The sequence below is a fragment of the Achromobacter sp. JCM 18799 genome (genome assembly GCF_055395645.1).
Map to the genome: position 1 here is coordinate 4,152,248 of NZ_AP043866.1, position 57,671 is coordinate 4,209,918.

The 57,671-nt window shown below is 67.8% G+C and carries 48 protein-coding genes (2 of these 48 running past the window's edge); 22 read left to right on the plus strand and 26 right to left on the minus strand.

The genetic code is table 11. The features are described from left to right. Window positions 1-193, plus strand: partial view of a hypothetical protein gene (locus tag ACZ5YA_RS19550; protein WP_088138194.1) — the 3' portion only. The gene continues 77 nt to the left of window position 1, outside the view; only the last 193 of its 270 coding nucleotides appear in the window; its start codon lies beyond the left edge, outside the window; it ends in the stop codon at window positions 191-193. Window positions 194-246: 53 nt separating this feature from the next. Here the strand turns inward: ACZ5YA_RS19550 and ACZ5YA_RS19555 are convergent, their stop codons facing one another. The 7 genes from ACZ5YA_RS19555 to ACZ5YA_RS19585 form a co-directional block, all read right to left on the minus strand. Next, window positions 247-1,770, minus strand: a complete 1,524-nt coding sequence (locus tag ACZ5YA_RS19555) for an efflux transporter outer membrane subunit (protein ID WP_059374005.1) — start codon at window positions 1,768-1,770, stop codon at window positions 247-249. After that, window positions 1,767-4,880 (minus strand): multidrug efflux RND transporter permease subunit, encoded by a 3,114-nt coding sequence (locus tag ACZ5YA_RS19560; protein WP_059374006.1) that lies wholly within the window; start codon window positions 4,878-4,880, stop codon window positions 1,767-1,769. The genes ACZ5YA_RS19555 and ACZ5YA_RS19560 overlap by 4 nt, the downstream gene beginning before the upstream one ends. Next, window positions 4,877-7,975, minus strand: coding sequence for an MdtB/MuxB family multidrug efflux RND transporter permease subunit (locus ACZ5YA_RS19565; protein WP_464091113.1), 3,099 nt, complete (start codon window positions 7,973-7,975; stop codon window positions 4,877-4,879). Before ACZ5YA_RS19565 ends, ACZ5YA_RS19560 begins: the two co-directional genes overlap by 4 nt. Window positions 7,976-7,988: 13 nt before the next feature. Then, window positions 7,989-9,263 (minus strand): MdtA/MuxA family multidrug efflux RND transporter periplasmic adaptor subunit, encoded by a 1,275-nt coding sequence (locus tag ACZ5YA_RS19570; protein WP_187774077.1) that lies wholly within the window; start codon window positions 9,261-9,263, stop codon window positions 7,989-7,991. A gap of 322 nt (window positions 9,264-9,585) precedes the next feature. Next, complete coding sequence (gene zapD, locus ACZ5YA_RS19575) at window positions 9,586-10,338, minus strand: cell division protein ZapD (RefSeq protein ID WP_059374009.1); 753 nt, start codon at window positions 10,336-10,338, stop codon at window positions 9,586-9,588. A gap of 47 nt (window positions 10,339-10,385) precedes the next feature. Next, a complete protein-coding gene (gene coaE / locus ACZ5YA_RS19580; protein ID WP_419341436.1) occupies window positions 10,386-11,018 on the minus strand; it encodes a dephospho-CoA kinase in 633 nt (210 codons plus the stop codon). A gap of 31 nt (window positions 11,019-11,049) precedes the next feature. Then, window positions 11,050-11,898, minus strand: coding sequence for a prepilin peptidase (locus tag ACZ5YA_RS19585; protein WP_464091114.1), 849 nt, complete (start codon window positions 11,896-11,898; stop codon window positions 11,050-11,052). 203 nt (window positions 11,899-12,101) lie between these two features. Here ACZ5YA_RS19585 and ACZ5YA_RS19590 point away from each other — a divergent pair, with 203 nt between their 5' ends. Further along, window positions 12,102-12,881 (plus strand): copper resistance protein NlpE N-terminal domain-containing protein, encoded by a 780-nt coding sequence (locus ACZ5YA_RS19590; protein WP_059374011.1) that lies wholly within the window; start codon window positions 12,102-12,104, stop codon window positions 12,879-12,881. Between the two features lie 87 nt (window positions 12,882-12,968). On the opposite strand, the gene ACZ5YA_RS19595 is transcribed toward ACZ5YA_RS19590, so the two are convergent. The 4 genes from ACZ5YA_RS19595 to ACZ5YA_RS19610 form a co-directional block, all read right to left on the minus strand. Then, window positions 12,969-13,385 (minus strand): response regulator transcription factor, encoded by a 417-nt coding sequence (locus ACZ5YA_RS19595; RefSeq protein WP_118935154.1) that lies wholly within the window; start codon window positions 13,383-13,385, stop codon window positions 12,969-12,971. A gap of 116 nt (window positions 13,386-13,501) precedes the next feature. Beyond that, window positions 13,502-14,356: a pantoate--beta-alanine ligase gene (gene panC / locus ACZ5YA_RS19600; protein WP_118935156.1), complete on the minus strand. Its 855-nt coding sequence runs from the start codon at window positions 14,354-14,356 to the stop codon at window positions 13,502-13,504. 36 nt (window positions 14,357-14,392) lie between these two features. Then, window positions 14,393-15,283, minus strand: a complete 891-nt coding sequence (locus ACZ5YA_RS19605) for a segregation and condensation protein A (protein WP_059374014.1) — start codon at window positions 15,281-15,283, stop codon at window positions 14,393-14,395. Between the two features lie 16 nt (window positions 15,284-15,299). Beyond that, a complete protein-coding gene (locus ACZ5YA_RS19610) occupies window positions 15,300-15,488 on the minus strand; it encodes a DUF3460 family protein (RefSeq protein ID WP_042796240.1) in 189 nt (62 codons plus the stop codon). 98 nt (window positions 15,489-15,586) lie between these two features. Here ACZ5YA_RS19610 and ACZ5YA_RS19615 point away from each other — a divergent pair, with 98 nt between their 5' ends. The 12 genes from ACZ5YA_RS19615 (at window position 15,587) to ACZ5YA_RS19670 (ending at window position 31,551) form a co-directional block, all read left to right on the plus strand. Then, complete coding sequence (locus ACZ5YA_RS19615) at window positions 15,587-17,041, plus strand: DHA2 family efflux MFS transporter permease subunit (RefSeq protein WP_118935159.1); 1,455 nt, start codon at window positions 15,587-15,589, stop codon at window positions 17,039-17,041. Further along, a complete protein-coding gene (glpK, locus tag ACZ5YA_RS19620) occupies window positions 17,028-18,554 on the plus strand; it encodes a glycerol kinase GlpK (protein WP_059374016.1) in 1,527 nt (508 codons plus the stop codon). Before ACZ5YA_RS19615 ends, glpK begins: the two co-directional genes overlap by 14 nt. A gap of 896 nt (window positions 18,555-19,450) precedes the next feature. Next, window positions 19,451-20,122 (plus strand): response regulator transcription factor, encoded by a 672-nt coding sequence (locus ACZ5YA_RS19625; protein ID WP_059374017.1) that lies wholly within the window; start codon window positions 19,451-19,453, stop codon window positions 20,120-20,122. Further along, window positions 20,109-22,595 carry a sensor histidine kinase gene (locus ACZ5YA_RS19630; RefSeq protein ID WP_059374018.1) on the plus strand — a complete coding sequence of 829 codons (2,487 nt, stop codon included), beginning with the start codon at window positions 20,109-20,111 and terminating at the stop codon, window positions 22,593-22,595. The genes ACZ5YA_RS19625 and ACZ5YA_RS19630 overlap by 14 nt, the downstream gene beginning before the upstream one ends. A 153-nt stretch (window positions 22,596-22,748) precedes the next feature. Then, window positions 22,749-23,846 (plus strand): ABC transporter substrate-binding protein, encoded by a 1,098-nt coding sequence (locus ACZ5YA_RS19635; RefSeq protein ID WP_059374019.1) that lies wholly within the window; start codon window positions 22,749-22,751, stop codon window positions 23,844-23,846. Between the two features lie 144 nt (window positions 23,847-23,990). Beyond that, window positions 23,991-25,763, plus strand: a complete 1,773-nt coding sequence (locus ACZ5YA_RS19640) for an ABC transporter permease (protein WP_118935096.1) — start codon at window positions 23,991-23,993, stop codon at window positions 25,761-25,763. Then, entirely contained in the window at window positions 25,756-26,844 is a 1,089-nt protein-coding gene (locus ACZ5YA_RS19645) for an ABC transporter ATP-binding protein (protein WP_464091115.1), read from the plus strand. The genes ACZ5YA_RS19640 and ACZ5YA_RS19645 overlap by 8 nt, the downstream gene beginning before the upstream one ends. A gap of 130 nt (window positions 26,845-26,974) precedes the next feature. Then, complete coding sequence (locus ACZ5YA_RS19650) at window positions 26,975-27,874, plus strand: TonB family protein (RefSeq protein ID WP_118935099.1); 900 nt, start codon at window positions 26,975-26,977, stop codon at window positions 27,872-27,874. Continuing rightward, entirely contained in the window at window positions 27,871-28,734 is an 864-nt protein-coding gene (aroE, locus tag ACZ5YA_RS19655) for a shikimate dehydrogenase (protein WP_059374022.1), read from the plus strand. The genes ACZ5YA_RS19650 and aroE overlap by 4 nt, the downstream gene beginning before the upstream one ends. Before the next feature lie 5 nt (window positions 28,735-28,739). Then, a complete protein-coding gene (mtgA, locus tag ACZ5YA_RS19660) occupies window positions 28,740-29,462 on the plus strand; it encodes a monofunctional biosynthetic peptidoglycan transglycosylase (RefSeq protein ID WP_054458994.1) in 723 nt (240 codons plus the stop codon). A gap of 80 nt (window positions 29,463-29,542) precedes the next feature. Further along, entirely contained in the window at window positions 29,543-30,721 is a 1,179-nt protein-coding gene (lptG, locus tag ACZ5YA_RS19665) for an LPS export ABC transporter permease LptG (protein WP_118935093.1), read from the plus strand. Continuing rightward, window positions 30,718-31,551, plus strand: coding sequence for a symmetrical bis(5'-nucleosyl)-tetraphosphatase (locus ACZ5YA_RS19670; RefSeq protein ID WP_059374024.1), 834 nt, complete (start codon window positions 30,718-30,720; stop codon window positions 31,549-31,551). Before lptG ends, ACZ5YA_RS19670 begins: the two co-directional genes overlap by 4 nt. A gap of 1,072 nt (window positions 31,552-32,623) precedes the next feature. Here ACZ5YA_RS19670 and ACZ5YA_RS19675 read toward each other — a convergent pair. The 6 genes from ACZ5YA_RS19675 to ACZ5YA_RS19700 form a co-directional block, all read right to left on the minus strand. Beyond that, window positions 32,624-33,364 (minus strand): lysophospholipid acyltransferase family protein, encoded by a 741-nt coding sequence (locus ACZ5YA_RS19675; RefSeq protein WP_464091116.1) that lies wholly within the window; start codon window positions 33,362-33,364, stop codon window positions 32,624-32,626. Beyond that, window positions 33,361-34,650: a dihydroorotase gene (locus ACZ5YA_RS19680; protein ID WP_464091117.1), complete on the minus strand. Its 1,290-nt coding sequence runs from the start codon at window positions 34,648-34,650 to the stop codon at window positions 33,361-33,363. The genes ACZ5YA_RS19675 and ACZ5YA_RS19680 overlap by 4 nt, the downstream gene beginning before the upstream one ends. Further along, complete coding sequence (locus ACZ5YA_RS19685; RefSeq protein ID WP_464091118.1) at window positions 34,647-35,579, minus strand: aspartate carbamoyltransferase; 933 nt, start codon at window positions 35,577-35,579, stop codon at window positions 34,647-34,649. The genes ACZ5YA_RS19680 and ACZ5YA_RS19685 overlap by 4 nt, the downstream gene beginning before the upstream one ends. A 21-nt stretch (window positions 35,580-35,600) precedes the next feature. Further along, window positions 35,601-36,002: a Holliday junction resolvase RuvX gene (ruvX, locus tag ACZ5YA_RS19690; RefSeq protein ID WP_059377673.1), complete on the minus strand. Its 402-nt coding sequence runs from the start codon at window positions 36,000-36,002 to the stop codon at window positions 35,601-35,603. Next, complete coding sequence (locus ACZ5YA_RS19695) at window positions 35,995-36,582, minus strand: YqgE/AlgH family protein (RefSeq protein ID WP_088138214.1); 588 nt, start codon at window positions 36,580-36,582, stop codon at window positions 35,995-35,997. Before ACZ5YA_RS19695 ends, ruvX begins: the two co-directional genes overlap by 8 nt. Before the next feature lie 153 nt (window positions 36,583-36,735). Then, on the minus strand, window positions 36,736-36,900 hold the full coding sequence (locus ACZ5YA_RS19700) for a rubredoxin (protein WP_003814980.1): 165 nt from the start codon (window positions 36,898-36,900) through the stop codon (window positions 36,736-36,738). A gap of 155 nt (window positions 36,901-37,055) precedes the next feature. On the opposite strand from ACZ5YA_RS19700, the gene ACZ5YA_RS19705 reads away from it, so the two are divergent. From ACZ5YA_RS19705 to hemL, 3 genes are read left to right on the plus strand one after another with little or no spacing between them, the layout of a single operon-like run. Continuing rightward, window positions 37,056-37,865, plus strand: a complete 810-nt coding sequence (locus tag ACZ5YA_RS19705; RefSeq protein WP_118933643.1) for a bifunctional hydroxymethylpyrimidine kinase/phosphomethylpyrimidine kinase — start codon at window positions 37,056-37,058, stop codon at window positions 37,863-37,865. Continuing rightward, window positions 37,862-38,527: a thiamine phosphate synthase gene (gene thiE, locus ACZ5YA_RS19710; protein ID WP_118933642.1), complete on the plus strand. Its 666-nt coding sequence runs from the start codon at window positions 37,862-37,864 to the stop codon at window positions 38,525-38,527. The genes ACZ5YA_RS19705 and thiE overlap by 4 nt, the downstream gene beginning before the upstream one ends. Before the next feature lie 5 nt (window positions 38,528-38,532). Next, complete coding sequence (gene hemL, locus ACZ5YA_RS19715) at window positions 38,533-39,810, plus strand: glutamate-1-semialdehyde 2,1-aminomutase (RefSeq protein WP_059377579.1); 1,278 nt, start codon at window positions 38,533-38,535, stop codon at window positions 39,808-39,810. 34 nt (window positions 39,811-39,844) lie between these two features. On the opposite strand, the gene ACZ5YA_RS19720 is transcribed toward hemL, so the two are convergent. Continuing rightward, on the minus strand, window positions 39,845-40,597 hold the full coding sequence (locus ACZ5YA_RS19720; protein WP_118933640.1) for a lytic transglycosylase domain-containing protein: 753 nt from the start codon (window positions 40,595-40,597) through the stop codon (window positions 39,845-39,847). Between the two features lie 265 nt (window positions 40,598-40,862). On the opposite strand from ACZ5YA_RS19720, the gene ACZ5YA_RS19725 reads away from it, so the two are divergent. Then, on the plus strand, window positions 40,863-42,608 hold the full coding sequence (locus ACZ5YA_RS19725) for a DUF342 domain-containing protein (RefSeq protein ID WP_118933639.1): 1,746 nt from the start codon (window positions 40,863-40,865) through the stop codon (window positions 42,606-42,608). An 18-nt stretch (window positions 42,609-42,626) separates the two neighbouring features. Here the strand turns inward: ACZ5YA_RS19725 and ACZ5YA_RS19730 are convergent, their stop codons facing one another. Genes ACZ5YA_RS19730 through ACZ5YA_RS19755 form a run of 6 tightly spaced genes read right to left on the minus strand, consistent with a single transcriptional unit; the run spans window position 42,627 to window position 48,386 of the window. Next, window positions 42,627-43,433: an SDR family oxidoreductase gene (locus tag ACZ5YA_RS19730; protein WP_118933638.1), complete on the minus strand. Its 807-nt coding sequence runs from the start codon at window positions 43,431-43,433 to the stop codon at window positions 42,627-42,629. A 13-nt stretch (window positions 43,434-43,446) separates the two neighbouring features. Beyond that, window positions 43,447-44,058 carry a cysteine hydrolase family protein gene (locus ACZ5YA_RS19735; RefSeq protein ID WP_059377573.1) on the minus strand — a complete coding sequence of 204 codons (612 nt, stop codon included), beginning with the start codon at window positions 44,056-44,058 and terminating at the stop codon, window positions 43,447-43,449. Beyond that, the gene (locus ACZ5YA_RS19740; RefSeq protein WP_464091119.1) at window positions 44,055-44,588 is read right to left on the minus strand and encodes an aromatic-ring-hydroxylating dioxygenase subunit beta; all 534 of its coding nucleotides are present in this window, start codon (window positions 44,586-44,588) and stop codon (window positions 44,055-44,057) included. Before ACZ5YA_RS19740 ends, ACZ5YA_RS19735 begins: the two co-directional genes overlap by 4 nt. Further along, window positions 44,579-45,925, minus strand: a complete 1,347-nt coding sequence (locus tag ACZ5YA_RS19745) for an aromatic ring-hydroxylating dioxygenase subunit alpha (protein ID WP_059377569.1) — start codon at window positions 45,923-45,925, stop codon at window positions 44,579-44,581. Before ACZ5YA_RS19745 ends, ACZ5YA_RS19740 begins: the two co-directional genes overlap by 10 nt. A gap of 9 nt (window positions 45,926-45,934) precedes the next feature. Continuing rightward, window positions 45,935-47,179: a dienelactone hydrolase family protein gene (locus ACZ5YA_RS19750; protein WP_464091120.1), complete on the minus strand. Its 1,245-nt coding sequence runs from the start codon at window positions 47,177-47,179 to the stop codon at window positions 45,935-45,937. A gap of 28 nt (window positions 47,180-47,207) precedes the next feature. After that, window positions 47,208-48,386, minus strand: coding sequence for an ABC transporter substrate-binding protein (locus ACZ5YA_RS19755; RefSeq protein ID WP_464091121.1), 1,179 nt, complete (start codon window positions 48,384-48,386; stop codon window positions 47,208-47,210). Window positions 48,387-48,666: 280 nt separating this feature from the next. Here ACZ5YA_RS19755 and ACZ5YA_RS19760 point away from each other — a divergent pair, with 280 nt between their 5' ends. Next, window positions 48,667-49,653: an AraC family transcriptional regulator gene (locus ACZ5YA_RS19760; RefSeq protein WP_059377562.1), complete on the plus strand. Its 987-nt coding sequence runs from the start codon at window positions 48,667-48,669 to the stop codon at window positions 49,651-49,653. 29 nt (window positions 49,654-49,682) lie between these two features. Here ACZ5YA_RS19760 and ACZ5YA_RS19765 read toward each other — a convergent pair whose 3' ends face one another. Next, window positions 49,683-53,294 carry an indolepyruvate ferredoxin oxidoreductase family protein gene (locus ACZ5YA_RS19765; protein WP_464091122.1) on the minus strand — a complete coding sequence of 1,204 codons (3,612 nt, stop codon included), beginning with the start codon at window positions 53,292-53,294 and terminating at the stop codon, window positions 49,683-49,685. A gap of 168 nt (window positions 53,295-53,462) precedes the next feature. On the opposite strand from ACZ5YA_RS19765, the gene mutY reads away from it, so the two are divergent. Then, window positions 53,463-54,533: an A/G-specific adenine glycosylase gene (gene mutY / locus ACZ5YA_RS19770; protein ID WP_464091123.1), complete on the plus strand. Its 1,071-nt coding sequence runs from the start codon at window positions 53,463-53,465 to the stop codon at window positions 54,531-54,533. Between the two features lie 10 nt (window positions 54,534-54,543). On the opposite strand, the gene ACZ5YA_RS19775 is transcribed toward mutY, so the two are convergent. After that, window positions 54,544-55,362 (minus strand): helix-turn-helix transcriptional regulator, encoded by an 819-nt coding sequence (locus ACZ5YA_RS19775; RefSeq protein WP_059377556.1) that lies wholly within the window; start codon window positions 55,360-55,362, stop codon window positions 54,544-54,546. 115 nt (window positions 55,363-55,477) lie between these two features. On the opposite strand from ACZ5YA_RS19775, the gene ACZ5YA_RS19780 reads away from it, so the two are divergent. Beyond that, on the plus strand, window positions 55,478-56,248 hold the full coding sequence (locus tag ACZ5YA_RS19780) for a class I SAM-dependent methyltransferase (RefSeq protein WP_059377553.1): 771 nt from the start codon (window positions 55,478-55,480) through the stop codon (window positions 56,246-56,248). A gap of 93 nt (window positions 56,249-56,341) precedes the next feature. After that, window positions 56,342-57,671 carry the 5' portion of an indoleacetamide hydrolase gene (iaaH, locus tag ACZ5YA_RS19785; RefSeq protein ID WP_464091124.1) on the plus strand. 146 nt of this gene lie beyond the right edge of the window, so only the first 1,330 of its 1,476 coding nucleotides appear in the window; it begins with the start codon at window positions 56,342-56,344; its stop codon lies off the right edge, out of view.

Genomic DNA, 57,671 nt, shown 5'->3' on the forward strand with positions numbered 1-57,671 from the left:
CGACGCCGCCGGCTCGATCGCCGCGGCCAAACTGTTCCTGCCCGCGTGGCTGCTGATGGCTATCGTCAACATGTGGGTCGGCGTCACGCGCGCCGGCTATACGGTGCGCGAGGAACTGCCCATCCTGCTGCTGGTGTTCGCGGTGCCCGCCGCGGCGGCCTGGCTGGTCATCGCCTTCCTGCCGCGCGCGTGAAACGCTGGCGTTGACCGCGCCGGCGCTCCATCACGCATCCGCGCGGCCCGACCTCAGGGCTGCGCGGGAGCCGCTGCCGCAGGCGTCGCCTGATTGTCCGCGCGCGCTTGCGCTCCCGCGGCAGGCAGCCCTTCCCAACCACCGCCCAGGGCCACGATCAGATTGACGCTGGCCGCGAAGCGGTTGCCCAGCAGGCTCAGCGCATTGCGTTCGCTGTTGAGCGCGGTGGCGTCCACCACCGCCACGCTCAGGTAATCGACCAGACCCGCCTTATATTGATTCTGGGTCAGGCGCAGCGATTCGCGCGCCGCTTCGAGCGCACGGCGCTGCACCACCTGCTCGTTCTCCATGACGCGCAACTGGATCAGATAGTCCTCGACCTCGCGCAGTCCGGTCAACGCCGTCTGGCGGTAGGCGGCCGCTTGCGCGTCATAGGACGCACGCGCCTGCTCCACCTGCGCCTCGCGCGCGCCGCCATCGAATATCGTCAGCGCCAGCGCCGGTCCCAGCGACCAGAACCGCGCCGGCGCCGTCAGCAGCTCCGCGAACTGGCCGTTGCGGAAACCGCCATCGGCCGACAGCGTCAGGCTGGGGAACCACGCGGCCTGCGCCACGCCGATCTGCGCATTGGCGGCGGCTGCGCGGCGCTCGGCCGCCGCCACGTCGGGCCGGCGTTCCAGCAGTTCGGACGGCAGGCCCACCGGGATCTGCGGCAGTTGCAGCGCGAACACCGTGGGCGGCAGGCTGAATTGTGACGGCGCCTGGCCCATCAGCACGGCGATGGCGTGTTCGAGCTGGCCACGCTGCCAATCGAGGTCGATGGACTGCGCGCGCGTGCTTTCCACCTGCGTGCGCGCCACGGCCACGTCGGCCTGCCCCGCCACGCCCACGGCGTAGCGGTTCTGCGTCAGTTGCAGGGATTTCTCATAAGCCGCCACCGTAGCGTCCAGCAGGCGCTTCTGTTCGTCCAGCACCCGCAATTGCAGATAGGCCTGCACCAGCGCGGCCTGCGCGCTCAGGCGCGTGGCGCCCAGGTCGGCCAGGCTGGCCGCGGCGCTGGCTTCCGAGGATTCCACGCTGCGCCGCACCCGCCCCCACAGATCCACTTCCCAACTGACGTTGCCGGTCAGCGAGTACTGGTTCGAGACGTTGCTGCCGGACGACGACGTCGAGCCGTTCTGCCCGCCGCCGCTGCCCGAGCGCGTCATGCCCGCGCCCGCGCCTACCGTGGGGAAGAAGCCGGCGCGCGCGCCGCGCACCAGGCCCAGCGCCTGCCGGTAGTTGGCTTCGGCCTGGGCCACGGTCTGGTTGGACGCGTTCAGGCGTTCCACCAGGCCGTTCAAGGTCGCGTCGTCATAGACCTGCCACCATGCGCCGCGCTCGGCCTGGTCCAGCGGCCGGGCGGGCTTCCAGCCGTCGACCTGGTCCTGGCCTTCCTTGTAGGCCGTGCCCACGTCCAGCGCCGGGCGCTGGTAATCGGGGCCGACCGCGCAAGCGCCCAGCAGCGCGCACAGCGCGGCCACGGCGATGCTGCGGGGAAGGAACAGGTTGGGAACAGACTTGGCGTTGCGCATCATGTGGGTTCTATGGGAGCGGAGGACCCGTTCCTGGAAGCGCGCTTGCGCGCGGCCCAGAGACGGAAGCGGTCCAGGTAAAGATAGACCACGGGCGTGGTGTACAGCGTGAGGATCTGGCTCAGGACCAGGCCGCCGACGATGGTAATGCCCAACGGCTGGCGCATCTCGACCCCGGCGCCGGTGGCCAGCACCAGGGGCAGCGCGCCGAAAATGGCGGCCATGGTCGTCATCATGATGGGGCGAAAGCGCGTCAGGCACGCCTGGAAAATCGCATCGCGCGGGCTCATCCCCTGAGTGCGCTCGGCTTCCAGGGCGAAGTCCACCATCATGATGGCGTTCTTCTTGACGATGCCGATCAGCAGGAACACCCCGATCAGCGCGATCAGCGTGAAGTCATAGCGCACCAGCAGCAGCGCCAGCAGCGCGCCCAGACCGGCGGACGGCAAGGTCGACAGAATGGTCAGCGGATGCACGAAGCTCTCGTACAGGATGCCCAGCACGATATACATGGTGACCAGCGCCGCGAGGATCAGCCAGGGCTGCTGCGCCAAGGTCTGCTGCAAGGCTGCGGCGGTGCCCTGGAAGCCCGCCTGGATCTGGTCTGACGGCAGCCCGATGCGCGCCACCGCCGCGTCGATGGCGCTGGTCGCCTGGCCCAATGACACGCCGGGCGCCAGGCTGAACGAGATAGTGTCGGCCACGAACAGCCCCTGGTGCTGCACGCTGAGCGGCGCGTTGGCGTTTTCCAGGCGGGTGAAAGCCGACAGCGGCACGCGCGCGCCGGCCGCGGTGATGACCTCTACCTGCCTGAGCGATTCGATGTCCTGCGCGAACTTCGGGTCCACGCCCAGCACCACGTGGTACTGGTTCAACGGTCCGTACATCACCGACACCTGGCGCTGGCTGAAGGAGTTGTTCAGCACCGTGGAAATGGTGGACATGCTTACGCCCAGGCGGGTCGCGGCCTCGCGGTCAATCACCAGGTTGATCTGGCGGCCCTTGTCCTCGACGTCGGTGTCCACGTCGGTGATCTCGGGAACCTGCGCCATGGCCTGCTGCACCTTGGGCATCCAGGTGCGCAGCAATTGCAGATCGCCCGACATCAGCGTGTAGTCGTAGGAACCCTGGCTGGCGCGCCCGCCGATGCGGATGTCCTGCTGCGACACCAGGAACATGCGCGCGCCCGGCATGTTCTGCAGCTTGCCGCGCAGCCGGTTGATGACCACGTCCGCCGAGACCTTTCGCTCTTCCAGGGGCTTTAACTGGATCTGCATGAAGCTGCTGTTGCTGCCGCCGCGTCCGCCCGCGTAACCCGTCATGCTCTGCACCGCCGGATCGGCCAGCACCACCTTGCGCAGCGCCTCCAGCTTGGGCAGCGTGGCCTGGAACGAGGTGCCCTGGTCGACCCGGAAAAAGCCCAGCAGTTGGCCCGTGTCCTGCTGCGGGAAGAAGCCCTTGGGCACCGCGGTGTACAGATAGACGTTCAGGCCCACGGCAACCGCCAGGATCAGCATCATCAGGCGGCTGTGCGTCAGCGCCCAGCGCAGGCTGCGGCGGTAGCCGTCCAGCATGGACTCAAAGCCGCGCTCCGACCAGCGCGCCAGCCGGCCCGGCGGCTTCTCGTCGGGAGCTTCCTGTCGCAACAGGCGCGCGCACATCATCGGCGTCAAGGTCAGCGACACCACCAGCGACACCATGATGGCGGCCGACAGCGTCACCGCGAACTCGCGGAACAGCCTGCCGACCACGCCGCCCATCAGCAGGATGGGGATGAACACCGCCACCAGCGACAGGCTCATCGACAGCACCGTGAAGCCCACTTCGCGCGAACCGCGCAGCGCCGCGCGCATGGGCGACATGCCCCGCTCCACATGGCGCATGATGTTCTCCAGCACCACGATCGCGTCGTCCACCACGAAGCCGGTCGCCACGATCAGCGCCATCAGCGAAATGGTATTCAACGTGAAGCCGCAGAGGTACATGATGCAAAAGGTGCCGATCAGCGACACCGGCACCGCCACGCTGGGAATGATGGCCGCGCGCCAGCGCCGCAGGAACAGCAACACCACCAGCACCACCAGGCCCACGGCAATGATCAGCGTCAGCTCGGCCTCGTGCAGCGAGGCCCGGATGCTGGGGGTGCGGTCCTGCGCCACCGTCATGTTGACGTCCGCCGGCATCAACGCCTGCAGGATGGGCAGCTGGGCGCGCACCGCATCCACGGTTTCGATGATGTTGGCGTCCGCCTGGCGCCGCACGATCATCAGGATGGCCTTGCGCTCGTTGAAGAAACCGGTCTGGTACAGATCTTCGACCGAGTCTTCCACGCGGGCCACGTCGGAGACGCGCACCGGCGCGCCGTCCTTCCAGGCGACGATCAGCGGCCGGTATTGCTCGGCGCGGCTGAGCTGGTCGCTGACCATGATCTGCCAGTGATAGCGATCGTTCTGCAACACGCCCTTGGGGCGGTTGGCGTTGGCATTGGCCAGCGTGGCGCGCAGCTGGTCCAGCGACACGCCGCGGTTGGCCAGCGCACCCGGCAGCACGGTAACGCGCACCGCCGGCAGCGAACTGCCGCCCACCGTCACCTCGCCCACGCCGTCCACCTGCGACAGCTTCTGCGCCACGATGGTCGAGGCGATGTCGTAAAGCTGGCCCTGGCTGAGCGTGTCGGACGTCAGCGCCAGGGTCATGATGGGCGCCGCGGAGGGATTGGCCTTGTGGTACGTGGGATTGCTGCGCAGGCTGGTCGGCAAGAGCGAGCGCGCCGCGTTGATGGCGGCCTGCACGTCGCGAGCCGCGCCGTTGATGTCGCGCGACAGATCGAACTGCAGCGTGATGCGGGTCGAGCCCTGCGAGCTGCTGGACGTCATCTCGGTCACGCCGGCGATGCTGCCCAGCGAACGCTCCAGCGGCGTGGCCACGCTGGACGCCATGGTTTCCGGACTGGCGCCCGGCAGGCTGGCCGACACCGAAATGGTGGGAATGTCCACTTGCGGCAACGGCGCCACGGGCAAAAGGAAGAACGACAGCAAGCCTGCCAGCACGACCGCCAGGCTCAGCAGCGTGGTCGCTACCGGCCGGGCGATGAAGGGTGCCGACAGGATCATGACGCGTCCCCCGCCTGCGCCTGATCCACGCCGCGCCAGCGGCGCGACATGCGGTCGAACATCAGGTAGATGACCGGCGTGGTGAACAGCGTCAACACCTGCGACAGCAGCAGCCCGCCCACCATCACCAGGCCCAGCGGCTGGCGCAGCTCGGCGCCCGTGCCGGTAGACAGCATCAGCGGCAGCGCCCCGAACAGGGCGGCCAGCGTGGTCATCAGGATGGGCCGGAAGCGCAGCAGCGCCGCCTCATGTATGGCCGCGCGCGGGCTCAGGCCGCGCTTGCGCTCCGCGTCCAGCGCGAAGTCGATCATCATGATGGCGTTCTTCTTGACGATGCCGATCAAGAGGATGATGCCGATGATGCCGATCATGTCCAGCTCGGTGCCGCTGATCAGCAAGGCCAGCAGCGCCCCCACGCCGGCCGAAGGCAGCGTCGACAGGATGGTGATGGGGTGGATATAGCTTTCGTACAGCACGCCCAGCACGATGTACATCGTCACGATGGCGGCCAGGATCAGCCACAAGGTGCTGGACAGCGAATTCTGGAACGCCAGCGCCGCGCCCTGGAAGCGCGTCTCGACGCCCGTGGGCAAACCGATGTCGGCCTCGGCCGCGATGATGTCCTCCACCGCGCCGGACAAGGAAGCCCCCGGCGCCAGGTTGAAGGACACGGTCACCATGGGGAACTGGTCCAGCCGGTTGACGGCCAGTATCGTCTTGCCTTCGCTGATGTGCGCCACCGACGACAGCGGCACCTGCGCGCCGGTCGAGGTAGGTACGTGGATCTGGCCCAGCGAGGCAGGCGTCACCTGGAATTGCGGCTCGACCTCCAGCACCACGCGGTACTGGTTGGATTGCGTGAAAATGGTGGAAATGAGCCGCTGGCCGAAGGCGTTGTAGAGCGCCTCATCGATCACCGCCGCCGTGATGCCCAGCCGCGACGCGGCGTCGCGGTCGATCTCGACCCAGGTCTGCAGGCCGTCGTCCTGCAGGTCGTCGGTCACATCCTTCAGCCCGGGCACCTGGCGCAGGCGGTTCACCAGCTTGGGCGTCCATTCGCTCAGCACCTTCAGGTCGGGATTGGACAGCGTCATCTGGTACTGCGTGCGGCTTACGCGGTCCTCGATGGTCAGGTCCTGCACCGGCTGCATGTAGACGGTCAGGCCGTCCTGCTTGGCCAGGGCCTGCTCCAGGCGCCCCATCACCGTGCGCAGGTCGCCGTTGCGCTCGGCTTGCGGCTTGAGCGCGATCTGCATGCGCCCGGCGCTGAGCGTGGCGTTGCTGCCGTCCACGCCGATGAAGGACGATACGGCCTGCACGTCGGGATCTTCCAGCACCAGGCGCGCGGCCGTGCGCTGGCGCTCGACCATGGCCGGGAAGGAAATCGACTGCGGCGCCTGCGTGATGGCCTGGATCAGGCCGGTGTCCTGCTGCGGGAAGAAGCCCTTGGGAATCACCAGATACAGCAGCACCGTCAGCGCGAAGGTCGCCAGCGCCACCAGCAGCGTCAGCGGCTGATGCCGCAGCACGACCTGCAACCAGCGGTCGTAGCCGGCAATGACGCGGTCGATGAAGGCGCCGGTGACCTGATGGAAGCGGCCGTGCTTCTGCTCCGACTCGGCGCGCAACAGGCGCGCGCACATCATGGGCGTCAGGGTCAGCGACACCACCAGCGATATCAGGATGGACACGGCCAGCGTGATGGCGAACTCGCGGAACAGCCGCCCCACCACTTCGGTCATGAACAACAGCGGAATCAGCACCGCGATCAGCGAGAAGGTCAGCGAGATCAGCGTGAAGCCGATCTGCGAGGCGCCCTTGAGCGCGGCCTGCAGCGGCGTTTCGCCTTCCTCGATGTGGCGGGCGATGTTCTCGATCATGACGATGGCGTCGTCCACCACGAAGCCGGTGGCGATGGTCAGCGCCATCAGGGTCAGGTTGTTGATGGAGAAACCGGCCAGGTACATGATGCCGAAGGTGCCCACCAGCGACAGCGGCACGACCACGCTGGGGATCAGCGTGGCGGTCAGGCTGCGCAGGAACACGAAGGTCACCATGACCACCAGGGCCACGGCCAGCATCATCTCGAACTGCACGTCGGCCACCGAGTCGCGGATGGTCTGGGTGCGGTCGGACACCACGCTCACGTCCAGGGTCGCCGGCAAGGCGGCGCGCAGCTGGGGCAGCAGCGCCTGGATCCGGTTGACCACGTCGATCACGTTGGCGCCCGGCTGGCGCTGGATATTGAGCAGGATGGCGGGCTTGTCGCCGGCCCAGGCCGCCTGGCGCGTGTCCTCGGCGCCTTCGACGGCGCGCGCCACGTCGGACAAGCGCAGCGGCGCATTGTTCTTGTACGCGATGATCAGGTCGTTGTAGTCGGTGGGCGTCTTGAGCTGATCATTGGCGTTGATGGTGGTGGAGCGCTGCGGCCCGTCCAGATTGCCCTTGGGCTGATTGACGTTGGCGCCGACGATGGCCGTGCGCAAGTCCGACATCGACAGGCCGTTGGCCGCCAGCGCCTGCGGATTGACCTGCACCCGCACCGCCGGCCGCTGGCCGCCCGCCACGCTGACCAGGCCCACGCCCGGGATCTGCGACAGCTTCTGCGCCACCCGTGTATCCACCAGATCGCGCACTTGCGGCAGGGGCATGGTGGGGGAAGTGATCGCCAGCGTCAGCACTGCGGCGTCCGCCGGATTCACCTTGTTATAGGTCGGCGGCACCGGCAGGTCGCTGGGCAGCAGGTTCGAGGCGGCGTTGATCGCCGCCTGCACCTGCTGCTCGGCCACGTCCAGCGGCAGGGTCAGGTTGAACTGCAGGGTGATGACCGAGGCGCCGCCCGAGCTGGTGGACGACATCTGGTTCAGGCCCGGCATCTGTCCGAACTGCCGTTCCAATGGCGAGGTGACCAGCGAGGTCATCACGTCGGGGCTGGCGCCGGGGTACAGCGTCACCACCTGGATCGTCGGATAGTCCACTTCCGGCAGGGCCGAAACGGGCAGCAGCCGGTAGGCGATGAAACCGGCGATCAGGATGGCCACCATCGACAGCGTGGTGGCCACCGGACGCAGAATGAACAGGCGCGACGGACTCACGGCAATTCCTGGCTTACTTCGACGGCGGCGTGGTGCCGGCCGGGGCGCCGGCGCCCAGGTTCTTGTTGGGGGAGCCCGGGACGGTCTCGGCGCCGCCGACCACTTCCACCTTGGCGCCCGCGCGCAGGCGGTCGGTGCCTTCGACCACCACCCGGTCGCCGGGCTGCAGGCCTTCGTTGACGGCGACCATGCCGTTGTTGACCGCGCCCAGCTTCACCTGGCGCACCTGCACGGTATCGTCCGCCTGCACCAGGAACACGAAGGCGCCGGCCGAGCCCTGCTGGATGGCGGCGGTGGGGATCGCGGTCACGTCCTTGCGCGTCAGCACGTGCAGGCGCACGTTGACGAACTGGTTGGGGAAGAGCGCGTCGTCGGCATTCTCGAAGCGCGCCTTCATCTTCAGCGTGCCGGTAGTCACGTCGATCTGGTTGTCCAGCGTTTCCAGCTGGCCGGTGGCGATGCGTCGGGTGTCGGCGCGGTCATAGGCGTCGACGGTCAGCGTCTTGCCCGCCGCGATCTCGGCGCGCACTTCGGGCAACTGGGTCTCGGGCAGCGTGAACACCACGGAAATCGGCTGGGTCTGGGTAATCACCACCAGGCCGTTGGCATCAGAACTGGACACCAGATTGCCGCGGTCCACCTGGCGCAAACCCAGGCGGCCACTGATCGGCGCGGTGATGCGCGCGTAATCCAGCTGCAGGCGGGCGTTGTCCACATTGGCCTGGTCGCTCTTGACCGTGCCTTCGTACTGGCGCACCAGCGCGGCCTGCGTGTCGACCTGCTGCTTGGCAATCGAGTCCTGCTTGAACAGCGCCTGGTAGCGTTGCAGGTCTCGCCGCGCGTTCTCCAGCTGGGCCTGGTTCTGCATCTGCGTGCCGCGCGCCTGGTCCAGCGCCACCTGGAAGGCCCGCGGGTCCACCTGCGCCAGCAGATCGCCGGCCTTCACTTGCTGGCCTTCCTGGAAAGCCACTTCCACCAGCTCGCCGCTGACCCGGCTGCGCACGGTGACGGTGTTGTAGGCGGTGACCGTGCCCAGCGACTTCAGGTAGATGTCGATGTCCTGCTTGGCGGCGGTGGCGATGCGCACCGGCACCGCGGGGGTCATCATGGCGCCCGCTGGCGGCCGGCCGCCGGGCCGCCCCCCCGGGCCGCCTGCGGCGCCCGGCTTGGCCGCGGGCCGCAGCGCCAGCCAGGCTATGCCCGCCACAACGAGCAATACCAGCGCCAGCCCAAGCAGGCGGCGGCGGGTCCAACGGGTGGGCGGAGATACGGGACGGCTATCAGGCATGGAACAGTTCCGGCACAGGCGGAGAAAGCCGTATTGTCTACTAGACCGTCCCGGTTTCCAGTCTCGCCACCCCTAGTTGAAACTGGCCGCAACAGGAATCTGGCACGGAGGCAGGCGGGGACGAAAGCCAGGTGAAACAGGGGGACGGGTCGTGGAAATCATGGCGATGGACCGGGTCACCACGGCGGAACCGTGGGAAAACGGTGGCCGCGGCCCCGGGGCTGCCCTGCCGACAAATCGGGAATAGATACGGCACCGCAGGATGGGTTGCGCGCGTTCGGCATCCGCGTTCTAGCTTAAGAACGCTCGCGCTTCACCCGTCCTACGAACTGCACAGTGTCATCTGGAAGGGCACGTCGCGGGCGACTTGCTGGGGCTTGAATTCGCCGTCCTGGGTGGAAAAACGTATCCAGATCATGTACTTATTGGCGCTGATCTCGGGGAATACGCCCTGGGCGGGGTCCAGCCAGACCCGCAGCAGCTGGAACTGCTTGCCGCCCAGCATCTGCTGGTAGGCGCCCTGCTCGCCCACGATGTCCGACTTGCGGCCGGATTCGCGCAACAGGCGCAGGGCCAGGGTCAGGCCGTCATACAAAGGGATGAAGGGTGCCACCCAGGCCTGCAGGTCGGCGCAGCGGGCAGCTTCGGATTTGTTCTGCCAGGCGAAGTACGACGGCATGTCGACCTGGGTGGCGCTGCCCGGCACGGAAAGGCGCCCGCGCAGGCTGGTCAGCCATTCGTTTTCGCGCAGGGACTGCCCGGTCTTGCCGGGCGCGGCCAGCGCCGTGGTCACCTTTTCCATTTCGCGCAGCATGGCTTCGAGCGCATCCTGCGCCACACCCGGATGATCGCGCAACCCGACCAGCGCCATGCGCTGGCGTTCCAGGTCTTGCAGGACCGCGCCTTTCACATCGGTGCGCTCGCAGGCATCGAGCAGGTCGAACAGGGAGGTGACGGCAACCTGGTGCAGGCGCGAGTCCCCCTCGCGGGCAAAGAAAAACAACCTGTCGAACAGGTATTCCAGCCGCAGATAAGCGCGGATGCGCTCATTGAAGGGGTATTCGTAAACGATCACGCTTCTTTACAGGCCCATCTGTGTTTGGCCGGCGGGGCCAATGTTATTCAGGGGTGCCGGCCTTGCCGGTCCGTCGTGCTCGCCAGCGCCAGCCAGCGGTCATGCAGGGTCTTCGCCTGCGCGCGCAGTTGTTCCGGCGTAGTGCCTGCGTCATTGACGATGACGTCGTCGGCGACTTCCAGACGGCTTGCCCGCGCAGCCTGTGCCGCCATGATACGCCGTATGGCTGGCTCCGTCAGCCCGCTGCGCTGCCGCACCCGCGCCACCTGCGTTTCCGGGTCGCAGTCCACCACGCAGATGCGGTCCAGGCGCGCGCGCCAACGCGGCAACGACTCCACCAGCAGCGGCACCACGAAAACCAGATAGGCGCCGGTCGCAGCCGCAGCCTGACGCTCGGTCTCCTGCCCGATGGCGGGATGCAGCACGGCCTCCAGCCGCAAGCGCACCTGCGGATCCGAGAACGCCTGGTCCCGCATCCACGCGCGGTCCAGCGCCCCGTCCGGCGTCAATGCGCGCGGGCCGAACTCGCGTTCTATGGCAGGCATGGCTGCACCGCCCGCGGCGGTCAGCTCGCGCGCGATCTCGTCGGTATCGACCAGCGTGGCGCCCCACTCTGCGAGCATGTCCGCCACCCGGGTCTTGCCCGACCCGATGCCGCCCGTCAGACCTATCTTCAACATACCGCCCATCCCATGGAGGACATGAACCGCCCTATTGCAAAAACTGCCCCAAGCCGTGCTCGCCGCCCAGCAACAGCGTCACGACGCCCGCCAGCGCCAGATAGGGACCAAAGGGCAACGGCTGCCCGCGGCTGGCGCGGCCGCTCAAGGTCAGCGCGCCGCCGATCAGCACGCCCAGCAACGATGCGCTCAGCAGCAGCGTCGGCAGGGCTTCCACGCCGAACCATGCGCCCAGCGCGGCGAGCAGCTTGAAGTCACCATAGCCCATGCCCTCGCGCCCCGTCAGCAGGCGAAACACATGAAAGATAACCCACAGAAAGACGTAGCCCGCCACCGCCCCCACCACCGCCATCTGCAGGCTGGCATAGGCATCGAACAGATTGACCAGCAGCCCGGCCCAGAGCAGCGGCTGGGTCAACGCGTCGGGCAGCAGCGTGGACTCGAAATCGATCCAGGCCAGCGCCACCAGCATGGCCGACAAGCCCATGGCGGACAGCGCCAGCGGCGTGGCGCCGAAACGCCAGGCGCATGCGGCGAACAGCGCGCAGGTCAGCAGTTCGATGGCCGGGTAGCGCCAGCCTATGGCCGCGCCGCAAGCGCCGCAGCGGCCCCGCAGCAGCAGCCAACCCAGGAGCGGCAGCCGCCGCCAGCCGGTCACGGCGGTGTCGCAGTTGGGACAGTGCGAGGCCGGCGACCACAAGCCATAGCGGCCCGCCGCCGGCGGCTTGCCCGAGGCTTCCTGGCAGTGCGCCTGCCATTCCTGCTCCATCATGCGCGGCAGCCGGTGGGTCAGCACCGTCAGCCAGTTGCCCACGAACAAACCCGCCAGCGCCGCCAGGCCAATGAAGGCGCCCAAAGGCAGATCAAAGACATGCCGCATCGCCGTCATCCGACCGCGCGGCACCGGGCCGCAGCGGCGCCGCGCCAGGAGCTGGCGACAGTGCGCGGGGCAAGCTGGCGGCGGCCGTGTCGTAAATAGTGCATAAAGTGTTGAGGATGCCCAAGTGCGGCTAAGGGGAACGTATCGAATCTTCGCATAAGTGCGTAAAATCGGAGACAGACTCACCACACGGATAAGCTGCCATGACCGCGCGCGTAGAAATCGGTACCCGCTCCCGCAAACTCAGCGTCATGGGGTTGCTGCTCGCAGGCACCGTGCTGGGCGCAGCCGGCTGTGCCCAACAGAAAACCGAAGGCTATTACGACCCGCCCGCCGAAAGCACCGTGACCGACGCCCAGTACCAGGGGTCGGGCGCGGGATACCGCAGCATCATCCGCGCCCCGTCGCAAGTGCAGATCGCCCTCAAGCCGGACGCTCCCCGCAAGAATCAGAATCAAGCCGCACAGGCTGCAGGCGGCCAGACCACGGAAGACGGCCAGGCCGTTCCGGCGGAAACCGAACACACGGCAACGACGGCATCGGCCGCGAGCGCTCCCGTGGCCGCAAACCCGGCCGCGCCCAGCGCAGCCGTGCATAGCCTGGTGCCGCAACCGCAAACCTACATGGGCACCCTGCCTTGCTTCTCGCCCGCCATGCAGTGCACCGCGCAGCGCGTGACGCTGACGCTGGCGCCCAATGGCCGTTGGCGCGGCCGCGTGGCCTACCTGGAAAACGATCCCAAGAAAGGCCCGCCGGTCACCGAGCAAGGCTGCTGGGACGCCACCGAAGAACGCCCGCCGCGCGTCATCCTGATGGACAGCCAGGGCAACGGCCGCGCGGAATTCGTGGTTGCAGCCAACAACGTGCTGCGCGTGCGTTCCATCGATGGCCAGACGCCCAACCTGAACTACAACCTGACCCGCCAGCCGGATCTGGACCCGATCGACGAACTGGCCAAGGCGGCAGCGCCCAAGTGCCCTTGAAGACCGGCGGAGGCTGAATACGCCGCCACGCAGCCTCTACCCCCAGGCCCGACGGACATCTCGTTCGCCGGGCCTGGTGCTTTTGGGCTACCCGGCATCGGGATCCGGATCTACGCCGGAATCGGCACGCAGTGACGCGGGACTCGCCAGACATCGGTGATACTCCGGCCCTGGCGGCTCATGCAGCGTGTAGCTCGGACTGTCGATGAGCTTCCGAGGCATCGGAATCAGTGCATGCGCGCGGTCCGGTCCGGCCGCGCCAGGCACGGGCGAGGCGCCGGAACGTCCGTGTTCGCAAAGCCGGCAGGCCAGTTGCATGGCATTGCGGACTTGCAGCTTGGTGAAGATGCGGGAACGATGGGCTTCTACGGTGCGCAACGAAATGCCCAGGTCTATGGCGATGACCTTGTTGGGACGGCCGGCGGCCACGTAGGTGACGATTTGCCGTTCGCGCGGCGTGAGAGAGGAAAGAACGGCTTCCAGGTCGGGACGGGGAGCTTGCATGGGGCGGCTCGCTTGCAATGTAGGATTGCGCCGAGTCTGATCCGCCGCCCGTCACGACGTAAGCTGGTAATTCTTTCAGGGGTGGACATGAACGCCACCCCTGGGGCCTTGCCGCGTCAGGCCGTGTAGGCCAGCTCCAGATTGTCGATCAGGCGGGTCGTGCCCAGCTTGGCCGCCGCCAGCGCCACCAACGGTTCGCCGGCCTGCAGGTCGGCGGCGTCGGGACGCTTGAGATCGCGCTGGCGGCGCAGGGCCACGTAGTCCACCTGCCAGCCGCGCCGGGTCAGGGTCTCGACGGCTTCGCGCTCCAGCGCGGCGGCATCGCGTTCGCCCTGGGCCAGGCGCTCGTTGGCGTGCCGCAGCGCGGCATACAACGCGGGCGCCTCGGCGCGATCGGCGTCGCTGAGGTAACGGTTGCGGGAGGACAAGGCCAGGCCGTCGTCGGCGCGCACGGTCTCGTGGGCCAGCACTTCGACGGGCAGCTGGAACTGGCGGCACATATTGCGCACCACCATCAGCTGCTGGTAATCCTTCTTGCCAAACACCGCCACCCGCGGCTGCACGCAGGAAAACAGCTTCAGCACCACGGTGCTGACGCCTTCGAAGAAGCCCGGGCGGAATTCGCCTTCCAGGATGTCGCCCAGATCGTCGGGAGGCTGGACGCGGAAGTTCTGCGGCTCGGGATACATCTCGCGCTCGTTCGGCGCGAACAGCACGTACACGTCGCGCTCGCGCTCGAGCTTCTCGATGTCGGCGGCGAGCGTGCGGGGATATTGGTCGAAGTCTTCGTTGGGGCCGAACTGCAGGCGGTTCACGAAGATGCTGGCCACCACCGGGTCGCCATGCTGGCGCGCCAGCTTCATCAGGGACAGGTGGCCTTCGTGCAGATTGCCCATGGTGGGCACGAACGACACGCGATTCTGGCCGCGCAGGTGATCGCGCAATTCCTGGATGGTGTGTACGACTTTCAAGGAGTTTCTCCGGGGTTGGGGGCAGCCCGGTCAGGATCAGGCCGCGACCGCCGCCACGCTGGTGTAGGCCAGGCGCACATAGATGGGAGCATAGGGCTCGGCCTGCGTAATTTCCAGCAAAGACTCGCGCGCCAGTTCCAGCATGGCGATGAAATGCACGACGACCACCGCCGCGGGCGCGCCTTCGCGCACGCGTTCCATGAACAGGTCGCCGAATTCCATGAAACGCACGTCGTTCAGGCGCCGCAGGATGTGCGTCATGTGATCGCGCACGGACAGCTGTTCGCGCGTGATGTGATGGTGCTGGTTCAGCTTGGCCCGCTTCATGATGTCGGCCCAGGCCGCGCGCAGGTCGTCCACGCTGACCTCGGGCAGCATGCGCTCCACGCTCAGGTCCGCCACCGCCTGGCTGCTGACGAAGTCGCGGCCCAACTGCGGCATCGCGTCCAGCTTCTGGGCGGCCAGCTTCATCTGCTCGTATTCGAGCAGGCGGCGCACGAGTTCGGCGCGCGGATCTTCCGGCTCTTCGCCGGTGTCGGTCTTCTTGACCGGCAGCAGCATGCGCGACTTGATCTCGATGAGCATCGCCGCCATCAGCAGGTACTCGGCGGCCAGCTCCAGATTGTGGATGCGGATCTGCTCCACATACGACAGATACTGCCGCGTGACATCCGCCATGGGGATGTCCAGCACGTTGAAGTTCTGTTTGCGGATCAGGTAGAGCAGCAGGTCCAGCGGCCCTTCAAACGCTTCCAGGAACACTTCCAGCGCATCCGGCGGGATGTACAGGTCCGTGGGCATCTGGAACAGCGGCTCGCCATACAGGCGCGCGAACGCCACGCTGTCGATCGTGTCAGGGGTGCTGTCGACGGGCGGTTCCACTAGCGCGGCCAGGGCGTCGCCCGGGACGGAAGCGTTTTGGGCCATGATTGCCGCAATGGGCTCAGTCGGCCTGGTAGACGTACGGCTTTTGCGGCACACGGGCCGCGCGGAAGCCTTCCAGCAGCTCCGAGTCCTGCGGTTTGTCCCAAAGGCGGGCGCGGCCCTCGCGCTGGCGCTCTTCGGTGCCAGGATGCGATTTCTTGTAGTCCTTCAGGAAAAGGGTGATCTCGGATTCGTAGTTGGTCGCCATGGCACCAATTTCAATGGGTTTCGGATGTAGGGAGTTTACTTCACGGCGGCCCACCCCCCGGCGTTACAATCTCGCGGCACCCATCGCCCCCGCCCGCCATGTCCGCAGAAACCGCAGCAGCAGCCCGTCCCGCTCCTCTTTCCAATGAGCAAGCCGCGCGCGCGGCGCGCATGATTCCCTTCATCGTAGGCTGTGCGCTGTTCATGCAGATGCTGGACGCCACCGTGGTGGCCACCGCCCTGCCAGCCATGGCCCACGCCCTGGGGTCGACCCCGGTGCGGCTGAACGTGGCCATCACCTCCTACCTGCTGTCGGTGGCGGTATTCGTGCCCGTCAGCGGCTGGGCGGCCGACCGCTACGGCGCGCGGCGGGTGTTCGTGGCGGCGATCGGCCTGTTCACGCTCAGCTCGGTGGCCTGTGCGCTGTCCCAGGATCTGCCGCAACTGGTCCTGGCCCGCATCGTCCAGGGGATGGCGGGCGCAATGATGGTGCCAGTGGGACGCATCATCCTGCTGCGCACCGTGCCCAAGCAGGACTTGCTGAAGGCCATGTCCTTCCTTTCCATTCCGGCCCTGCTGGGCCCCGTGATCGGACCGCCGCTGGGCGGCTTCATGGTCACCTATATGTCCTGGCACTGGATCTTCCTGATCAATATCCCTATCGGCGTCCTGGGAATTTTCCTGGTGCTGCGCTACGTCGCGGAGATCCGCGAGGAAGCCGCCCCGCGCCTGGACTGGCCGGGCTTCCTGCTCAGCTCAATCTGCCTGGCGGCCCTGGTCAGCGGTTTCGAGGCCATCGGCCGCGACGTCATGCCGCTGTCCATGCTGCTGGGGCTGATCGCGGTGGGCACGGTCTGCGGCCTGCTCTACGGCTGGCACGCCAAGCGCACCGAGCACCCGATCATCGACCTCTCGCTGATGCGGATCCCCACCTTCGCCATCTCCACGCTGGGCGGCAATCTGTGCCGCTTCGCCGTGGGCGCCACCCCCTTCCTGCTGGCCATGCTGCTGCAGGTGGGCTTTGGCCTGACGCCGTTCGCGGCCGGCCTGATCACTTTCGCCAGCGCCGCGGGCGCACTGCTGATGAAGTTCGTGGCCACCCCGATCGTGAAGCACTTCGGCTTTCGTCGGGTCCTGACCGTGAACGCCGTGCTGGCGGGTGCGTTCATCGTGGTCTGCGGCGCCTTCACGCCCGCCACGCCGGTGTGGCTGATGATCGCGGTCCTGCTGGTCGGAGGCTTTTTCCGTTCGCTACAGTTCACCGGGGTAAATACGCTAACCTATGCCGACATCCCCCCGTCCAAGATGAGCCGCGCCAGCAGTTTCGCCGCGATGGCGCAGCAACTGGGCATCAGCCTGGGCGTGGGCGTGGCCGCGGTGACGCTGAACATCAGCATGTCCTTGCGCGGCGCGGAAACGCTGGCGATCCGCGATGTCGTCGCGGGCTTCATCGTCGTCGGCTTGCTGTGCATGGCTTCGACCTTCTCCTTTAGACGCCTCGACCCTCTGGCCGGGGCACACCTGAACGGCGCTAAACAAAGTGACGACGAATGAATTTGTCCTAGCCCTGGACCAGGGCACGACCAGCTCCCGCGCAATCGTGTTCGACCGTGAGGGCGTGGTGCGCGGCGTGGGCCAGCGCGAATTCCGCCAGCACTACCCGCGGCCGGGCTGGGTCGAGCACGACGCCAGCGAGATCTGGCACAGCCAGCTGGACGTGGCGCGCGAAGCCCTGCGCAATGCCGCCGCGACCGCCGCCGACATCGCCGCCATCGGCATCACCAATCAGCGCGAAACCACCCTGATCTGGGAACGCGCCACCGGCCGCCCGCTGGCGCGCGCCATCGTCTGGCAGGACCGCCGCACGGCGCCGCTATGCGACCAGCTGCGCCAGGACGGCCACGCCGCTTTCCTGCAATCGCGCACCGGCCTGGTGCTGGACGCCTATTTCTCCGGCACCAAGCTCGCCTGGCTGCTGGACCACGTGCCGGGCGCGCGCCAGATGGCCGACCGCGGCGAACTGGCCTTCGGCACGGTGGACACCTGGCTGATCTGGCAACTGACCGGCGGCGCGGTGCACAGCACCGACCCGAGCAACGCCTCGCGCACCATGCTGTTCGACCTGCACACGCAGGACTGGAACGACGAGATCCTGGCGCTGCTGAAGATCCCGCGCAGCGTGCTGCCCAACATTGCGCCCAGCAGCGCAGTGGTGGGCGACGCCCTGCCAGAGTGGCTGGGCGGCTCCATCCCGATCGCCGGCAACGCCGGCGACCAGCAGGCGGCCACCTTCGGCCAGGCCTGCTTTACGCCCGGCATGGCCAAGAACACCTACGGCACCGGCTGCTTCATGCTGATGAACGTAGGCGAAAAACCGGTGCAATCCCACAACAATCTGCTGTCCACGGTGGGCTGGGGCCTGCCGCAAGCCGGCAACAGCGGCTGGCGTCCGACCTACATGCTGGAAGGCGGCGTGTTCGTGGCCGGCGCCGCGGTGCAATGGCTGCGCGATGGCCTGGGCATCATCCAGCGTTCGGAAGAAATCGAATCCCTGGCCGCCAGCGTGGCCGACACCGACGACGTCTTCATGGTCCCGGCCTTCGCCGGCCTGGGCGCGCCGCACTGGGATCCCTATGCGCGCGGCACGCTGGTGGGCCTGACCCGCGGCACCACCCGCGCCCACATCGCCCGCGCCACGCTGGAATCCATCGCGCTGCAAAGCGCCGAACTGCTGACCTGCATGAACGGCGACAGCGGCATCGCGCTGACCGAGCTGCGCGTGGACGGCGGCGCCGCCCGCAACGACCTGCTGATGCAGATGCAGGCAGATTTGCTGGGCGTCCCGGTGGTCCGTCCGCGCGTGTCGGAATCGACGGCGCTGGGGGCTGCGGGGTTGGCAGGGCTGGCGGTCGGGTTCTGGTCGGGGCTGGATGAATTCGCGTCGAAGTGGCAGGCGGAGCGGACGTTCGAACCGACCTGGCCGGAGTCTGTACGGGCGGCGCGGATGAAGCGGTGGCGGCAGGCGGTGGAGTTGTCGAAGGGGTGGGCGGATAGCGCTGGGAAGTAGGCGGGCTTTGTAGCTTTCTGGTTTTGAGTGCGCCCGAGGTTTCTCGTTGGCAGGGTTTCGGGGTGCCGGTCCTGTGCTTCGTCGGCCGCTCTGCTTCGTAGGCCGCTCTGCTTCGTAGGCCGCCCGTCGGCGCGGACGCCTGAGTGGCGGGCGCCCACGATTGCGGTCCGGAGCCTTCGCTCCGGACTTCCCCTTCGTCATCTTCGTCCAGGCCTGCGGCCTTCCCTTCAGATTCCCTCGGGCGCATCGAGGTTGCCCGCCACTCAGGCGCCCGCACCGACGGGCTACTTGAATCTTGGTTTGGTGCGCTGCTAGAGCCGTGGTCTGGGACGACTCTTGTATTGCCCGCCATTCTCGGCCGCGCGGGCGGCCGAGAATGGCATACGTGATTCCTTGAATTTCAATTGTGTTCGCTTGCGCGAATGCGGTGAGCCGTTGACTAATGGTCGCCAGCCCATGGGGGATGGGCGGTGATGGGTGGCGCGCGATGGCGAACCGCTTGCGCATGCCGACCGTCACGCGCGCCACCCATCCGGCACTGGGGTTGAAATGACGATTGTTGGCCTACCGACCTGCTTCGGCGCCCTACGTACCAAAATTCACCAACCACCAGTTGCACTCCCCAACAGCGCGCAGCGTCATCACGCCACGCAAGACACCGCGTAAGCCCCAAAAGGCCGCCCGCGCGGCCGGCCTGGGGCGGGCCCCGCAAGACACGCCAACTTCCCACCGCCCGTGGCCAGAACGCCAAGCACGCCGGCCGTCCCTGCGCCCGTGAAGATTCATCCGACGCGACAGGCGTCTTAAGAACCAAGCCCGCGCCCGCATCAAGACCCACAGAACCTCCACAGCCCTATAAACTCCCCCGAAAGCAACAAAAGACACGGAGATCAAACATGCGCATTTTGCTGGTCGAGGACAATCTCGATCTCGGCGATGCCGTGGAAAGCAAGCTGCGTTTTGCCGGCCACAGCGTGCAATGGGTGCGCGACGGCGTGGCGGCGCTGCGTTGGGGCTTGGACGAGACCTGGGATGCCCTGGTGCTGGACATCAATCTGCCCGGCAAAGATGGTTTCACCGTCATCCGCGAACTGCGCGCCGCCGGGCTGGAAGCCCCCGTGCTGGTCATGACCGCGCGCGCCGAAATCGAAGACAAGATCGACATGCTGGACCTGGGCGCCGACGACTATCTGGTCAAGCCCTTCGATCTGCGCGAACTTGAAGCCCGGCTGCGGGCGCTGATGCGCCGCCCCGCTGGCCAGACCAGCAGCGTCACCGTCTACGGCAACCTCAGCCTGGACCTTGCCAACCGCAATGTCAGCGTGGCCGGCGCGCCGCTGGAGCTGGGGCGGCGTGAATTCCGGCTGCTGGAGATCCTGCTAGGCAAGCTGGGCCAGACCGTCGCCAAGGAACGGCTGATGAACCAGCTCTTCGACCTGGACGACGGCACCCTCAATGCGCTGGAGCTGCTGATATCGCGGCTGCGCAAGAAGCTGACGGGCGCCTCGATCGATATCGTCACCGTGCGCGGCGTCGGCTATCAGGCCCGCAGCCATGAAGAACCCTGAGAACTTTTCCATCCGCCGCCGCGTCTTGGCGCTGGGGGTGCTGCTGCTGGCCTGCGCGCTGATCGGGCTGGTGTTCTTCCTGCGCGGCTACGCGCAGCGCGCGGCGGAACAGGCTTTCGACCGGCTGCTGGCGGCCTCGGCGCTGACCATTGCCGGCTCGGTGCAGATCGAAGACAACAACGTCACCGTCGAACCGCCGGTGTCCTCGCTGGCCATGCTGTCCGGCGGCGAGCGGGTGTTCTACGAAGCCCGCACCTCGAACGGCCGCCTCATCACCGGCTATGACGACCTGGCGCCCGGCATGCCCCTGGCGCAGTCGGCCACGCCGGTGTTCGCCTATCTGCGCTATCACGACGAACCTGTCCGCGTCGCCACCGTGGGCCGGCTGGTGTCCGCCAGCCAACATGCCGGCTGGGTCACGGTGCGCGTGGCCGAGACGCTGGGGTCGCGCGAAGCGCTGGCCGACGAGATCCTGGGACGTACCGCGCTGCCGCTGGTGGTGGTGTCCCTGGTGGCGCTGGGCCTGCTGTGGTTCGGCGTGCAGCGGGCCTTCGCGCCGCTGGCGGTGGTGGAGCGCGAGTTGCGCAGCCGCGCGCCCGACGACCTGGCGCCGCTGGTGACGCCCGTGCCGCGCGAAGTGCGGCGGCTGGTCGAAGCGCTGAACGCCTTCATGCAGCGCCTGTCCGGCGTCATGGGTACGCTCAACACCCTGGTGGCGGACGCCGCCCACCAGGTCCGTACGCCGCTGGCCTCGCTGCGCGCTCAAGCCGAAGTCGCCCTGGAGGAAACCGATCAGCAGAGGCTGCACGCGCGCCTCGAACGCATCCATCTGAACGCCACCCATGCCAGCCAGTTGATCAACCAGCTGCTGATGGACGCCACCATCACGCACCGCCTGGGCAAGGGATCGCGCACGCTGGTGGGCGTGGCCGAGACCGTCAACGAAACGCGCCGCCGCATCGGTCCGCTGGAAACGCAGCGGCTGCGCATCGAGATCGCGCCCGAAGTCCGCCGCGCCCGCATCGCCGGCGACCGCGTCGCCTTGCGCGAGATGCTGCGCAACCTGGTGGACAACGCCCTGCGCTATGCGCCCGACGGCCCCGTGGACATCCAGGCCACGCCCGTGGCGGGCTTTCGCGTTGCGCTCACCGTGTCGGACCGCGGGCCAGGCGTGGCCGACGACGAAAAGGACGCCGTGCAGCAGCGCTTCACCCGCGGCCGCGCCGGCGAAACACAGCCTGGGTCGGGGCTGGGGCTGTCCATCGTGCGCTCGGTGGCTGCCGCCCACGGCGGTTCGCTCTGGCTGCAAGACCGTCCGGGCGGCGGCCTGACGGCGCGCGTGATCCTGCCGCTGGCGCGTTCCGCGCCGGGACGCGCGGCAGCCGCCTGCCTGGGCGCGTTGTGCATGGCGGGCCTGCTGCTGGCCTCGGCCCCCGCCGAGGTACGCGCCGCCGACATCGCGGCAATCGTCACCCGCTACCCCGCGCCGCAGCCCACGTCCCGCGTCCTGACCATCGCCGGCCCCACGGATACGCCGGTGGTCGCGCCGCTGATCCAGGGCTTCCAGTCGCAACGGCCGGACGTCACCGTGGTGTACCGCGAGATGGGCAGCCGCGAACTCTACGAAGCCGCCATCGCCGGGCAGTTGAAGGATGTGGACGTGCTGATGAGTTCGGCCTCGGACCTGCAGATCCGGCTGGCCAACGACGGCTATGCGATGAGCTATTCCTCGCCCTATGCCGCCAAGCTGCCCTCCTGGGCCATCTGGCGCCACGAGGTCTACGGTTTCACCTTCGAGCCGGCCGTCATCGTCTACAACCCCAAGCGCTATACCGAAGCCACCGTGCCGCGCTCGCGCCAGGACCTGCTGCGCCTGCTGGAACGCGACGCCGCGAAGCTGCGCGGCCGCATCGGCACCTATGACATCGCGACCAGCAGCGTGGGCTATCTGCTGGCCGAACAGGACGAGCTGGTGTCGTCGAACTTCTGGGGGCTGGCCAACGCCATGGGCCAGGCTGGCGTGCGCCTGTCGGCCACCAGCGCCGAGATCCTGGACGCCATCGAGAGCGACCAGATCGACATCGGCTACAACATCCTCGGCTCCTACGCGCTGTCGCGACAGGCGGCGGGCGCGCCCATCGGCGTGGTCTTTCCGCAGGACTACGTGCTGGTGCTGGCGCGCTCGGTGCTGATCGCGCGCACCGCGCCCAGCCCGGAACTGGGCCGCGCGCTGGTGGACTGGCTGCTGTCTCCGGCCGGCCAGCAGGTGGCGTCCAGCCATGCCGCGCTGGGTTCCATCATGGAGGACACCCCCGGGCGCTGGACCTCCGAAGCGGTGCTGGCGCGCTCCCAGGGCATCGTGCAGCCAGTGGTGCTGAGCCCGGCCCTGCTGGTCGGCCTGGACCAGCGCCGCCATTCGCGCTTCGTGCAGAACTGGATCCGGCTGGTGACCGACACACCCGCGCGGCCGTAACGTTTTTGGGCGCGCCGCGCCCACCCCGCCCAGGGATTTCCCCTAGTCGCGTCCCGCCGCCATGACAGGACGACGACAGACGCCGGCTCCTAAGATGCCCGCAAGCTGGACACGGATCCCGCTCCAACCACAAGACTCATCGGAGACACACCCATGCTTGCCAAGTCCCAACTGGCGGCCGCCTGCGCCGCTGCATTCGCCCTTGCCGCCGGCAGCGCCTTTGCGCAGCAAGTGCCGGCCGGCTATCCGGCCGACTACCAGAAGATCCTGGACGGCGCCAAGAAGGAAGGCAAGGTCGTCATCTATTCGACCACCGACACCAAGGCCGCCGGCCCCGTCATCAAGGGCTTCGAAGCGCTGTACCCGGGCATCAAGGTCGAATACAACGACATGAACAGCACCGAACTCTACAACCGCTACATCAGCGAGCAGGCGGCCGGCGGCACCAGCGGCGACGTCGTCTGGAGTTCGTCGATGGACTCGGCCCTGAAGCTGGCCAGCGACTACGCCCTGCAATACAAGTCGCCGGAAGTCGGCAAGCTGCCGGCCTGGGCGGTGTGGAAGGATTCGGCCTACGGCACCACCTATGAACCGGCCGTGTTCATCTACAACAAGCGCCTGATCCCCGCCGCCGAGGTGCCCACCACGCACGGCGCCCTGGCCAAGCTGATCGCCAGCCAGCCGGACAAGTTCAAGAACAAGGTCACCACCTACGACATCGAGAAGTCGGCCGTGGGCTTCATGCTGGCGGTGCAGGACAAGGTCAACGACCCCAAGTACTTCGAGACGCTCAAGGGCATCGCCGCAGGCGGCCTGATCGTGCAATCGTCCACCGGCACCATGATGGAACGCGTGTCCTCCGGCGAAAACCTGATCGGCTACAACATCCTGGGTTCCTACGCCGAAACGCGCGCCAAGAGCGACCCGTCGCTGGGCGTGGCCTACCCGACCGACTACGCGCTGGTTCTGTCGCGCGTGGCCTTCATCAGCAAGAAGGCCAAGAACCGCAATGCCGCCAAGCTGTGGATGGACTACCTGCTGTCGCAGAAGGGCCAGACCATCCTGGCGAACCAGGCCGACCTGGCCTCCGTGCGCGACGACATCGAAGGCGACAACGACGTCGACGGCATGACCAAGAAGCTGGGCGCCTCGCTCAAGCCGATCCCGGTCAACGAAACGCTGCTGGACTACCTGGAGCAGAACAAGCGCCTGCAGTTCATCAAGGACTGGCGCGCCGCGGCAGGCAAGTAATGCCGCGCAGCCCGGAGCCACGGTTCCGGGCCGCCTCGCGCGCAGAGGACGGCGGCGCGCCGCCGTCCGCCTGACCGCCGCCGGGGCGGTCGCCCCCGACCCGGCCGCGCGACCTCCGCGCCATTCAAGAACACAGGATTCCCCATGCAGTCATTGCGCTCGAAATGGCAGTCCCTGCCCCGCGGCGTGGTGGTGCTGATCACGGCTTTGGCCATCTATGTGCCGCTGTCGTTCATCATCATCCAGAGCTTTCTGTCCGCGCCCTTTTTCTCGCCGTCCAAGGTCTTCAGCCTGGACGCGTTCCGCTTCATCTTTGCGGATCCCGATTTCTACAAGGCCCTGAAAAGCGGCTTCATCCTGGCCTTCGGCCTGGCCGTCATCGCCATCCCGCTGGGCGGCATGCTGGCCTTCCTGATGATACGCACGGACCTGCCCGGCCGCCGCTGGATCGAGCCGCTGATCCTGGTGCCGGTGTTCGTGTCGCCCATGGTGCTGGGCTTCGGCTACGTGGTGGCGGCGGGTCCGGTCGGCTTTTTCTCGACCTGGGCGCAAAACATCCTGGGCTTCGTGCCCTGGAACGTCTATTCGCTGACCAGCATCGTCATCATCGCCGGCCTGACCCACGTGCCGCACGCCTACCTGTACATCTCATCGGCGCTGCGCAGCATGGGTTCCGACGTCGAGGAAGCCGCGCGCGTGTCCGGCGCCTCGCCGCTGCGCGTGATGGTGTCGGTCAGCCTGCCCATGGTGCGCCCGGCCATGCTGTACGCCACCGTGCTGCTGTTCTTCCTGGGCCTGGAAGTATTCGGCCTGGTGCTGGTGCTGGGCGATCCGGAAGGCAACCTGGTGCTGGCGACGTATCTGTACAAGCTCACCAACAAGCTGGGTATCCCGTCCTATCACCTGATGGCCGCCGTGGCCGTGGTGCTGATCTGCATGACGATTCCGCTGGTGATGCTGCAGCGCCGCCTGATGCGTACCGCCAACCGCTTCGTCACGGTCAAGGGCAAGGCCTCGCGCGCCCGCGCCCTGCCGCTGGGCAAGTGGCGCTGGGTGGCCGGCGCAGTGGTGGCGTTCTGGCTGCTGGTGACCATCGTGGTGCCGCTGTTGGGCGTGCTGCTGCGTGCGTTCGTGTCCAACTGGGGCATGGGCGTGTCGCTGCTGGACGTGCTGTCGCTGGACGCGTTCCGCACCGTGTTCTCGCAGCCCAACCTGATGCGCGCCATCGTCAACTCGGTGGCCATCGGCGTGTTCGGCGGCGCGCTGGCCGTGTTCTGCTACATGTTCGTGGGCCTGGCCATGCACCGCAAGCCGGACAACGTCACCCGCTTCATGGACTACAGCGTGCTGGTGCCGCGCGCGGTGCCGGGCCTCCTGGCCGGCCTGGCGTTCCTGTGGGTGTTTCTGTTCGTGCCGATGTGGCTGGACAACGCCCTGGACGAAGGTGGCTGGCTGTCGGCCCTGCCCTTCGCGGAATGGCTGCGCGAGAACTTCATCGAATGGCTGCGCGCCATGCGCAGCACCATCTTCAGCGTGTGGCTGGCCTACACGGTGGTGTGGATGGCCTATGGCCTGCGGCTGATTTCCTCGACCTTGCTGCAAGTAGGTCCGGAACTGGAAGAAGCCGCCCGCAGCGCCGGCGCGCGCCGCGGCCAAGTCACCCGCCACGTCACGGTGCCGCTGGCCAAGTACGGCCTGATCGGTTCCTGGCTGCTGATGTTCCTGATCTTCGAGCGCGAGTACTCCACCGGCGTCTATCTGCTGTCGCCCGGCACCGAAACCATCGGCTCCATGCTGGTGTCGCTGTGGGCCTCGGGCGCCATCGACATCGTGGCCGCGCTTTCCTTCATCAATATCGTTCTGGTCGTGATCGGCCTGGGCGTCGCCCTGCGATTCGGAGTCAAACTTCATGATTGAGCTTTCTGTAGAAGACCTGCACCTGGATTACGGCGACAACCCGGTGCTCAAGGGCGTGTCGATGCAACTGCGCCAAGGCGAAGTGGTGTCGCTGCTGGGCCCCTCGGGCAGCGGCAAGACCACGCTGCTGCGCGCCGTGGCCGGCCTGGAAGGTCCCAAGCGCGGCCGCATCACCATCGGCGAACGCGTCGTCTACGACGGCGCAGCGAAGAAGGAGATCCCGGCCGAGGAGCGCAACCTGGGCCTGGTGTTCCAGTCCTACGCGCTGTGGCCGCACAAGACCGTGTTCGAGAACGTGGCCTACCCGCTCAAGCTGCGCAAGGTGCCCGGCGCCGAGGTGCGCGAACGCGTGCAGGCCGTGCTGGACCAGCTGGGCCTGGGCAAGCTGGGCCAGCGCCATCCGCACGCCCTGTCCGGCGGCCAGCAGCAGCGCGTGGCCATCGGCCGGGCGCTGGTGTACAGCCCGCCGGTCATCCTGCTGGACGAACCGCTGTCCAACCTGGACGCCAAGCTGCGCGAGGAGGCCCGCGCCTTCCTGCGCGAGCTGATCATCCGGCTGGGCCTGTCGGCCTTGATGGTGACGCATGACCAGAGCGAAGCCATGGCGATTTCGGACCGCATCCTGCTGCTGAACAACGGCAAGATCGAACAACAGGGCACGCCGCAGGAGATGTACGGTTCCCCGTCCACCCTGTTCACCGCCGAATTCATGGGCAGCAACAACCGGCTGGACGGCAAGGTCACCGAGGTTCGCGACGGCCAGGCCCGCATCGAAGGGCGCGGCTGGTCGCTGTGGGGCAAGGCCAGCCCGGGGGTGGCCCAGGGCCAGGACGGCACCGCCGTCATCCGGGTGGAGCAAGTGCGGCTGGCGGACGACCCCGACGGCAACCACGTGGACATGCCGCTGCTGACCAGCATGTATCTGGGCGACCGCTGGGAGTACCTGTTCCGCACCCCCGACGCCGACCCGGCCCATACCCTGGCCCTGCGCGCCTATGACCCCGAAGGCCGCGAGCCCGGCCCTTGCCGGCTGTCGCTGCCGGCCAGCAAGGTCTGGGTCTTTCCCCGCACGGCCGCCTGAAGCGCCGTCCGGATTCCGCCCCGGGGGCTATTGCAGACCCGGGGCCAGGGCTTACGCACGTCAGGCCTAGGCTTTCCGTGTGAACCGCCACGGGTGCCCGGCGGACCTGGACTCGCTCTACAATGCGCAGGTGCAACGCCTCGCTGATTCCTCCTCCTCGCTGAGCCGTTACCTGCGGTGGCTGGGCGCACCCGCCCAGCATTACCTGCGCATCGGCATCGCGATATCGCTGTTGGTGCACGCCGGCGCCCTGGCGTGGCGCTTCGGCGCGCCCGCGCTCTCGCGCCCGCCAGTCACCAGCCTGGAAGTCGTGCTGCTCAATGCCCGCAGCGAAACGCCACCGGAAACGCCGCGCGCGCAGGCCCAGAACCAGATGACTGGCGGCGGCAACGCCGAGCGCGGCATGTCCACCACCCCGCTGCCCCGCACCGGCGAATCGGCCGAAACCATCGTGCTGGAGGCCATGCGGCGCCGCCAGGTGCAATTGGAAGCCGAACAGACCCGCCTGATGACGCAGCTGCGCGCCGCCGACAAGGCAGGCGCCGAGCGCCAGGCCGTCAACCCCTGGCCCGACGGCGCCGACCTCGGCCGCGACGCCGAGGACCAGGCCAGCGTCATCCAGAGCGCCCAGGTGGCCGCGCTGGCGGCGCGAGTCCAGCAATACAGCGCCGAACCGCGCAAGCAGTTCGTCGCGCCTTCCGCCGAGGCCTCGCGCTACGCCGCCTACCTGGACGCCTGGCGCACCCGCATCGAAACGGTCGGCACCCAACATTACCCGGACGAGGCCCGCGGCCGCATCTACGGATCCCTGCGCATCACGGTGTCGGTACGCGCCGACGGCAGCATCGCCAATGTCGAGATCGACCAGCCCTCGCCGCACGCCGTGCTGAACCAGGCGGCCCGCCGCATCGTCCAGCTGGCCGCTCCCTTCCCGCCGTTCCCGCCCGATATCGCGCGCGACACGGACGTGCTGGTCATCACCCGCACCTGGCATTTCGTCAACGACACCCTGGAAACACAAGCCCCATGACCGAGGCGCCCCCTCTCGCCAGATACGCCGTCATCGGCAACCCCATCGCGCACAGCCGCTCACCCCAGATCCACGCCATGTTTGCCGAGCAGACCGGCAAGCCGCTGCGCTACGAGCGCCTGCTGGCCCCGGTGGACGGCTTTGCCGAGGCGGTCGCCGCCTTCGTCGCCGAGGGCGGGCTGGGCCTGAACGTAACGGTGCCCTTCAAGCTGGACGCCTACACCCTGGCCGCCGGCCGCCTGTCCAGCCGCGCCCGCCTGGCCGGCGCGGTCAACACCCTGTCCTGGCGCGACGGCGCCTGGCATGGCTGCAATACCGACGGCGTGGGCCTGGTGTCGGACCTGCTGCGCCTGGGCGTGCGCCTCACCGGGGCGTCCGTGCTGCTGGTCGGCGCGGGCGGCGCAGCGCGCGGCGTGCTGCAGCCGCTGGCCGAGGCCGGCTGCGCCCGCATCCACATCGTCAACCGCACCGCATCCAAGGCGGAAGAACTGGCTGCCTCCTGGCACGAGAGCGGCGTGTCGCCGCAGACGGCTGTCACGGGCGGCAGCCTGGCGGACGCCGCCCTGGCTGGCGGCTGGAACCTGGTCATCAACGCCACCGCCAGCGGCCTGCAGAACGCCGCCCCGGACCTGCCCCCGGGCCTCTACGCGCCCGGCGCCGCCGCCTACGACATGATGTACGGCGCCCAGCCCACCGCCTTCATGCAGCAGGCCCAAGCCGACGGCGCCGCCCTCACGGCCGACGGCCTGGGCATGCTGGTGGGCCAGGCGGCCGAAAGCTTCTACATCTGGCATGGCGTGCGTCCCGACCCCGCCCCGGTGCTGGCCGCGCTGCGCGAGGCCCTCAAGGCCGGGCAATAGACCGCATGGCGACGCGCAAGGGCCGCTCCTGGTTCCGGATCATCAGTGGCGCGCTGATGGCGCTGGTGTGCCTGGTGCTGCTCTACCAGTTCTGGCTGTTCGCCCAGGTGGTTTGGTACAACTATCGCCCCCCGGGCAGCAGCGCGATCATGCGCGAGGAACGCTCCCGCCTGAGCGACGGCAACCCCGATTTCGAGCTGAAGTACGAATGGGTGCCCTACGACAAGATCAACCGCAACCTCAAACGCGCGGTGGTGGCATCCGAGGACTCCAACTTCACCGAGCACGACGGCGTCGAGTGGGACGCCATCCGCAAGGCCTGGGAATACAACCAGAAGCAGCAGGAAGCCGGCCGCAGCAAGATGCGCGGCGGCTCCACCATCACCCAGCAGCTGGCCAAGAACCTGTTTCTGTCCAGTTCCCGCAGCTATATCCGCAAGGGCCAGGAACTCGTCCTGACCTACATGATCGAACACGTCATGAGCAAGGAGCGGATCCTGGAGCTGTATCTGAACGTGGCCGAATGGGGCGAAGGCGTATTCGGCGCCCAGGCTGCCGCCAAGCACTATTTCAATACTTCCGCCGCCAACCTCGGGGCCAGCCAGTCGGCCCGGCTGGCGGCCATGCTGCCCAACCCGCGCTTCTATGACGCCCACCGCAATACCCGGTACCTGAACTCCCGGGTCGGCGTCCTGACGCGGCGAATGCAGATGGTCGACATTCCCTGACACGGATCCGGCGCTCCGGCCCCCACCCTCGGCGGCGGGATTTGTTAAGCTTTCGGGTTTAGGCGTTCCTCCATTTCTTCATGCGTACCGCACGTCGCTACCTGGCCCGCGAGATCTATCGCTCTTGCGCAGTGGTCCTCATGGCCCTGCTGGGCCTTTTCACGTTCTTCGCGCTGGTGGACGATCTGGACAACGTCGGCGACAAGTTCTCCATGATGGCCCTGCTGTACATGCAGGCGCTGGCGATCCCGACCCGTCTCTACGACCTGCTTCCCATCGGCCTGCTGATCGGCGCCATTCTGGCGCTGGCGGGCCTGGCCCAGCGCAACGAGCTGGTCATCCTGCGGGTGTCCGGCGTCAGCGGCATGAAGCTGCTGCGCATGCTCTGGATCGTCACGATTCCGCTGATGATAGGCGCGGCCCTGCTGTCCGAGTACGTCACGCCCTGGGCCGAAATCAAATCCGGCGAGGCCAACCTGCTGTTCCGCGGCAAGGCCGGCGGCGACCGCCTCAAGAGCGGCTACTGGTTCAAGGAACCCACCGCCGACGGCGGGACCCGCATCATCAACATCGGCGAACTCAAGGGCGACGGCCAGGTCAGCTCCGTCATCCTTTACGAGTTCAAGAAAGACCTGACGCTGTCCGCCCTGTCCACCGCGCCGACCGGCCTGTTCACCCGCGGCGATCTGCTGCTCAAGGACGTCACCGAAACCCGGCTGGACGACGAAGCCGCCGACGCGCTGGCCAACGCGCGTCCGCCCAAGCACCCGCCCGCCACCGTGGTCAAGGTCCCCGAGCGCAATATCGACACCACCCTCAGCGCCGAACGCCTGCTGGCCCGCGTGCTGACGCCTGAACGCATGTCCATCGCCACGCTGCTGGACTATGTGGATTATTTGCGCAACAACCAGCTGCAATATGGTCGACAGGTAGTCGCCTTGTGGCGCAAACTGGCGTATCCGTTCACCCTGCTGGTCATGATCACCATTGCCGCTCCGATCGGCCTGATGCAAACGCGCCGCGGCGGCGTAGGCGCCAAGGTCTTCATCGGCATCCTGCTCGGCGTGGGCTTCTTCATGCTGAACCAGCTGGCCCTGAACGTGGGCATGCTGGGCAAATGGCCAGCCTGGCTGACCGCCCTGGGTCCGAACATCGGCGCCATGATCGTGGCGTTGGGCGCCATGAGCTACATGGAGTACCGCCACACCATCACGCGGATCGTGCAACAACGTTGGCCTTGGAGCAAAAGTCCCGCATGAACGGCAGTATCTGGATGATCGGCGACGTGCAGGGCTGCTGCTCGCCGCTGGATCGCTTGCTGTCCCATCCCGAACTGGTCGGCGACCCCCAGTCGCGCTTCTGGTTCGCCGGAGATCTGGTCAACCGCGGCCCCGAGTCGCTGGAAACCCTGCGCCGCATCATCGACCTGGGCGACCGCGCGACCTCGGTGCTGGGCAACCATGACCTGCACCTGCTGGCCACGGCCGCGGGGGTGCGCAAGCCGTCCAAATCGGACACGCTCGAGGGCATCCTGCGCGCGCCGGACGCGGCCGACCTGATCAATTGGCTGCGCTTTCGCCCGCTGGCCCACTTCGAACAGAACCACCTGCTGGTGCACGCCGGCACGCTGGCCAAATGGGACGTGGCCAAGACGCTGGCGCTGGCTGGCGAAGTCCAGGACGCCCTGCGCGGACCGAACTGGCAGAAGGCGCTGCAAAAGATGTATGGCAACGAGCCTGCCACGTGGAAAGAAGACCACAAGGGCGGCAAGCGCATGCGGGTCATCATCAACGCGCTGACGCGCATCCGCCTGTGCACGCCCAACGGTCACATGGAATTCGCCACCAAGGTGACGCCGGGCGCCTGGCCTACCGGCCTGGTGCCCTGGTTCGATGTGCCCAACCGCGCCACGCGGAATGTCACGACGGTGTTCGGCCATTGGTCGACGCTGGGGCTATTGCAACGGCCAGATGTGATCTGCCTGGATACGGGGTGCGTTTGGGGCGGGTCGCTGACGGCTTTGCGGTTGCAGGATCGGAGGCTGGTGCAGGTCAAGTGTTCGCAGTTTCAGGATCCGTTGTCTGAGTAGGTTTGAGGCTTTCTCGGTCGCACTGGATGCTTCGTAGGCCGTTCCCAGTCACACGGGATGCTTCGTAGGCCGTCCCCAGTCACACGGGATGCTTCGTAGGCCGTCCCCAGTCACACGGGATGCTTCGTAGGCCGTCCCCAGTCACACGGGATGCTTCGTAGGCCGTTCCCAGTCACACGGGATGCTTCGTAGGCCGTTCCCAGTCACACGGGATGCTTCGTAGGCCGTTCCCAGTCACACGGGATGCTTCGTAGGCCGCCCGTCGGTGCGGTCGCCTGAGTGGCGGGCGCCCACGATTGCGGTCCGGAGCCTTCGCTCCGGACTGCCCCGTCGTCATCTTCGTCCAGGCCTGCGGCCTTCCCTTCAGATTCCCTCGGGCGCATCGAGGTTGCCCGCCACTCAGGCGACCGCACCGACGGGCTACTTGAATCTTGGTTTGGTGCAGCGCTGGAGCCGTGGTCGGGGACGAATCCTGAGCTGCCCGTCATTCTCGGCCGCGCGGGCGGCCGAGAATGACATACGTGATTCCTTGAATTTCAATTGTGTTCGCTTGCGCGAATGCGGTGAGCCGTTGACTAATGGTCGCCAGCTCATGGGGGATGGGCGGTGATGGGTGGCGCGCGATGGCGAACCGCTTGCGCATGCCGACCGTCGCGCGCGCCACCCATCCGGCACTGGGGTTGAAATGACGATTGTTGGCCTACCGACGCACTTCGGCGCCCTACGCACCACAATTCACCAACCTCCTGCGCGCAGCGTCATCACGCGACGCAAGACACCGCGTAAGCCCCAAAAGGCCGCCCGCGCGGCCGGCCTGGGGCGGGCCCCGCAAGACACGCCCCCAACCACTGCTCTAGCGGCGCAACAAGCCAAGACGCACGTAGTCCGTCGGCGCGGGCGGCGTGGCGGCTCGCAACCTCGATGCGCCCGAGGGAATCTGAAGGGAAGGCCGAAGGCCTGGACGAAGATGACGACGGGGCAGTCCGGAGCGAACGCTCCGGACCGCAATCGTGGGCGCGAGCCGCCACGCCGCCCGCGACGACGGACGACCTACGAAGCGCTCTAGCCTTAGCTACAGCACACTCAAAATCGCATCCCGGGCCTGATGCGAAAGCTCCAGCCGCGTAGGCAGGCTCCCGTCCGGGTGCCGCGCCGCCAACGGCGGCAGGAACACCACTTCGACGGCCAAGCCCGTCACGCCCAGCACCCGCCAGAGATTCGCGACCAAGGACTCCTCTCCCACGAACGCCGCATAGCCGCTGCGCTTGCCGTGCTGCAGGAAGCGCAAGGCCACCGGTTGGATCTCGACGGCGGCCGAACGTGCCGGTTCGAACAGGCTGGCGTGGAAGGGCAATAGCTCGAAGCCCTCGCTGGTCGTGCCTTCGGGAAACAATCCCACCGCATCGCCCTGCTTGAAGCGGGCATGCATGGATTCACCCATGGCGTGCACCGCATGCCGCTGGCCGCGTTCGATGAAGAGCGTGCCGGCGCCGGCCACCAGCCAACCGATGATCGGCCAGCTGCGGATTTCGCTCTTGGCGACGAAGGAGGTGGCGCGCGCCGAATTCAACACGAAGATGTCGATCCAGGACACGTGATTGGCCACCAGCAGCACCGGACCGGTCAGGCGCGGCCCGCCCTTGAGGACGACCCGCAGGCCACAGAAGGCCATCAGGCAGCGCGACCAGCGGCGATTCAGCCAGGCCCGTGCTTTGGGGCCGATCAGGGGATACACCAGGCCCACGCACAAGAGGCCGAAGAGAATCCAGGGCACCACGAGGAACAGCCTAAGAACAAAGCGCAGCAGCTTCAAACCGGAGTCTCCCAGGCCAGGCTGCCACCTACCACGGTGGCGCGGACGCGGCCGGGCAGCATCATACCCGCGAACGGGGTATGGCCGCTGCGGCTTTGCAGCGCGCCGGGCATCACCAGCCATTCGGCTTCCAGGTCGGCCAGGCACAGGTCTGCTGGCGCTCCCACGCCCAGATGGCCCGCGGCTGCGGCCAGTGGCGCAACGCTGGCCAGCACCGCGGCGGGGCCGCAAGTGACGCGCGCCAGCGCTTCGGCCAGGGGCCGGCGGTGATCGCGCGCCCACTTCAGGGCCAGGGACAGCAGCAGCTCCAGCCCGGTAGCGCCGGGCTCGGCCAAGGGGAACGGCACGGCTTTGGCGGCGTCGTCGATCGGATTGTGATCGGAGCACAGCGCATCGACCGTGCCGTCGGCCAATGCGGCCAGGATCGCGTCGCGGTCGCGCTGGCCGCGCAGCGGCGGGTTCAGGCGGAAGTCCGTGTTGAAGAAGCCGATGTCGACGTCGGTCAGGTGCAGGTTGTGGACGGACACGTCGGCCGTGACCGGCAAGCCCTCGCGCCGGGCGGCGCGCAGCAGTTCCAGTCCGGCGGCCGAGGACAGCCGCGTCAGGTGCACGCGCGCGCCGGTGACGCGCTGCAATTCGAAAATGGTGTGCAGCGCCACGGTTTCCGCCTGCGGCGGCAGCCCTTCGAGGCCCAGGCGCTCGGCGTAGGCGCCGCTTGCAGCCACCGCGCCCCGCGCGAGCCACGGATCCTGCGGACGCAGCCACAGCGCCAGGCCCATGCCGCCGGCATAGCGCATCGCGCCCCACAGCACGCGCGTATCGGCGATGCCCTGCTCGCCCTGCGTATAGGCCAGGCAGCCGGCCTGCGCCAGCAGGCCCATCTCGGCCAGCGTTTCGCCGGCCAGCCCCACCGTCATCGCGCCCAACGGATGGACCCGGCATTGCCCGGCCTCGGCGTGGCGCATCAGGGCCTCGGCCTTGCCGGGCTCGTCCAGCGGCGCGCCGGGATCCGGCGGCAGCACCAGCCGGGTGACGCCGCCAGCAAGCGCCGCGCGCAGTTCGGCGGCGGCAAAGGTCGCCGCGCCCGGTTGCGTAACGCGCGCGGACAGATCGATCAGGCCCGGCAGCACCGCCAGCCCGCTTGCGTCCAGGGAGCGATCCGCTTGAAAACCGTCGGGCGCGCGGCCCACGGCGACGACGCGGCCGTCGGCGATGTAGAGATCGTGCCGTCCGTCCACCGCATTGGCGGGATCGATCAGCCGGCCATTGGCGATATGCAGCCTCACGATGCGTCTCCGGTCAGCAATTCCATGGCGGCCAGGCGCAAATGCTGTTCGATATCCGCCAGCCGCGCCTCGATGGGCGCCAGGCTGGCCGACACATCGCCGTCGACCTCGATGCCGGGCGTCAGCGCGCCCGCCGGCAGCAACAGGGCATCGGCGCGGGCCGCGGCCAGGGCCTCCGGCGTCAGGCCGTAGGCCTGCGCGTATTCGCGGGCGGAAGGCAGTTGCGCGCCGCTGATCCCTTCCACATGCAAGGGCAGCGCGATGACCACGTCCGCATCCTGCAAGCCTTCGCGCAGCGTGGCGCAGGCGCGCACGCCGAGCTGCGGCAGTCCGTCAGGCAAAAGGGTGCGCGGCGCGGCGGCACGGACTTCGGGCACGCCCAGCGTGGTCATGGCATGGATGACGGAACGCGCCACGCGCGAGTGGCGGATGTCGCCCACCAGCGTCACGACCAGATTGGTCAGGTCCTGCCGCGCGTCGAGCATGGCTTGCACCAGCGCCAGCGCGGGCAAGGGATCGGCGTGGCTGCCGTCGCCCGCGTTAAGGATGCGCAGGCCTGGCGCCGCGTGCGCGGCCGCGCAATGCGCCGCGCCGCTGGCGCCATGGCGCAGCACCAGCAGGCCCGGGGCCAAGCGCGCGACGGTTGCGGCCAGCGCGTCGCCGGCCTGCGGATCCAGGGCCACCGCAGACAGCGACAAGCGCTGCGCAGCGGCGGTGCAGGCGTCGCGGTCCTGCGCGGACTCGTCGGGCAGGCACAGGAATACCGGCATCGCGGGCGATGGGCAGGCCGGCGCCGCCCCCGCGGCATCGCCGCGCGCCGCCCAGGCGCGCGCCGCGTCCAGCAGCCGTTCGACATGCCGGCGGGGCAGCCCTTCGGTGGTCAACAGGTGTATCAGTTCGCCGCGGCGATCGAGTTGCGGATTGAGCATAGGCAGTCCGGACCGCGCGCCTCAGGACGCAGGCAGGGTGTCCAGGTATCGTTGCAGGATAACGGCAGCCGCCATCGCGTCGTCGGCGGCATGGGTGCCGAGCAGGCGCTGCGCCTCCATGCTGGAACCGCGTTCGTCGACCAGTTCGACGGCCAGGCCGAAGCGGCCGTGCAGTTGGTTGGCGAAGCGGCGGCAGCGCGCGGTGGCGGGCTGTTCGCCGCCGTCGGCGTCCAGCGCCAGCCCTACCACGACGCGGTGGGGCTGCCACTCCTGCAGCAGCGCCGCGATGCGGCCGAAGCGCGCCTCGCGGACTTCGCTGAAGATGATTTCCAGCGGACGCGCCTGGCGCGTCAGCGTATTGCCGATGGCGATGCCGATCTTCTTCTCGCCAAAATCGAAGGCAAGCAGGGTCTCTTCAGGCATGTCCGGCATCGCCCGCCAGCATCACCGGATCGATGCCCAGCAGCTTCAGCGCGGCCGGATAGCGTTCCTCGGGGGGCACGTCGAAAATGATGCTGTCGTCGGCGCCCACGCTGAGCCAGGCGTTCTGCGCCATCTCGCTTTCGAGTTGGCCCGCGCCCCAGCCGGCGTAGCCCAGCGTGACCAGCATGCGGGCCGGCCCCTTGCCGTCGGCCACGGCCTGCAGCACGTCGCGCGAGGTGGTCAGCGCCATGTCGCCCAGCTTGATGCTGGAGCTGTAGTCGCCGGCCGGCGCATGCAGCACGAAACCGCGGTCGGTCTGCACCGGACCGCCAAAGAAGACCAGGGTGTCCTTCACGGGACCGATTTCGAGCGTCAGGTCGATGCGCTCGAACAGGGTGCCCAGCGTCAGGTCGGTGGGCCGGTTGATGACCAGGCCCAGCGCGCCACGTTCAGTATGTTCGCAGACATAGATGACCGAACCCGCCAGGCTGCCTTCAACCATGCCGGGCATGGCGATCAGGAATTGGTTGGCGAAATTGGCTGCCTGCGTCGCGGCGTCTTCGTGATGTTTTTCCGTCATGGCAACCCCTACATGGGTAATCTGAAAGAACCGTGGGGAGGCCGCGCGTGCCCAGCAATCATCATGCCTGGCGGCAGGTCCGGCCCACGGTTGCGAAGGATGGGGCGTAGCCCCATCTTACGAGCCTTGGCGGAATATGTCGGCGCTGTGGCCTCAGATTTCCATCAATTCGAAGTCCTCTTTGCGGGCGCCGCATTCAGGACAGACCCAGTTTGGGGGCACATCTTCCCAGCGGGTGCCGGGCGCAATGCCTTCGTCGGGCAGGCCGGCCTCTTCGTCATAGACCCAGCCGCAAATCAAACACATCCAAGTACGCATAGTTCTCTCTTACATCAATCCAGGCCCTTGCCCGGCATCAGGGCAAAGGTAAGGGGCTTCCATTAGAATGGGGACAATCTTACCGAAACCCAATAGGGGTTCCCCTGATTCACCGCAAATGAGTCCGGGCGCCCCTCCACTCTAACGCTGTCCAAGTGGCCCCCGTTACTCCCCCTCTCGTTTTGGTCTTCGGTCCGCTCGATCCCTCGGGCTCCGACGGCTTGCCGGCAGACGCCGTCACTTGCGCCAGCCTGGGTTGCCATGGTCTGGCGGCCGTGACCGCGCTGACCGTGCGGGATACCGCCGGCATCGAAGAAATCCATCCCGTCACGCCTGACCTGCTGGACGACCAGGCGCGCTGCCTGCTCGAAGACATGTCCGTGCAGGCCATCAAGGTGGGCGGACTATACACCGCGGAAACCGCCAGCGTCGCGGCGCAGATCGCCGCCGATTACAGCCAGGTGCCGCTGGTCCTGCATCTGGGCCAGCGCGCCCAGCCGCCGGCCGACGCCGCCGACGAGGACGATGCCGACGACCTGCTGGCCGCCACCCTGGAGCTGGTGCTGCCGCAGACGGACCTGCTGATCATCGAGCACCTGCGCCTGGCGCAGTGGCACGCCGACGGTGACATTGATATCGGGGACGCACCGACGCCCATGCATGCCCTGCTGGCGGCGGGCGCGGAATGGGTCCTGGTCCTGGGCAGCCCGCAGCGGCCCGGCCACTACGCCAACATGCTGCTGGGACCCAATGGCCAGACCTCCATCCTGCCATGGCATGCGCCCCCGGACCGCAACGGCGACGCCGGCGGCGTGGCCGCCGCAGCCATTGCGGCCATGCTGGCTCGCGGCCTGGAAATGCCGGAAGCCGTGCGCCAGGGACTGGCGCACGCCGACGCGGCAGTCGCCGCCAGCTTCCTGCCGGGCATGGGCCGGCGCATTCCCAACCGGATTCCCTCCCAATGAAAGCGCTGCGCTTCCCCACTGGCCTCTATGGCGTCACCCCCGAATGGGACGATACCGAGCGCCTGCTGCTGGCGGTGCGCCAGGCCGCCGCGGGCGGCATGCGCTCGCTGCAGCTGCGCCGCAAGAACGTGCCCGACGCCGTGCGCGCCGCCCAGGCCCGCGCGCTGGCGCCGCTGTGCCGCGAACTGGGCGTGGTCTTCCTGATCAATGACGACTGGCGCCTGGCGCTGGAAGTGGGCGCCGACGGCGCGCACGTCGGCCGCGAGGACGAAAGCCTGGCGCGCATCCGCGCCGAGGCCGGCCCCGACCTGATCCTGGGCGGCTCCAGCTACGACGACCTGGGCCGCGCGCGGGAACTGCTGGCCGCGGGCGCCGACTACATCGCCTTCGGCGCCATGTTTGCCTCCACCGTCAAACCCGATACCGTGCGCGCGCCGCTTTCGGTCCTGACCGAAGCGCGCCGCCTGACGGACAACTGCGATGCGCCCCGGCCCGCGGTCGTCGCCATCGGCGGCATCACGCCCGACAACGCGCCGCTGGTGGCGCAGGCCGGGGCCGACTCCATCGCCGTCATCACCGCGCTATTCGAGGCGCCCAGCATCCGCGCCGCCGCGGCCGCATGCTCCGCGCCGTACTCCGACAACCCCAACCGCAAGCCTTGAACGCCATGTCCAGTAACGCCCAGCTTTTCGAACGCGCCTGCCGCAGCATCCCCGGCGGCGTCAACTCGCCCGTGCGCGCCTTCCGCTCCGTGGGCGGCACGCCGCGCTTCATCAAGCGCGCGCAAGGCCCGTATGTGTGGGACGCGGAAGACAAGCAGTACATCGACTACGTCGGTTCCTGGGGCCCCGCCATCCTCGGCCACTCGCATCCTGAAGTGGTGCGCGCGGTGCAGGAAGCCGCGGTCAACGGCCTGTCCTTCGGCGCCCCCACCGAAGCGGAAATCGAGCTGGCCGAAGTGCTGATCTCGCGCCTGCCTTCGCTGGAGCAGGTGCGCCTGGTCAGCTCGGGCACGGAAGCGACCATGACGGCCATCCGCCTGGCCCGCGGCGCCACCGGCCGCGCCAAGATCGTGAAATTCGAAGGCTGCTACCACGGCCATTCGGACAGCCTGCTGGTCAAGGCCGGCTCCGGCCTGCTGACCTTCGGCAACCCCAGCTCGGCCGGCGTGCCGCCGGAATTCGTCTCGCACACGCTGACCCTGGAATACAACAACCTGGACGCCGTGCGCGAGGCTTTCGCCCAGCATGGCGCCGACATCGCCTGCATCATCGTCGAGCCGGTCGCCGGCAACATGAACCTGATCAAGCCTGCCCCGGGCTTCCTGGAAGGCCTGCGCGAAGTCTGCACGCAGCACGGCGCGCTGCTGATCTTCGACGAAGTCATGACCGGCTTCCGCGTCGGCCCGCAAGGCGTGCAGGGGCTTACCGGCGTCAAGCCCGACATCACCACGCTGGCCAAGGTGATCGGCGGCGGCATGCCGGTGGGCGCCTTCGGCGGCAGCGCCGAGATCATGAAGAACATCGCCCCGCTGGGCGGCGTCTACCAGGCCGGCACGCTGTCGGGCAACCCGGTGGCCGTGGCCGCGGGCCTGGCCACGATGCGCCTGATCGCCGCTCCAGGCTTCTACGACAAGCTCGCAGCCCAGACCGCCAAGCTGGCCCAGGGCCTGCAGGAACGCGCCCGCGCCGCCGGCCTGGCCTTCTCGGCCGACTCGGTGGGCGGCATGTTCGGCATCTACTTCAGCGATAAGGTCCCGACCTCGTTCGCTGAAGTCTCGGCCTGCGACACCGCGGCGTTCAATCGCTTTTTCCACGCCATGCTGGACCACGGCGTGCATTTCGCGCCGTCCGCCTTCGAAGCGGGCTTCGTCTCGGCCACGCACGATGACGCGGTGATCAAGTCCACCCTGGACATCGCCGAAAAGGTCTTCGCGTCCATGTAACGACGCCGGGGAGCCGGCCTACGGCCGCTCCCCTTCAAGGCGCCTTGTAGTGCTCGTACAAGGCGGTCACATCCCGCACGTACGCCTGGGTTTCCGCATAGGGCGGCACGGCATCATATTTGCGCACCGCTCCTTCCCCCGCGTTATAGGCCGCCAGCGCCAGATCCAGGCGGCCGGGATACTGGTCGATCAGCCGGCGCAGATGGCGCGACCCCGCGTTCACATTGGTCGCCGGATCCACCAGCGCCGTCTCCACGTCCGTCACCGACAACAACGGCGCCGCGGTGGCGGGCATCAGCTGCATCAAGCCCAGCGCCCCCTTGGGGGAGCGGGCGTCGCTGCGAAAGCCCGATTCGATCGCGATCACGGCAGTCAGCAAGGCCTGATCCACGCCCGACTCCCGGGCTGCCCGGGCAATCAGCCCGTCATGCGCCTGCGGTACCTTCAGGTCTCCCCAGCGCTGCGCGCGCGACGCGGAGGCCAGCGTCACCAGGCGTGCGCCATCGCCGGACTTGGGCTCGCATTCCAGGCAGACCTTCATGCCGCTGCCGCGCCAGGCAGTCCTGGCCTGCGCCCGCTTGTAATACTTGGCGTAGCCCGTGGGCACCTTCATGGAACGCCACACGCCGTAGGGATCCTTGTAGCGGTAGATGTCGGCCGCCTGGGCGGAGCCGGCGGGCGCCAGCGCCAGAATGCCGGCCGCCAGGGCTGCCAGCGCCGCCATGCCCGCGGCGCGCGCCGCGAGGGCGCGCAGGGCCGGCAGGACAGAACGGGGATGGCGGTGCATGGGTGGGCTCCGGCGGCGTCCGAAGACGTGTAATCGAGCTCCTATGCTGCTGCGGCAACGCCCATTTGTCGCTAGTACCGACGCCCTAGTCCTGGCCGAACGGTCGCCGTCCCAGGAGCAAACAGGGGCAGAACTAGGGCATGCGGTGGAATTTTCCCTGCCTACTTTCCAGTAGCCCATGGCGCTTACGCTAGAATATGACTTAATATTTCCTATAATTACTAAATAATTTCACCTGACAGAAACACCAGGCTGGAGAGGCAAGATGGACGCAGAAAACACGCTCCAGCTGACGCTGGACGCCACGACCAACGTCCTGACGGCGGTCTACACGCCGCCCGCACGTCCCGATGCAGCGGATTCCGCCCTGGCGTCCCCCTCGCCAGCCGAGACGGACGGGGCGGCCGCCCTCGAGGCCGAGGCCAGCGTCGCGGTCGCGGACGACGACGAACCAGGCCCCCAAGCCAATGCCGACCTGCCCAGCTGGGACACGCTGGCGGCGGTGGCCGTCGCTCAGGGCTGGGGCGCCGAAGCGCTGGACAGCCAGGCCGTCCTGACCTTCATCGACCTGTGCCGCCACGCCAACGAACCCGTGCGGGCCCCGGTTGGCCAGCTCGTCGACGGTTCGCTGGAACTGGAACTGGACGCCGAGCGCATGTCCGCCCTGCTGACCCTGCTCCCGCCCAAGGGGGGCAAGCCCGTCACGCTGGAAGCCGTGCGCCAGGTGCTGGCCGAGCGCGGCATCGTCCACGGCATCCTCGAACAGGAGCTGATCGACACCGTCACGCAAGGCCGCCGCGAAACCACGCAGATCGCCCGCGGCACGCCGCCCACCCGCGGCACCCCGACGCGCTTCGAAAGCCTGCTGGACCGTCTCAAGCCCCGCGGCCAGGACATCGACGAACTGGCCCAGGTGGACTACCGCGACCTGGGCAGCCTGTTGCTGGTCACGCCCGGCATGCCGCTGATGCGGCGCACGCCGCCCCTGCCCGGCGTCGACGGCAGCACCGTGCTGGGCGAACCGATCCTGCCCGACGAGCTGCCTGACACGCCGTTCGCCAGCGACCTGTCCGGCGCCACCGTCGACCCGGAAGATCCGCTGCTGCTGCGCGCCACCATCGCCGGCACGCCCACCCTGGTCAGCCACGGCGTGCAGGTCAATCCCCTGGTCGAGGTCGACGCCGTCAACCTGAGTACCGGCAATATCCATTTCGAAGGCTCGCTGCTGGTGCGCGGCGACATCGCCGCCACCATGGAAGTCCACGTGACGGGCGACGTGATGGTCAACGGCACCATGGAAGCCGCGCTGGTCGAGGCCGGCGGCAACGTGACGGTCAAGGGCGGCGTCATCGGCCTGGCCGAAGCCCTGCAAGACGCCACCGCCGCCGCACGCACCGCGCGCGTCGTCTGTGGCGGCGCGCTGCGCGCCAAGTTCATCGAGAACGCCGTCATCAGTGCAGGCAAGGACGTAGACGTGGAGCGCGAAGTCCGCCAGAGCAGCATCGCGGCCGGCGGCAGCGTCAACGTCGGCCCGCCCAACACCCAGCAAAGCGCCATCACCGGCGGCCAGACCCGCGCCATGCAGGCGGTGCGCGCCGGCACCATCGGCTCGCCCTCGGGTATCCCGACGCTGGTGCAGGCCGGCCTGGATCCGCACGCCGACATCAAGCGCTCGGCATTGGCGCGCAAGCGCCAGAAGATGCACGAGGAAAAATCCAAGCTGGAACAACTGCTGATGTTCCTGAAGGCCAATCCTCAGCGCGCCCCGGGCGACGTCGCCGACCGCGCCCGCAACACCCACGTCAAGCTCAGCCAGGACCTGCTGGCGCTGGACGCGGAGGAAGCCCAGCTGGTGCTGGACCTGCAGCCCCTGGCCAGCGCCACCATCCAGGCCGCGCGCCGCTTCTGCGGCGGCGCGACGATTCAGGTGGGCAACAAGGTGCAGGAATTCCTGGAAGATCAGATCGGCGGCAAGGCCGCCGTCGAAGAAGGGCAGATCGTCATCCGCTGACGCCGCCCGCTGGCGCCTTCAGGGCGCCAGTTCCTTGAACCAGGCGCGCGGCGAAATGCCGCGGTCCGGCCCCAGGATGGAAAAGCCGCCGTCCACGGGTATGTCCACCCCCGTCATCCACGAAGCCGCGTCGGAGCAAGCGAAGCACACGGCCGCGGCGATCTCCTCGCCCGAGCCGACCCGCCCCAGCGGATGGAAATGCGCTCCCACCGCGTCCGCCGCCGGACGCGAACCGCCCGACAACTGTTCCACCGACGGCGACCAGGTCCAGGCGGGCGACACCGCCAGCACGCGTACGCCAGCCGGCGCCAGTTCCACCGCGAAGTTCTTGGTGATCTGCAGCAGCGCCGCCTTGGACGCCGGATAAAGCGCGCGCCCTGCCGCGCCGAACTTGCCGCCCGTGCTGCCCATGTTCACCACCACGCCGCCGCGCGGCAGCAGCGGCGCAGCCATTTGCGTGAAGATGGCCGCCGACACCAGGTTGGTGTCCAGCGTGCTGTGCCATTCCGCGCGCGACGAGGCCAGGCCCCGGTCCGCGTACTGGCAGGCGTTGTTGACCAGGATATCCAGCCGCCCGAAGCGCGCCACGGCGGCGTCGATGCAGCGCTGTATCTGGTCGTCCTGCCCGATGTCGGTTTCGCAGTACAGCGCGCGGCCGTCCAGCTCGTTTTCGAGCTTGCGGCCGGCCTCGGCATTGCGCCCGACCAGCACCACGTTGACGCCGGCCGCGGCCAGGCCGCGCGCGATGTCCGCGCCCAATCCCTGGGTGCTGCCGGTGACGATGGCGGTCTTGCCGGCCAGCCCGGGAAAGCCTGTGAAGTCCATGATGAATCCTTGATCAATGAGGCGCGGCGGCCCAGCGCACAGCTTCCGCCACCGGCCCGGTTTGCGCAATCAGGCGCATGCTGGCCAGCGACGCGTCATGCACCGCCGGGTCGGCGGACGCGCAGGCGTCCTGCGCCACCATGACTTCGAAACCGATGTCGGCCGCATGGCGCACCGTGCCCTCCACCACCGAATGCGTGGCGACGCCCGCCACCACCAGCCGGCGCGCGCCCAAGAGCCGCAGCGTCTCTTCCAGCGGCGTGCCGTAGAAGGCGCTGATGCGGGTGTGCTTGACCACGAACTCGCGCGCGCTGCCCGCCAGCGGCTGCAGCCCCTCGTAAAAGGCGCTGCCCCACTGCCCCTCCGGCACCGCGCCGATGGCGGCCACGTTGCGGAAGATGGGGCAATTGGCCATCAGGTCGGCGTAGTCCGGCCGGAACGCGATGCGCACGTGCACGATGGGCAGGTCATGCGCCCGCGCGCCCGCCAGCAGGGCCGCCGCATTGTCCAGCAGGCGCTGGCGCGCCCCGCTGTCCGCATCCAGGCCGACACGGATCTTGCCCTCGGGGTGCAGCACGTCGTTCTGGAAGTGCAGCGCCAGCACCGCGGCATCGGTCGTGGTCACACGAACACCTCGAACACGTCGTGCACGTCGTCGCAATTGACCAGATCCACCCGCTTCATGCGGATACGCCAGCTATCGCCCTCGGCGGCCAGCTTGTGGGTATAGCGGCCCGCCAGCTGGCGCGGCTGGCGCTTGCGCCATTCGGTCATCTGGAAGGTGGAATGCACCACCAGGTTGCCGCCCGCGTCCACGCCCTCGATCTCCACCGCGCCCACCAGCCGCGCGCTGCGCGTGGGCGGCTGCTGCGACCAGTTGCGCGGATGCTCCAGCCGGCGGATGCGCACGTCGCGCAGCATGCGGTCTTCCCAGAACAGCGAGATGTGGTCATACGGACTTTGCTGGCCCGGCACGCGCGGCATCCAGTACATGCCGTCGGCGGTCCACAGCGCCTGCCAGTCGTCGTAGCGGCGCTCGTCCAGCAGACGAGCCTCGCGATACAGGAACTGCGCGATGCGGTGGTAGGTGTCGGCCGGCACCTCGGCCGGCGACAGGCCTGCCGTGCTCACGTCGAAATCAAGGTCTAGCAGCATGAGCGGTCTCCGGTGGCGGCGGCTTCCGTGGCAGCGGGGCCGGCTTCCATATAGGTCTTCCAGGCGTCGAACTGGTTGCGCATGGGCAGTTCGCTGGTGCCGTTGACCGACACCAGGCCTTCGCTATCGCTGCGGTCGCTGCCGTGGTAGCGGTGCATGCTGACCCATTCGCCGCCGCGTGTGGCATTGCCTTCCTGGCAGCGGTTGTAGAGTTCGATGTCGTCCGGCATGACGTTGGACGAAGGCGAGTTGATGACGTTGGCGTACAGCATGGCGCGCTTGAACACCCCGTCCGGCGCTCCCTTGCAGCGGAAGGTCTGGATCTCGATCATGGTGCGGTCCACGGCGATGGGGCGGATCACGCGGAACTGCTGGAACACCGTGTGGGGCGAGCCGCTGCCGTAGATCACCGTGTTGTGGCGGTTCATGCCCAGGATCTCGCGCGCGCGCGTCTCGCCGTAGGCGGCGGTCAGGGTTTCGAAATGCGCGCGCGACACCGGGTCGCGTTCGGCCGCGCCCGGATTGAAGATGCCTTCCATGTAGCCGTGGCCGTTGGGATAGGCGCGCAGCTCCAGCTTTTCCCAGAATTCGTAGGGTTCGCCGTTGCCGTCCATGATGTGCAGCTCCAGCGGCATCTCGCCCATTTCCTTGGCCTCGTCGCGGGCCGCGGCATATGACGATTCATGCGTGACGCGGGCATGCATGGTGTCGTGCAGATTCTCGTAGAACACCTTCCAGTTCGAACGCTGCATGACGCGGAAGATGCCGCCGGCCACTTCCACCTCGCCCACCGGCGAACGGTCGCAGAGGTTGTCGATCGACGAGCGCACGCCGCCCAGGAAGTCTTCCAGCGCCGGGCCGTCCTTGGCCTGGCTGGCGAACACGAAGCCGCGATAGCTTTCCACGCGCGCCACCCGGCGCATCGAGAAGGACGGATCGGCGGGATCGTAGGCCGTACCCTCCAGCCCCTGCTTCAACGGCACGCCCAGATGGCTGCCGTCCAGCTTGAAGGTCCAGGCGTGGTAAGGGCAGCGGAAGAACTTGCCGACACAGCCCTCGCCGTCGGCCACCACCTTGGCGCCCTTGTGCGGGCAGCGGTTGTACAGCACGTGCACGCGGCCGTCGGTGGCGCGCACCATCAACACGTCCTGGTCGCCCAGGCGCGTGGTGTGGTAATCGCCCGTCTTGGGCACCTGGCTTTCATGCCCCACGTAGATCCAGGCGCGGCCATAGATCCGCTGCATCTCCAGGTCGAAGATGGCGGGGTCGGTGTAGACGCCGCGGTGCACGCTGTCGCCGCGCACCATCGCGGCCAATTGCTCTTCGGTGTATGACATGTCCGGCTCCTACTTGTTCTCGCTTTCTTTCCAGCGCGCCATCAACGTGTTCGACGGCAGGGTCTCGTCCAGCAGCTTGGCGGCGGTCTCGCGGCCGGCCACGGGCAGGCCCTTGGGGTCCAGCAGGCCCACCTGCACCAGCACGCTGGCCTGGTCCCAATAGATGTGCTCGTGATAAAGCTTGTCGCCGCGGAACTTGACGATGGCGATCAGCGGAATCTCCACATACTTGCCGGTGGGCTTCACGCCCGGCAACATCCAGTCGATCTCGGTGGTGTGCGTGAAGCAGAACAGCAGCTCGTCCACGATCTGCGTGGCGCCCACCGTGCGCGACAGCGGCACCAGGCGCGTGTCGGGCGGATTGCTGTTGACGAAGTGGTGCTGGTAGAAGCGGCTCAGTTCCTTGTGGCCCACGCCGCCGGTCATGGTGGGGATGTGGTTCACGTAGGGTTCGGCCACCATGGTGGCCATCGTGGCCGCCACGTCGCGCGTGCCGAATTCGTACTCGCAATGCTTGTCCCAAAGGTAGGAATAGTCGAATTCGGGCCCGATGGCGCGCTGCAAGGCCGCCATGCTGCGCTGGTGTGCCATCAGCGCCGACGGCTTGTCGTAATGGTCGCCGCCCGTGCGTGCGAACGCATGGTCCATGCCCGGATAGACGTAGATCTGCACCCCGGGCTTGTTGCCCAGCGCCTCCAGGATGCGCTGGCGCGCCTCGGGCGGACAGAAGCCGTCCTGCTCGGCGATGTGCAGCACCAGGCGGCCGCGCAGTTGCGACGCTTCGTCCAGGCTGTTCTCGATACCCACGCCGTAGTAGCCGATGGCCACATCCACGTCGGTGCGGCAGGCGGCCAGGTAGGCCAATTTTCCGCCCAGGCAATAGCCCAGCACGCCGACTCCGCCCTGCTGCTCGGACAGCCCGCGCAGCGCGGCGATGGTCGAAGCGATGTCCTTCAGGCCCAGCTCCACGTCGAATTTCTGGTAGAGCTCGAAGGCGCGCGGCATGTCGGCCGGGCCATCGGTCAGCTGGATGCCCGGCTGCTGACGCCAGAACAGGTCCGGCACCAGCACCACATAACCTTCCTCGGCCAGCAGCTGCGCCGCGCGGCGCATGAAGTCGTTCACGCCGAAGATCTCCTGGCACAGCACCAGGCCCGGGCCGTGCCCGGACGCCGGCACGGCCAGATAGGCGCCGAAGGACTTGCCGTCATGCGAGGCCACCGTCACTTCGCGCGTCGTGATGTTCTGGGTCATACGTATCTCCTTGTTGCGGATGTCCGCCCTACTTCATCTGGCAGGCTGCGGCGAAAGGGTCCTGGTACTGGGTCAGCACCGTGCCCGACAGCTTATTGGACAACTTGCCCCCCGCCCCCGCCTCGACGATGCGCAGGTAATAGTTCTGCACCGGATACTGGTTGCGGTTGAATTTGAAATCGCCGCGCACCGACTTGAAATCCGCGCGCCTCAGCGCCGGACGCAGCGCATCCGCCTCCAGCTTGCCGCCGGTCTGGCGCACCGCGCTATCCAGCAGCATGGCCGCGTCATAGCCCTGCGAGGCATACAGCGTGGGGCTGCGGTTGTAGGTCTTCCGGAAATCCTCGACGAACTTGCGGTTGGCCGGGTTGTCCAGGTCCGATGCCCACTGCGAGGTATTGCGCATGCCCTCGATGGGCGCGCCCACCGCCGCGATGGTGTCCTCGTCGCCCGAAAAGCCCGGCGCCAGCAGCGCGATCTCCTTGGACAGGCCGGCGCCGTTGAACTGCTTGATGAAGTTCACGCCCATGCCGCCGGGCAGGAAGAAGAACACCGCGTCCGGCTTGCTGGCGCGCAGGCGCGTGATCTCCACGCCATAGTCCAGCTGCCCGAGCTGGGTGTAGATCTCTTCGGACAGGCCGCCCTTGTACAGGCGCTTGAAGCCATTGAGCGATTCGCGTCCGCCCGGATAGTCCGGCGCGATCAGCGCCACGCTCTTGTAGCCCTGGTCGGTGGCGTATTTGCCCATCGCGGCCGGGATGTCCTCGTTCTGCCACGCCACCGCGAAGAAATTCGGATTACAGCCCGCGCCCGCATAGTTCTCGGGGCCCGTATTGGTGCTGAGGTAGATGGTCCCCGATTGCAGGATGGCCGGCATCACCGGCAGCAGCACGTTCGAGAACACAATGCCCGTCATGACGTTCACGCGGTCGCGCTTCAACAGCCGCTCCACCGCCTGGCGGCCGGTGTCCGCCTTCTGCTGGTCGTCCGCCACCACCACTTCGGCCGGCAGTCCGCCCAGCTTGCCGCCGGTATGCTGCAGCGCCAGATTGAAGCCATCGCGGATCTCGTTGCCCAGCGCCGCGCCCGGCCCCGACAACGTGGTCAGCAAGCCGACCTTGACCTTGTCCGCCGCCACGGCGTTCGCCGCCGCCGTCATGCACACCAGCGCAGCCAGCGCGCGCCGGCTCCATAGCTTTTGATTCATGAGCCACCCCGTTTTTCCCGCCCGGCCTGGCCGGCGGAAAGCTGACAGAACCCGTCTGCCGTCGGTTAACGCATGCTGCCGAACAACGCCGCCAGCTTACGCGCCGCGGCGGCGCCCTCCAACCAACACGCGAAGGGCCTGCCGGCTAGATTAGGCTGCCCCAGGGAGCCGCTCTATCCGGATTCCGTCAGCCTTATCCGGGAATCACTTAATTCCAAGTCCTTGACGTTTAAAGTACCCTCGCCAATGACACGGGAGCGTTCCCGTCCCGGAGGCATCCATGCACGGCTGGTCCCGACTCACGCTTGCGCCCCTGTTCAAGCGGCGCGTCTTCAGCTCCACCCAGCAGGACGAGACGCGCACCCTCGTCTCCGAAGCCCTGAAAGAGCACCGTCTCACCTGGAAAGGCGGCCGCGTCGATGCCGAGCTGAACCGGGGCCGCTTCGGTTCGCTGACGGTCTGTACGTTGCGCTACGGCGCCGAAGTCCACATCGAACCCGACCGCCTGCAGGACTTCATGCTGGTCCAGGTCCCCCTGAGCGGCCGCGCCTGTATCGAATGCGGCAACGACCGCGTCGACGCCGACCCCGATTGCGCCGCCGTCATCGCCCCCAACCGCCCGCTGAAACTGCATTGGGAAGCCGGCTGCGAACAGCTGCTGCTCAAGATCCCTCGCGGCAAGCTCGAAGCCATCGGGCTGCGCGCCTTCGGCGAGGCCGCCACCCGGCCGCTGGACTTCAGCCCCGCTCTGCGCCTGGACAACCCGGTCGGCGCCGTCTGGCGCAGCATGGTCGAAAGCCTGATCCACCTGCTGCCCACCCTGGATGACGGCGCTCCCCGCCCGCCCGCGGCCTGGCTGGAGCACCTGGAAGACACGCTGGTGCTGCACCTGCTCTACAACCAGCCCAACAGCTGGCAGGCGCATGCCGGCATCGCCCCCGCTGTCCCGCGCCGCCTGAGCGCGGCGGAATCCTATATGCGCGACCACCTCGCCGTCCCGCTGACCCTGGCTGACATTGCCCGCCATGCCGGCGCCAGCGCCAGCGCGCTGACGCGCCTGTTCCAGGAACACCGCAACACCACGCCCATGAACGCGCTGCGGGCGCTGCGGCTGGACGAAGCCAGAAACCGGTTGCGCACGCAGGCAGGCGCCAGCGTCACGGAAGTGGCGCTGGGCGTGGGGTTCGGACATCTGGGGAGGTTCTCGGAGTATTACCGGGAACGTTTCGGGGAACTGCCGCGCGAGACGCGGCGGGTGATGGAGTGACGGGGATGGAGTGACGGGGATGGAATGACTCAGGCCACCCGCGCTCCTCCAATGGAAACCACCGTCGCACTGAAGTCCTTCAGCAACGCCTCCCTGCGCGCAGCCACGCTCTCCATCGCGGCCTCCTTCACGTGGCCATACCCCCGGATGTCCTCGGGCAAACTCGCCAGCGCCACTGCACGGTCCAGGTTCCCGCGATTCAGCTTCGACAGGATCGCCGTGATCGTCTCCCGGTACTCGCGGATCAGTTCACGTTCGGCGCGGCGCTCGGCCGTGTAGCCAAACGGGTCCAGTCTCGTGCCGCGCAATCTGCGCATCCGCGCCAGCACCCGGAACACGCGCAACATCCCCGGGCCATAGCTGCGCTTGATCAGGTGGCCGTCCTTGTCGCGCCGCGCGAACAGCGGCGGCGCCAGGTGGAAACGCAGCTTCCAGTCGCCTTCGAACTGCGCTTGCACCCGCTTGAGAAACTCGCCGTCCGAATACAGCCGCGCGACTTCGTATTCGTCCTTGTAGGCCATCAGCTTGAAGTAGTAGCGCGCCACCGCCAGCGCCAGCCGGTTGGTGCCCGTGGCCTCGCGCTCGGCGCGCGCCACCTTGTCCACCAGTTCGGTGTATTGCAGGGCGTAAGCCTGGTTCTGGTAGTCGGTCAGGAACGCCTTGCGCACCGCCACCACCCGCTCCAGCTCGCCCGTCGGCTTCTTCAGTTCCAACACAGGCTTGTCGGCGCGCGGACGCTTGAGCTCGATGATGCCCTCCGGCCGCGACGGCGCGCCGCCGTTGGCGATCAGGCGCTTCACGTCCGCCAGGTCATGCGCGGCGCGGCGGCCCCAGGCGAAGGCGGCGAGGTTGTTCGGCACCTGCTGGCCGTTCAGTTCGATGGCGCGCAAGAGCGCCTGCTGCGACAGCGGGATCCAGCCCTTCTGGTAGGCGTAGCCCATCATCAGCGGATTGGAGTAGATCGCATCGCCCAGCAGGCCCAGGGCCAATGCGGCGGCATCGACAGTGGCCAGGTGCTCCTTGCCGCAGGCGGACGCCAGGTCGGCGGTCAGGTTGGCGCCCGGCAGCGTCCAGTCCGGATTGCTGACGAAGGACGCGGTCGGCGCGGTGTCGCTGTTGAGCAGCACGCGGGTGCGGTCGGGATTCACCCGCGCCATGGATTCGGCGCTGGTGGCCACCACCAGGTCGCCTGCCAGCAGCAGGTCGGCCTCGCCCATGGCGACCCGCGTATTCAGCAGGCGGTCCGGCGTCTGCGCCAGCACCACGTGCGAGTACACCGCGCCGCCCTTCTGCGCCAGGCCCGCCATGTCCAGCACCGAACAGCCCTTGCCTTCCAGGTGCGCGGCCATGCCCAGCAGCTGGCCTATGGTGACCACGCCGGTGCCGCCCACGCCGGCGATGAAGACGCCGTAGGGCTGATGCAGTTCGCGCGCTGCCGGCTGCGGCACGTCGTCATCGATGGCGCCGTCCTGCGCCAGCGCGCCCGGCTTCTTGAGCTTGCCGCCTTCCACCGTCACGAAGCTGGGGCAAAAGCCCTTCAGACAGGAGAAATCCTTGTTGCAGCTGGACTGGTTGATCGTGCGCTTGCGGCCGAACTCGGTGTCCAGGGGTTCCACCGACAGGCAGTGCGATTTCTGTGAACAGTCGCCGCAACCTTCGCACACGCGTTCGTTGATGAGCACGCGGCGGGCCGGGTCCGGGTAGGCATTGCGCTTGCGGCGGCGCCGCTTCTCGGTGGCGCAGGTCTGGTCATAGATCAGCACCGATACCGCGGGATGCTCGCGCAATTCGCGCATGACCGCGTCGAGCTCGTCGCGGTGCCGTACCGGCACGCCGGGCGCCAACCCCTCGACATGCTTGTACTTGTCGGGATCGTCGGTGACGACGATGATTTTCTCGATGCCCTCGGCCGCCACCTGGCTGCTGATCATGGGCACGCTCAAGGGTCCGTCCACCGGTTGCCCGCCCGTCATCGCCACCGCGTCGTTGAACAGGATCTTGTAGGTGATGGGCACCTTGGCCGCCACCGCCGCGCGTATGGCCAGCAAGCCCGAATGGAAGTAGGTGCCGTCGCCCAGGTTGGCGAACACGTGTTTTTCATCGGTGAACGGGGCCTGGCCCACCCAGGGCACGCCCTCGCCGCCCATCTGCGTAAAGACATCGGTGCTGCGGTCCATCCAGCGGACCATGTAGTGGCAGCCTATGCCTGCCATCCCGCGCGAGCCTTCCGGCAGGCGGGTCGAGGTGTTGTGCGGACAGCCCGAACAGAACCAGGGCTTGCGCTCTTCGACCACGCGCGGGCGCGCCAGCGCCTGTTCGCGGCCGCTGATGAAAGCCAGGCGCGCCTCGATGCCGGCGCGCACGTCCTCGGGCAGTTCGAAGCGCAACAGGCGCGCGGCGATGGCGCGCGCGACCATGGCGGGCGAGAACTCATAATGCGCCGGCAGCAGCCAGTTGCCTTGCGGCACCGACCATTCGCCGCCGTCCTTGTCGTCGAACTTGCCGACCACGCGCGGAATCTTCTTGCCGCTGCCGATCCAGCTGAACAGTTCTTCCTTCAGCTGGTACTCCAGCACCTGGCGCTTTTCCTCGACCACAAGGATCTCGTCCAGGCCTTCGGCGAAATGCTGCATGCCGGTGGACTCCAGCGGCCAGACCATGCCGACCTTGAACAGCCGCAGGCCGATGCGCTGGCATACGGTCTCGGACAGCCCCAGGTCGGACAGCGCCTGGCGCGTGTCCAGATATGCCTTGCCCGAGGTCATGATGCCGAAGCGCGCATCGCGCTGCGGCACATGCCAGAGTTCGCGGTTGAGCTTGTTGGCGCGGGCATAGGCCAGCGCGGCATAGAGCTTGTAGTCCAGCAGGCGGGCCTCCTGCTGCAGCGGCGTGTCGGGCAGCCTGATGTTCAGGCCGTCGGCCGGCAGCAGGAAGTCCTGCGGCAGCAGTATCTCCACGCGATGGGGATCCACGTCCACGGAAGCCGAGACTTCGACGATATCGGTGATGCACTTCATGCCCACCCAGACGCCCGCGTAGCGGCTCATCGCCCAGCCATGCAGGCCGTAGTCCAGCACTTCCTGCACGCTGGACGGAAACAGCGCAGGGATCATGCAGGCCTTGAGGATGTGGTCGCTCTGGTGCGGCAGGGTCGAGGACTTGGCGGGGTGGTCGTCGCCCGCCACCACCAGCACGCCGCCATGGCGCGAGGTGCCGGCGGCGTTGGCGTGCTTGAAGACGTCGCCGCAGCGGTCCACGCCAGGCCCCTTGCCGTACCACATGCCGAACACGCCGTCGTACTTGGCGCCCGGGAACAGGTTGACCTGCTGCGAGCCCCACACCGCGGTGGCGGCCAGGTCTTCGTTGATGCCGGGCTGGAACTCGACGTGATGGGCCTTCAGGTACTTGGCCGCCTTCCACATGTTCTGGTCCACGCCGCCCAGCGGAGAACCGCGATAACCAGACACGAAGCCCGCCGTATTCAGGCCGGCGCGCGCATCGCGCACGCGTTGCATCATGGGCAGGCGGACCAGGGCATGGATGCCGCTCATCCAGGCGCGCCCGGATTCCAGGGTGTACTTGTCGTCCAGCTGGACGGATTCAAGCGCGGCACGCAAGGCAGGCGAAGCAGGAGCGTTCATGTCGACTCCAAGGGATCCAGGAACCCCGGCCGGCGACGCGCGACACCCTCTTGAAGCGCACGCGGGCGAGCAAGGGACGTGAATTGCGGGCGCTGGCGCGCTTCTGTTTCCATTGTTTGTAACCGCTAGCCCCACCCCGGGCAATAGGGCGATGCGATAATTGCCGCCATGGACTTCGCCCCTCGTATCGTCGACTGGCAGCGCCGTCACGGCCGCCACGATCTCCCCTGGCAAAACACCCGGGATCCCTACCGCATCTGGCTTTCCGAGATCATGCTGCAGCAGACGCAGGTGGCGACGGTCATCCCCTATTACGAACGCTTCCTGCAGCGCTTTCCGGACGTGGCCGCGCTGGCGGCGGCCGCGCAGGAAGACGTAATGCCCTACTGGGCCGGACTGGGCTACTACGCCCGCGCCCGCAACCTGCACCGCTGCGCGCAAGAAATCGCGCGCGACTGGGGCGGACGTTTCCCGCCCACGGCGCAAGCCATCGCCACGCTGCCGGGTATCGGCCGCTCCACCGCCGCCGCCATCGCCGCGTTCGCCTACGGCGAGCGCTCGCCCATCCTGGACGGCAACGTCAAGCGCGTGTTCACGCGGCACTTCGGCATCGCCGGGGACCCGACCAAGCGTGAAGTCGAACAGAAGCTGTGGGCGCTGACAGACGCGCAGGTCGAAGCCGCGCCCGGCCTGGACATGGCCGCCTACACGCAGGGACTGATGGACCTGGGCGCCACGCTATGCACGCGCGGCAAGCCTGCCTGCGAGGCCTGCCCCGTGGCGGACAGCTGCGTGGCCAAACGCGAAGGCCGCCAGGCCGAACTGCCCACGCCCAAGGCGCGCAAGGCGATCCCCGAACGCGAGACCTGTATGCTGGTCCTGCGGCATCAGGGCGCCTTCCTGCTGCAGCAGCGGCCCGAACCCGGCATCTGGGGCGGACTGTGGAGCCTGCCCGAATTCGACGTGTCGCAAGACCCCGACAGCGCTTCCCGCGCGCTGGGCCTGGAGCCCGAACAGCGCTTCGAGCTGGCGGCCTTCGCCCACACCTTCACGCACTACCGCCTGCACATCCGGCCCTGGCTGGTGCCGGTGCGCGCGACAGGGCTGCGCGAGTCCGCAAGGCCGGAACGCTGGGTGCCGGCGGACGAACTGCCGTCGATGGCGCTGCCGGCGCCGGTGAAGAAACTGCTGCAGGGGCTGGTCGACGCCGGGATGCAGGACAGCCTGTTCAAGGGCTGATCTTTCAGGGCTACGCGCCCCCGCCCAACAACATCACCAGCTTCAGGTCCGGATGCGTCGCCAGCCGGAACGTGATCTGCTGGTAGGCCAGCTTGCCGCGGCCCGGATGCTGGAATTCGCGCAGGCCGCCTTCACGCTCGACCACCGCATGGCGCGTCCACCAGTGGGCGAACACCGGGCTTTGCCGGTTCAGGTTGTCCAGGAGCGCCAGCACGGCCGGCTCGTCCAGGTGCGCGCCGGCGTCGGCGCGGAATTCCGCCACCACGCGGCGGGCGCGCTGGTCCCAATCCACCACCAGTTCGCGCGCGGCGGGGTCCAGGAAGATGTAGCGCAGCAGATTCGGTTCGGCATCGCGCGCCGGCCAGTTGTCGAACAGGTCGCGCAGGGGCTCGTTGTAGGCCAGCACGTTCCAGGCCCGGTCCAGCACGTAGGCCGGGGCGTTGATCGCGTTCACGCATTCCTGCAAGGGACCTGGCGCGCCGGCGTCGTCGCGGCCGTGCTGCGGATCGGCGCAGTCGGCCAGGTCGAACAGATAGGCGCGTTCGGCGCGGGCCAGTTGCAGCACGCCCGCGATGCGCGACCAGACCGAAGGCGATACCGACACTTCCCGCCCCTGCTCGATCCAGGTGTACCAGGTGACGCTGATGCCGCAAAGCTGGGCGACTTCCTCGCGCCGCAGTCCGGGAGTGCGGCGGCGCATGCCTTCGGGCAGGCCTGCCATCTGGGGCGTGATGCGGGAGCGCGCGCTGCGCACGAATTCGCCCAGCGCCTGGCGGCGCAGGGGGGAGCCTTCGTGGCCGGCGGCGCCGGCTTGGGGGGAAGTAGTCATACCAGGATGAGCAATGGACTTGTACGTGTATGGACGGCCGCCTATCTTAGCGCCTGGGCCGCCGCTTCCAAATGCTTTCCGCCCCCGTACCGGCCCCAGCCACCCAAGGATTCCCATGACCGCCAGTACCCATGACGCCGCCGTCGACCGCCAATTCAGCCCGCGCGCGACCGCCTATCTGACCAGCGCCGTACACGCCCAGGGTGAAGACCTGCTGCAGATGGCCGACATCGCCGCGCAGCATCCCGAAGCCCGGCTGCTGGACCTGGGCTGTGGCGGCGGCCACGTGAGCTTTCACGTGGCGCCGCAAGTCAAACACGTCACCGCCTACGACCTGTCGCAGCAGATGCTGGACGTGGTCGCCGGCGAGGCCGCCAAGCGCGGGCTGGCCAATCTGGCCACCCGACAAGGCAAGGCGGAGTACCTGCCCTTCGGCGACGGCGAGTTCGACCTGGTGATGTCGCGCTATTCCACCCACCACTGGCAGGACGCCGGGCGCGGCCTGCGCGAAGCCTTCCGGGTGCTGAAGCCGGGCGGCACCGCCGTGTTCGCCGATGTGGTGTCGCCGGGCGAACCGCTGCTGGATACCTGGCTGCAGACCATCGAAGTGCTGCGCGACACCTCGCACGTGCGCGACTACTCGGTCGCCGAGTGGACCCGCATGCTGACCGAGGCCGGCTTCACCCTGCAGGGCCTGACGCCGCGCCGCCTGCCGCTGGAGTTCCAGTCCTGGGTCGTGCGCATGCGCACGCCGGACACGCTGGTGGCGGCCCTGCGCCATATGTTCGGCATCGCGCCGGACGTGGTGCGCGCGCACTTCGACGTGCAGGACGACGCTTCCTTCACCAGCGACACGGCGACCATCGTGGTGAGGAAGCCGGGCTGATTCCTGGCGCGGCGGCGGGACCTGCTCGACAGCGCCCGCTTCCCCCTGTATAGGTACGGGTTCGACAGAATCCCGCACAGGTAAGGAAGCGTCATGTCCGATACGTCCAAACAGCCATTGCCCGCCGCGTCCCCTGCGGACCTGACCGTCACCGAGGCCGCGGCCCTTATCCGGCAGGGCCGCCTCACCAGCGTTGCGCTGACCCAGGCCTGCCTGGACCGCATCGAGGCGCGCGCCGATCTCAACGCCTTCATCACCGTGGACCGCGCAGGCGCGCTGGCCCAGGCCCGCGCCCGGGATGCCGCCCGCGGCCAGGCGGACCAGGCCGCGCAGCCGCTGGCCGGCGTGCCCATCGCCATCAAGGACAACATCCACGTTGCCGGCCTGCCCAACACGGCCGGCACGCCGGCCTTGAAGCATTTCCGTCCGACCGAGGACGCGCCGGTGGTGCGCCGCCTGCGCGAGGCGGGCGCCGTCATCGTGGGCAAGACCAATATGCACGAACTGGCCTTTGGCGTGTCGGGCTACAACACCGCCTTTCCCGGCGCGCACGGCGAGGGCACCCGCAACGCCTATGACGCGCGCCTGATCGCCGGCGGCTCGTCCTCGGGCAGCGGCGCGGCGGTGGGCGCACGCCTGACGCCGGCCGCGCTGGGCACGGACACGGGCGCCTCGGTGCGCCTGCCTGCAGCGGTGAACGGCGCGGTGGGCTTTCGCCCGTCGGTGGGCCGCTACGACGGCGCCGGCATCACGCCGATCTCGCACACCCGCGACACGCCTGGACCCATCGCCAACAGCATGGACGACATCGTGCTGCTGGACGCGGTGCTGACGGGCGACCGCCAGCCCTTGTCCGCCCTGCCGCCTGCCGGCATGCGCCTGGGCCTGTGCGACTACTTCTGGAAGGACCTGGACCCGCAGGTGCAGGCCGTCATGGATGCCGCGCTGGCCAAGCTGCGCGCGGCCGGCGTGCAACTGGTCGAACTGGACATGCCCGGCCTGGAAGCCAGCAACGCCGCAGTCGGCATGCCGGTCTGCCTGTACGAGCAGAAGGGCGACCTGACGGACTATCTCAGCCGCTACGGCACCGGCCTCAGCTTCGAACAGGTGGTGGCGCAGATCTCCAGCCCGGACGTCAAAGGAATTTTCGACGGCCTGATCGTGCCTGGCGTGCTGCCCCTGCCCACGGGCGAGGCGCTGCCGCTGCAGCCGCTTTATGAACGCGCCATGGCGACGCACCGCGACGAGCTCATCGGCGTGTACCGCCGCGCATTCCAGGACCATGCGCTGGACGGCCTGCTGTTTCCCACGGTGCCGATCCCGCCGCTGGCCGCCACGCCCGAAGCCAGCAGCTTCGAGAGCTTCGGCCGCCTGGCGCGCAATGTCGATCCGGGCAGCAACGCCGGCCTGCCGGGACTGAGCG

Coding starts and splice junctions, on each gene's coding strand:
- ACZ5YA_RS19560 (WP_059374006.1), bottom strand. CDS start 4,880: ATGATCCTGTCGGCACCCTTCATCGCCCGGCCGGTAGCGACCACGCTG.
- ACZ5YA_RS19700 (WP_003814980.1), bottom strand. CDS start 36,900: ATGCGTACTTGGATGTGTTTGATTTGCGGCTGGGTCTATGACGAAGAG.
- ACZ5YA_RS19720 (WP_118933640.1), bottom strand. CDS start 40,597: ATGCACCGCCATCCCCGTTCTGTCCTGCCGGCCCTGCGCGCCCTCGCG.
- ACZ5YA_RS19780 (WP_059377553.1), top strand. CDS start 55,478: ATGACCGCCAGTACCCATGACGCCGCCGTCGACCGCCAATTCAGCCCG.
- ACZ5YA_RS19555 (WP_059374005.1), bottom strand. CDS start 1,770: ATGATGCGCAACGCCAAGTCTGTTCCCAACCTGTTCCTTCCCCGCAGC.
- ACZ5YA_RS19765 (WP_464091122.1), bottom strand. CDS start 53,294: ATGAACGCTCCTGCTTCGCCTGCCTTGCGTGCCGCGCTTGAATCCGTC.
- ACZ5YA_RS19745 (WP_059377569.1), bottom strand. CDS start 45,925: ATGTCATACACCGAAGAGCAATTGGCCGCGATGGTGCGCGGCGACAGC.
- aroE (WP_059374022.1), top strand. CDS start 27,871: ATGACCGAGGCGCCCCCTCTCGCCAGATACGCCGTCATCGGCAACCCC.
- ACZ5YA_RS19670 (WP_059374024.1), top strand. CDS start 30,718: ATGAACGGCAGTATCTGGATGATCGGCGACGTGCAGGGCTGCTGCTCG.
- ACZ5YA_RS19725 (WP_118933639.1), top strand. CDS start 40,863: ATGGACGCAGAAAACACGCTCCAGCTGACGCTGGACGCCACGACCAAC.
- ACZ5YA_RS19585 (WP_464091114.1), bottom strand. CDS start 11,898: ATGCGGCATGTCTTTGATCTGCCTTTGGGCGCCTTCATTGGCCTGGCG.
- ACZ5YA_RS19595 (WP_118935154.1), bottom strand. CDS start 13,385: ATGCAAGCTCCCCGTCCCGACCTGGAAGCCGTTCTTTCCTCTCTCACG.
- lptG (WP_118935093.1), top strand. CDS start 29,543: ATGCGTACCGCACGTCGCTACCTGGCCCGCGAGATCTATCGCTCTTGC.
- ACZ5YA_RS19775 (WP_059377556.1), bottom strand. CDS start 55,362: ATGACTACTTCCCCCCAAGCCGGCGCCGCCGGCCACGAAGGCTCCCCC.
- ACZ5YA_RS19625 (WP_059374017.1), top strand. CDS start 19,451: ATGCGCATTTTGCTGGTCGAGGACAATCTCGATCTCGGCGATGCCGTG.
- ACZ5YA_RS19755 (WP_464091121.1), bottom strand. CDS start 48,386: ATGAATCAAAAGCTATGGAGCCGGCGCGCGCTGGCTGCGCTGGTGTGC.
- ACZ5YA_RS19640 (WP_118935096.1), top strand. CDS start 23,991: ATGCAGTCATTGCGCTCGAAATGGCAGTCCCTGCCCCGCGGCGTGGTG.
- coaE (WP_419341436.1), bottom strand. CDS start 11,018: ATGTTGAAGATAGGTCTGACGGGCGGCATCGGGTCGGGCAAGACCCGG.
- ACZ5YA_RS19750 (WP_464091120.1), bottom strand. CDS start 47,179: ATGACCCAGAACATCACGACGCGCGAAGTGACGGTGGCCTCGCATGAC.
- mtgA (WP_054458994.1), top strand. CDS start 28,740: ATGGCGACGCGCAAGGGCCGCTCCTGGTTCCGGATCATCAGTGGCGCG.
- ruvX (WP_059377673.1), bottom strand. CDS start 36,002: ATGCCTGAAGAGACCCTGCTTGCCTTCGATTTTGGCGAGAAGAAGATC.
- ACZ5YA_RS19730 (WP_118933638.1), bottom strand. CDS start 43,433: ATGGACTTCACAGGCTTTCCCGGGCTGGCCGGCAAGACCGCCATCGTC.
- ACZ5YA_RS19615 (WP_118935159.1), top strand. CDS start 15,587: ATGTCCGCAGAAACCGCAGCAGCAGCCCGTCCCGCTCCTCTTTCCAAT.
- ACZ5YA_RS19760 (WP_059377562.1), top strand. CDS start 48,667: ATGCACGGCTGGTCCCGACTCACGCTTGCGCCCCTGTTCAAGCGGCGC.
- mutY (WP_464091123.1), top strand. CDS start 53,463: ATGGACTTCGCCCCTCGTATCGTCGACTGGCAGCGCCGTCACGGCCGC.
- ACZ5YA_RS19590 (WP_059374011.1), top strand. CDS start 12,102: ATGACCGCGCGCGTAGAAATCGGTACCCGCTCCCGCAAACTCAGCGTC.
- hemL (WP_059377579.1), top strand. CDS start 38,533: ATGTCCAGTAACGCCCAGCTTTTCGAACGCGCCTGCCGCAGCATCCCC.
- thiE (WP_118933642.1), top strand. CDS start 37,862: ATGAAAGCGCTGCGCTTCCCCACTGGCCTCTATGGCGTCACCCCCGAA.
- ACZ5YA_RS19610 (WP_042796240.1), bottom strand. CDS start 15,488: ATGGCGACCAACTACGAATCCGAGATCACCCTTTTCCTGAAGGACTAC.
- ACZ5YA_RS19645 (WP_464091115.1), top strand. CDS start 25,756: ATGATTGAGCTTTCTGTAGAAGACCTGCACCTGGATTACGGCGACAAC.
- ACZ5YA_RS19570 (WP_187774077.1), bottom strand. CDS start 9,263: ATGCCTGATAGCCGTCCCGTATCTCCGCCCACCCGTTGGACCCGCCGC.
- ACZ5YA_RS19740 (WP_464091119.1), bottom strand. CDS start 44,588: ATGCTGCTAGACCTTGATTTCGACGTGAGCACGGCAGGCCTGTCGCCG.
- ACZ5YA_RS19635 (WP_059374019.1), top strand. CDS start 22,749: ATGCTTGCCAAGTCCCAACTGGCGGCCGCCTGCGCCGCTGCATTCGCC.
- ACZ5YA_RS19695 (WP_088138214.1), bottom strand. CDS start 36,582: ATGACGGAAAAACATCACGAAGACGCCGCGACGCAGGCAGCCAATTTC.
- ACZ5YA_RS19685 (WP_464091118.1), bottom strand. CDS start 35,579: ATGCTCAATCCGCAACTCGATCGCCGCGGCGAACTGATACACCTGTTG.
- ACZ5YA_RS19630 (WP_059374018.1), top strand. CDS start 20,109: ATGAAGAACCCTGAGAACTTTTCCATCCGCCGCCGCGTCTTGGCGCTG.
- ACZ5YA_RS19605 (WP_059374014.1), bottom strand. CDS start 15,283: ATGGCCCAAAACGCTTCCGTCCCGGGCGACGCCCTGGCCGCGCTAGTG.